At 60.6% G+C, this 57,671-nt stretch carries 39 protein-coding genes and 1 pseudogene (1 of these 40 running past the window's edge); 20 read left to right on the top strand and 20 right to left on the bottom strand.

The annotated features are described in order from the left end of the window. The 3 genes from QM649_RS09680 to QM649_RS09670 form a co-directional block, all read left to right on the top strand. Positions 1-540: the final stretch of a homocysteine S-methyltransferase family protein gene (locus tag QM649_RS09680; RefSeq protein ID WP_415198828.1), read on the top strand. 567 nt of this gene lie to the left of the window's left edge; the window shows 540 of its 1,107 coding nt (coding positions 568-1,107); the start codon falls outside the window, past its left edge; it ends in the stop codon at positions 538-540. Further along, positions 537-3,260, top strand: a complete 2,724-nt coding sequence (metH, locus tag QM649_RS09675) for a methionine synthase (protein WP_415198827.1) — start codon at positions 537-539, stop codon at positions 3,258-3,260. Before QM649_RS09680 ends, metH begins: the two co-directional genes overlap by 4 nt. Before the next feature lie 65 nt (positions 3,261-3,325). Then, positions 3,326-4,756 (top strand): NAD-dependent succinate-semialdehyde dehydrogenase, encoded by a 1,431-nt coding sequence (locus QM649_RS09670; protein WP_415198826.1) that lies wholly within the window; start codon positions 3,326-3,328, stop codon positions 4,754-4,756. Positions 4,757-4,816: 60 nt separating this feature from the next. Here QM649_RS09670 and QM649_RS09665 read toward each other — a convergent pair whose 3' ends face one another. From QM649_RS09665 to QM649_RS09630, 8 genes are all read right to left on the bottom strand, one after another. Beyond that, a complete protein-coding gene (locus QM649_RS09665; protein ID WP_415198825.1) occupies positions 4,817-7,306 on the bottom strand; it encodes a hypothetical protein in 2,490 nt (829 codons plus the stop codon). Positions 7,307-7,366: 60 nt separating this feature from the next. Then, entirely contained in the window at positions 7,367-9,937 is a 2,571-nt protein-coding gene (locus QM649_RS09660; protein ID WP_415198824.1) for an ABC transporter permease, read from the bottom strand. A gap of 124 nt (positions 9,938-10,061) precedes the next feature. Further along, positions 10,062-10,724, bottom strand: coding sequence for an RNA polymerase sigma factor (locus tag QM649_RS09655; RefSeq protein ID WP_415198823.1), 663 nt, complete (start codon positions 10,722-10,724; stop codon positions 10,062-10,064). Positions 10,725-10,779: 55 nt separating this feature from the next. Continuing rightward, positions 10,780-12,162 (bottom strand): TolC family protein, encoded by a 1,383-nt coding sequence (locus QM649_RS09650; RefSeq protein ID WP_415198822.1) that lies wholly within the window; start codon positions 12,160-12,162, stop codon positions 10,780-10,782. Positions 12,163-12,171: 9 nt separating this feature from the next. Continuing rightward, positions 12,172-13,800 carry an MFS transporter gene (locus tag QM649_RS09645; RefSeq protein WP_415198821.1) on the bottom strand — a complete coding sequence of 543 codons (1,629 nt, stop codon included), beginning with the start codon at positions 13,798-13,800 and terminating at the stop codon, positions 12,172-12,174. After that, positions 13,797-14,936 (bottom strand): HlyD family secretion protein, encoded by a 1,140-nt coding sequence (locus QM649_RS09640; protein WP_415198820.1) that lies wholly within the window; start codon positions 14,934-14,936, stop codon positions 13,797-13,799. Before QM649_RS09640 ends, QM649_RS09645 begins: the two co-directional genes overlap by 4 nt. Before the next feature lie 33 nt (positions 14,937-14,969). After that, positions 14,970-15,404, bottom strand: coding sequence for a universal stress protein (locus tag QM649_RS09635; protein WP_415198819.1), 435 nt, complete (start codon positions 15,402-15,404; stop codon positions 14,970-14,972). Positions 15,405-15,469: 65 nt separating this feature from the next. Beyond that, positions 15,470-15,862, bottom strand: a complete 393-nt coding sequence (locus tag QM649_RS09630) for a hypothetical protein (protein ID WP_415198818.1) — start codon at positions 15,860-15,862, stop codon at positions 15,470-15,472. 169 nt (positions 15,863-16,031) lie between these two features. On the opposite strand from QM649_RS09630, the gene QM649_RS09625 reads away from it, so the two are divergent. Further along, complete coding sequence (locus QM649_RS09625; RefSeq protein WP_415198817.1) at positions 16,032-17,792, top strand: hypothetical protein; 1,761 nt, start codon at positions 16,032-16,034, stop codon at positions 17,790-17,792. Positions 17,793-17,812: 20 nt separating this feature from the next. Here QM649_RS09625 and QM649_RS09620 read toward each other — a convergent pair whose 3' ends face one another. Beyond that, positions 17,813-19,966, bottom strand: coding sequence for a winged helix-turn-helix domain-containing protein (locus QM649_RS09620; RefSeq protein WP_415198816.1), 2,154 nt, complete (start codon positions 19,964-19,966; stop codon positions 17,813-17,815). A 373-nt stretch (positions 19,967-20,339) separates the two neighbouring features. On the opposite strand from QM649_RS09620, the gene QM649_RS09615 reads away from it, so the two are divergent. Next, entirely contained in the window at positions 20,340-24,314 is a 3,975-nt protein-coding gene (locus QM649_RS09615; RefSeq protein WP_415198815.1) for a protease pro-enzyme activation domain-containing protein, read from the top strand. Positions 24,315-24,392: 78 nt separating this feature from the next. Beyond that, positions 24,393-27,830 carry an FG-GAP-like repeat-containing protein gene (locus QM649_RS09610; RefSeq protein ID WP_415198814.1) on the top strand — a complete coding sequence of 1,146 codons (3,438 nt, stop codon included), beginning with the start codon at positions 24,393-24,395 and terminating at the stop codon, positions 27,828-27,830. Positions 27,831-27,917: 87 nt separating this feature from the next. Here QM649_RS09610 and QM649_RS09605 read toward each other — a convergent pair whose 3' ends face one another. Further along, positions 27,918-28,847 (bottom strand): LysR family transcriptional regulator, encoded by a 930-nt coding sequence (locus QM649_RS09605; RefSeq protein ID WP_415198813.1) that lies wholly within the window; start codon positions 28,845-28,847, stop codon positions 27,918-27,920. A 286-nt stretch (positions 28,848-29,133) separates the two neighbouring features. Continuing rightward, complete coding sequence (locus QM649_RS09600) at positions 29,134-30,081, bottom strand: UDP-glucuronic acid decarboxylase family protein (protein ID WP_415198812.1); 948 nt, start codon at positions 30,079-30,081, stop codon at positions 29,134-29,136. Positions 30,082-30,281: 200 nt separating this feature from the next. Here QM649_RS09600 and queG point away from each other — a divergent pair, with 200 nt between their 5' ends. After that, on the top strand, positions 30,282-31,433 hold the full coding sequence (gene queG, locus QM649_RS09595) for a tRNA epoxyqueuosine(34) reductase QueG (protein ID WP_415198811.1): 1,152 nt from the start codon (positions 30,282-30,284) through the stop codon (positions 31,431-31,433). A gap of 109 nt (positions 31,434-31,542) precedes the next feature. Here the strand turns inward: queG and QM649_RS09590 are convergent, their stop codons facing one another. Further along, positions 31,543-31,746 (bottom strand): cold-shock protein, encoded by a 204-nt coding sequence (locus tag QM649_RS09590; protein ID WP_415198810.1) that lies wholly within the window; start codon positions 31,744-31,746, stop codon positions 31,543-31,545. Between the two features lie 334 nt (positions 31,747-32,080). Further along, positions 32,081-33,754: an exosortase E/protease, VPEID-CTERM system gene (xrtE, locus tag QM649_RS09585; protein WP_415198809.1), complete on the bottom strand. Its 1,674-nt coding sequence runs from the start codon at positions 33,752-33,754 to the stop codon at positions 32,081-32,083. 713 nt (positions 33,755-34,467) lie between these two features. Between xrtE and QM649_RS09580 the strand changes: the two genes are divergently transcribed. The 8 genes from QM649_RS09580 to mdh all read left to right on the top strand — a co-directional run bounded on the left by QM649_RS09580 (position 34,468) and on the right by mdh (position 44,422). Beyond that, on the top strand, positions 34,468-35,382 hold the full coding sequence (locus tag QM649_RS09580) for a YihY/virulence factor BrkB family protein (RefSeq protein ID WP_415198847.1): 915 nt from the start codon (positions 34,468-34,470) through the stop codon (positions 35,380-35,382). A 176-nt stretch (positions 35,383-35,558) separates the two neighbouring features. Continuing rightward, positions 35,559-37,682 (top strand): PP2C family protein-serine/threonine phosphatase, encoded by a 2,124-nt coding sequence (locus QM649_RS09575; protein WP_415198808.1) that lies wholly within the window; start codon positions 35,559-35,561, stop codon positions 37,680-37,682. 146 nt (positions 37,683-37,828) lie between these two features. Then, positions 37,829-38,998: a tetratricopeptide repeat protein gene (locus QM649_RS09570; protein ID WP_415198807.1), complete on the top strand. Its 1,170-nt coding sequence runs from the start codon at positions 37,829-37,831 to the stop codon at positions 38,996-38,998. Between the two features lie 102 nt (positions 38,999-39,100). Then, the gene (locus QM649_RS09565) at positions 39,101-39,472 is read left to right on the top strand and encodes a PspC domain-containing protein (RefSeq protein WP_415198806.1); all 372 of its coding nucleotides are present in this window, start codon (positions 39,101-39,103) and stop codon (positions 39,470-39,472) included. A 78-nt stretch (positions 39,473-39,550) separates the two neighbouring features. Beyond that, entirely contained in the window at positions 39,551-40,354 is an 804-nt protein-coding gene (locus tag QM649_RS09560; RefSeq protein ID WP_415198805.1) for an alpha/beta fold hydrolase, read from the top strand. Between the two features lie 107 nt (positions 40,355-40,461). Next, positions 40,462-41,805, top strand: coding sequence for an argininosuccinate synthase (gene argG / locus QM649_RS09555; protein ID WP_415198804.1), 1,344 nt, complete (start codon positions 40,462-40,464; stop codon positions 41,803-41,805). Positions 41,806-42,025: 220 nt separating this feature from the next. Further along, positions 42,026-43,429 (top strand): NADP-dependent isocitrate dehydrogenase, encoded by a 1,404-nt coding sequence (locus QM649_RS09550; RefSeq protein ID WP_415198803.1) that lies wholly within the window; start codon positions 42,026-42,028, stop codon positions 43,427-43,429. Between the two features lie 66 nt (positions 43,430-43,495). Continuing rightward, entirely contained in the window at positions 43,496-44,422 is a 927-nt protein-coding gene (gene mdh / locus QM649_RS09545; RefSeq protein WP_415198802.1) for a malate dehydrogenase, read from the top strand. A 61-nt stretch (positions 44,423-44,483) separates the two neighbouring features. Here the strand turns inward: mdh and QM649_RS09540 are convergent, their stop codons facing one another. After that, positions 44,484-45,530, bottom strand: coding sequence for a CgeB family protein (locus tag QM649_RS09540; RefSeq protein ID WP_415198801.1), 1,047 nt, complete (start codon positions 45,528-45,530; stop codon positions 44,484-44,486). Positions 45,531-45,935: 405 nt separating this feature from the next. Between QM649_RS09540 and QM649_RS09535 the strand changes: the two genes are divergently transcribed. Both QM649_RS09535 and QM649_RS09530 read left to right on the top strand, forming a co-directional pair. Beyond that, positions 45,936-47,351 (top strand): UDP-glucose dehydrogenase family protein, encoded by a 1,416-nt coding sequence (locus QM649_RS09535; RefSeq protein WP_415198800.1) that lies wholly within the window; start codon positions 45,936-45,938, stop codon positions 47,349-47,351. Positions 47,352-47,447: 96 nt separating this feature from the next. Next, positions 47,448-48,566, top strand: a complete 1,119-nt coding sequence (locus QM649_RS09530) for a glycosyltransferase family 4 protein (RefSeq protein ID WP_415198846.1) — start codon at positions 47,448-47,450, stop codon at positions 48,564-48,566. 53 nt (positions 48,567-48,619) lie between these two features. On the opposite strand, the gene alaC is transcribed toward QM649_RS09530, so the two are convergent. Beyond that, complete coding sequence (gene alaC, locus QM649_RS09525; protein WP_415198799.1) at positions 48,620-49,825, bottom strand: alanine transaminase; 1,206 nt, start codon at positions 49,823-49,825, stop codon at positions 48,620-48,622. Between the two features lie 92 nt (positions 49,826-49,917). After that, the gene (locus QM649_RS09520; RefSeq protein ID WP_415198798.1) at positions 49,918-50,523 is read right to left on the bottom strand and encodes an HD domain-containing protein; all 606 of its coding nucleotides are present in this window, start codon (positions 50,521-50,523) and stop codon (positions 49,918-49,920) included. A gap of 659 nt (positions 50,524-51,182) precedes the next feature. Here QM649_RS09520 and QM649_RS09515 point away from each other — a divergent pair. Continuing rightward, the gene (locus QM649_RS09515; RefSeq protein WP_415198797.1) at positions 51,183-52,652 is read left to right on the top strand and encodes a sugar transferase; all 1,470 of its coding nucleotides are present in this window, start codon (positions 51,183-51,185) and stop codon (positions 52,650-52,652) included. Between the two features lie 183 nt (positions 52,653-52,835). Beyond that, positions 52,836-54,383, top strand: coding sequence for a S10 family peptidase (locus QM649_RS09510; protein WP_415198796.1), 1,548 nt, complete (start codon positions 52,836-52,838; stop codon positions 54,381-54,383). Between the two features lie 73 nt (positions 54,384-54,456). On the opposite strand, the gene QM649_RS09505 is transcribed toward QM649_RS09510, so the two are convergent. The 4 genes from QM649_RS09505 to cutA all read right to left on the bottom strand — a co-directional run bounded on the left by QM649_RS09505 (position 54,457) and on the right by cutA (position 56,586). Continuing rightward, positions 54,457-55,326: a menaquinone biosynthesis family protein gene (locus QM649_RS09505; RefSeq protein WP_415198795.1), complete on the bottom strand. Its 870-nt coding sequence runs from the start codon at positions 55,324-55,326 to the stop codon at positions 54,457-54,459. A 64-nt stretch (positions 55,327-55,390) separates the two neighbouring features. Continuing rightward, positions 55,391-55,987, bottom strand: a complete 597-nt coding sequence (locus tag QM649_RS09500) for a biotin transporter BioY (RefSeq protein WP_415198794.1) — start codon at positions 55,985-55,987, stop codon at positions 55,391-55,393. 26 nt (positions 55,988-56,013) lie between these two features. Next, the gene (locus QM649_RS09495; RefSeq protein WP_415198793.1) at positions 56,014-56,172 is read right to left on the bottom strand and encodes a hypothetical protein; all 159 of its coding nucleotides are present in this window, start codon (positions 56,170-56,172) and stop codon (positions 56,014-56,016) included. Positions 56,173-56,259: 87 nt separating this feature from the next. Continuing rightward, positions 56,260-56,586 (bottom strand): divalent-cation tolerance protein CutA, encoded by a 327-nt coding sequence (cutA, locus tag QM649_RS09490; RefSeq protein WP_415198792.1) that lies wholly within the window; start codon positions 56,584-56,586, stop codon positions 56,260-56,262. 207 nt (positions 56,587-56,793) lie between these two features. Here cutA and QM649_RS09485 point away from each other — a divergent pair. Further along, positions 56,794-57,671: pseudogene (locus QM649_RS09485) on the top strand (phosphoglucomutase/phosphomannomutase family protein); the annotation flags it as partial.

Here is a 57,671-nt window from a genome sequence, read left to right as displayed (position 1 = left end):
ACGCGCGCGCTGATTGCCGGCGGTGTGGATACTCTGCTGGTAGAGACGATCTTCGATTCTCTGAATGCCAAGGCCGCGCTGGTTGCTATCCAGGATGTGTTTGAGCAGGACGGCAAGAGGCTGCCCATCATGATTTCAGCCGCGGTGGGACGCGGCGGTGAAACGATGATCTCCGCGCAGACGACAGAGGCGCTGTGGAACGCCGTGCGGCATGTGAAGCCGCTCTCGGTGGGACTCAACTGCTCGATCGGGCCGGACCTGATGTATCCGTTTCTCGAAGAGCTTGCAGTGAAGGCGGATGTTGCAGTGTCGGCGTATCCGAACGCAGGCCTGCCGAACCCTCTTTCTCCGACGGGCTTCGATCTTGAGCCTGCGGATATGGCTCGTTACCTTGGCACGTTTGCGGATGAAGGGTTGATCAATATCGCCGGGGGGTGCTGCGGCAATACGCCGGAACATATCGCTGCGATCGCGAAGGCGCTGGAAGGCCGGGCACCTCGCAGGATCCGTGTAGAGAGTGCTGTGGAGATCGCTGGATGAGTGGGAAGACTCCGTTCGTAACCCGACCACTGCGTCTTTCCGGCTCGCAACCTTTCACGCAGCAGCCCGGCGTCTTTCTCATGATCGGTGAACGAACCAACGTTGCCGGTTCGCCGAAGTTTGCGAGGCTCATCAAGGAAGGGAAGTACGAAGAGGCTGTAAGTATCGCGCGCCAGCAGGTGGAGAATGGCGCGAACGTCATCGACATCTGCATGGACGAGGGCATGATCGACGGCGTAGCCGCGATGACCCGCTTTCTGCTGCTGCTGGCCAGCGAGCCAGAGGTGGCAAAGGTGCCCTTCATGGTTGACTCCTCGAAGTGGGAGGTGGTCGAGGCCGGCCTGAAGTGCCTGCAGGGCAAAGGCATCGTGAACTCTATCTCTCTCAAAGAGGGTGAAGAAAAGTTCCGGCATCATGCATCCACCGTGCTGAAGTATGGTGCGGCCGCAGTCGTCATGGCCTTCGATGAAGAGGGGCAGGCCGCGAGCTTTGCCGACAAGATTCGTATCTGTGAGCGCGCGTATCGCATCCTCGTCGACGATGTGGGCTTCGCGGCGGAAGATATTATCTTCGACCCCAATATTCTTACTGTCGCCACGGGTCTCGAGGAGCATAACAACTACGCGGTCGACTTCATCGAGGCGACGCGCTGGATCAAGCAGAATCTGCCGCATGCGAAGGTGAGCGGCGGCGTCTCGAATATCTCGTTCAGCTTTCGCGGTAATAACAAGGTGCGCGAGGCGATGCACTCCGCGTTTCTTTATCATGCGATTGGCGCCGGCATGGACATGGGCATCGTGAATGCCGGCATGCTCGAGGTTTACGAAGAGATCGAGCCAGAGCTGAAGGTTCTGGTTGAAGATGTGCTGTTGAACCGGCGGCCGGATGCGACAGAGCGTCTCGTCGAGTTCGGTGAGCAGCTGAAGGCCCAGGGCAGCGAAAGCGGCGCTTCAGAAAAGAAGACGGAAGAGTGGCGGCTGGGATCCTTCGAAGAGCGGCTGTCGCATGCTCTGGTGAAGGGCATCGATACATACATCGATACCGATACCGAAGAAGCGCGCGCCCAGCTCGGGCGTCCGCTGCTGGTGATCGAAGGTCCGCTCATGGCCGGGATGAGCATTGTGGGCGATCTCTTCGGCGCGGGCAAGATGTTTCTGCCGCAGGTGGTGAAGTCGGCGCGCGTGATGAAGAAAGCGGTCGCTTATCTGACTCCGTTCATGGAAGAAGAGAAAGAGGCGATGGCTGCCGCGGGTCTCGAAGTGAAGACCCAGGGAAAAATTGTGCTCGCCACGGTGAAGGGCGACGTGCACGATATCGGCAAGAATATTGTGGGTGTGGTGCTGGCCTGCAATAACTACGAAGTGATCGACATGGGTGTGATGGTGCCGGCCGAGAAGATTCTCGATCGCGCCAAGGCCGAGAAAGCCGACCTGATCGGGCTCAGCGGGCTTATCACTCCGTCTCTCGATGAGATGGTGCATGTCGCGCGCGAAATGGAGCGGCAGGGGCTCAAGATGCCGCTGTTGATCGGTGGTGCGACGACGAGCCGCGCACACACCGCGATCAAGATCGCGCCTCACTACAGTGAGCCGGTGGTGCACGTGCTCGATGCCAGCCGCGCTGTGCCGGTAACGACGAGCCTCCTCAGCGAAGAGAGTAGGGGGGCGTTCATCGAGCAGCATCGCGCTGAATATGAGTCGGTGCGTCGCGCGCATGCGGCGCCGAAGCAGAAGACGGTTTCGATCGAAGAGGCTCGCGTGCGGCGTACGCCGATTGAGTGGCGCATCGAGGATATCTCGCAGCCAGCATTCACCGGTGTGCGCGTGCTCGACGATTTCTCGCTCGCGAAGCTGAGAGAGTTTATCGACTGGACTCCGTTCTTCCATGCCTGGGGACTCAAAGGCGTTTATCCCCGGATTCTTGATGACGAAAAGCAGGGCACGCAGGCTCGACAGGTTTTCGCGGAAGGCAATGCGCTTCTTGACCGCATCATCGAGGAGAAACTCATCACTGCGCGCGCTGTCTTCGGGCTGTTTCCTGCGAATGCAGTTGGCGATGATGTGGAGCTATACACGGACGGCACGCGCACCGAGGTGCTGGATCGCTTCCACTTTTTACGGCAGCAGGCCAATCGCGAGGGGGCTTCTGATCCTTGCCGATGCCTCTCTGATTTCATTGCGCCGAAGGAAACCGGCCTGCCGGATCATATCGGAGCGTTCGCTGTCACCAGCGGTATCGGATTGCGCGAGCTGTGTGACAGCTTCCGCGCAAAGCACGATGATTACAACGCGATCATGGCCGAAGCACTCGCGGATCGCTTAGCAGAAGCCTTTGCCGAGTGCCTGCACAAGTGCGTTCGTAACGAATGGGGATACGGTGCAGAGGAGAACTTTACCAACGCTGAACTGATTCACGAGCAGTATCGCGGCATTCGTCCGGCGCCCGGATATCCCGCAAGCCCGGATCACACGGAGAAGGGGACTATCTGGAAGCTGCTGGATGTGGAAGCGAAAACGGGCATCCAAATCACGGAGTCGTTTGCGATGTGGCCCGGTTCGAGCGTGAGCGGTATCTACTTCGCACATCCGCAGTCGCGGTACTTCAGTGTGGGCAAGCTGGGGCGCGATCAGGTGGTCGATTACCAGGAACGCAAAGGAATGACGCTGGCGGAAGTAGAGCGGTGGTTGGGGCCGAACCTGAATTACGATCCTGAGCAGTAGGAGCTTTCTCCATGGCGGATGCCGCTTTCGATGTTGTAGAGCAACTCTTGTTGAGAGATGTGTCGTTGCTCCGGACTGAAGCGTTTCTTGCTGGGGAGTGGTGTGGTGCAGAGGACGGCGGCAGGTTTGAAGTCCGCAATCCGGCGACGGGCGCATTGCTGGCGCATGTGCCGCAGATGGGAGCGACGGAGACACGCCGGGCCATTGACGCAGCAGACCATGTGTGGAAGGGCTGGCGCTCGAAGCCTGCAAAGGAGCGAGCTGCCATTCTGCGCCGCTGGTTTGAGCTGATACTGGCCCATGCCGAAGATCTTGCACGCATCATGACTGCCGAGCAGGGGAAGCCGCTTGCTGAAGCCAAGGGCGAGATTCAGTATGCTGCATCCTTCCTTGAGTGGTTCAGCGAAGAGGCGAAGCGCACCTACGGCGATACGATTCCGAGTCCCTCTGCGGATAAACGGATCATCGTTCTCAAGGAGTCGGTCGGTGTGTGCGCTGCGATCACTCCGTGGAATTTTCCAGCGGCGATGATCACCCGTAAGGTCGGCCCGGCCCTCGCAGCGGGATGCACCATGGTGGTGAAGCCGGCGGAGGCCACGCCGCTTACGGCTCTGGCTCTGGCGGAGTTGGCGCAGCGTGCGGGTGTGCCGAAGGGCGTGCTCAGCATTCTTACCGGCGACCCAAAGGCGATCGGCGCGGAGTTGTGCAGCAACCCCTTGGTGCGGAAGCTCTCGTTTACAGGTTCCACTGCGACAGGCCGCCTGCTGATGGAGCAATGCGCGCCCACGATCAAGAAGCTCTCTCTTGAACTCGGTGGGAATGCGCCCTTCATTGTGTTTGAAGATGCAGATATTGACGCGGCAGTTGAAGGCGCGATCGCGTCGAAGTACCGCAATGCGGGGCAGACCTGTGTATGCGTTAATCGCTTCTACGTGCAGGATCGTGTCTATGATGTGTTCGCTGAAAAGCTGCGCGTTGCGGTTGAGAAGCTCACGGTCGGTAACGGCAACGAGCCGGATGTGACGCAGGGGCCTTTGATTAACGAAGCCGCGGTGCGCAAGGTGGAAGCCTATATCGAGGATGCCGTGGCCAAGGGCGCATGCGTGACTACGGGTGGCCATCGCCACGAGCGTAGGCTTACTTTCTTTCAGCCCACGGTGCTCACGGGCGCGACTGCGGAGATGCGCATCGCGAAAGAAGAGGTATTCGGGCCGGTGGCTCCGCTCTTTCGGTTCTCTTCGGATGAAGAGGTTGTGAGGATGGCGAACGACACGGAGTTTGGGTTGGCCGCGTACTTCTACAGCCGCGACCTGGGGCGGGTATGGCGCGTGGCCGAAGCGCTGGAGTACGGCATGGTCGGAATCAATACAGGATTGATCTCGAACGAGGTCGCGCCCTTTGGCGGTATCAAGCACTCCGGCATCGGCCGTGAGGGCTCGCATTACGGCATCGATGACTATATGGTCACGAAGTACCTTTGCGTTGGAGGAATCTGACGCGGCTTTGGTTCAAGTCGCAGTCAGATTCATGCACTTCGCAATCATTTCCGTTTACGCCTACTGCACACCCGCTTCGCGGTTATCCGGGATTAGCCAGACCTCCGCGACCTGAAGGCCGCGGCCACCGCCTGCGATTCCTGCGGGACGGGTCCACTTCAGGTCTAGCGTGCCGCTTGCGGTTGCCGCCTGCGGAACATCGAACTCGAGCGTCTCAGGATTCTTCTCCCGATGCAGCGGCGGATGAATCTCGATAGTGTCATTCGCGACAAGGTGAATCGGCAACGTGTAGTCTTCGCCTCCGTAGGTGACGCGGAGACGATAATGCTGATGCGGGTCGAGATCGCGATAGATCATTTCGAGAGGCTTGTCGTAAAGCGTCTCCGCATAGGTGAGCGTAGAGATGCGGAAACCTTCATCGGGGACCTTGTCGGCGATCCCGTTGACCGTCGTCGCGTAAAGCTGCGGATCGGGAGCTGACGTGCGATTCGAGCTGAGGACGAGGTGCGGCTCGTTGCTCGGGTTGCCGAGATCGTCATAGAAACCCCCGGGGCCGGCGTCTTCGTATCCGACGATCCCGGCCAATGCAGCCTGCCGATCTGTTTCAGTCGATAGCTTCTCGATGCGATCGAATTGCTGATTCAGCCATGCGCGGTTGTTCAGGTCGACATCGACGCGGTCGAGATTGGCTCCGCGTTCGATGCCTGATGCGCCGTACTTCGCAACGCTGAGCTGCATGCCGACATGATGAAAGAGCTGATCGGCCAGAGATTCGACCTCATGATGCAGATCGGCCGCTACGGGAGACGGCTGTAACACTGCGCGCGCGCGTCCGATTACATCCTCGCTGCCGGCCCGGGGCGCAGTGCGAAGAATCGCCATCGCCTGCTGCTCGCGGTCCGTGGCATCGATCAGCCGCGCGCGGATGTATGCGTCGTAATACGCACGATAGAGAGCCATCTCGAAACGCCAGTTCTGCCGCTGCGCGTCGCTTGCCTGATTTTCCATCGTCTGAAAATTGAGCAGTGTGGTGTCGATGCTGGAGTGCGTCAGCAGCGGGCCATTCCAGTTCTGCTCCAGCGAGATAATCCCCTGTGCGAAAGCATCACTGCTAAGTGCACCGATGTGTGCGCCGAGAAAGTAGCGGCTGTAATCGTGCAGGGTCTCTGCCGGATCGGCGGCGGAGGACCATCCCAGCTGGTCCCACAAGATCTTGTTCACATCGTCATTCACGCCTTCGCTGTAGACGACGAAGCCGCTGTGCAAATGGGCGAAGGTCCGATAGATCTCTGTTTCGCCGAAGGGGCGCGGGTCGATTGGCTCGCGTCCTTCGGATAAGGCGAAGGCCGAGTCCCACGCAGGCAGGGCGAACTGCGCATGCATGGTGTGCGCGGTGTCCGGGTAAGCCTGAAGGCGATAACGCGCAGGAATCATTTTGCGCTGCAGAGGGAAACTGTCGCGCGATTGCGGTCCTACGAAGACGCCGGTGAGAAAGGCCGGATGCTGTGTCCTGAGGATCGAGTAGAACTCGGAAAACCAGGCTGCGCTGAACCCCTGCGCCGAGATCCATACCTCCGCTTTGGGATGGTACTTGTGCAGGACGACCGCTTCTTTCTCGACCAAAGGCAGGAGGTACCTGGGGTCGGTGTGGCCGGGATCGCCGCCAGGTATATAAAGCGCATCGATGTGCGGAAAGGCACGAAAGAGCGCATCTGCCTTCTTTAGTTCGGCATCGACCTGCGCCGGATCGGAGTAGTCCTTCGCCATTTCCGGGTAGTAGAGGTCGAAGTTGAGCCCGTAGGCAACGGTCGATTTGCAGATGCCGATGAGTGTCTCGAGAGCAGGCGCGGGGTAGAGCGGACTTGTCGCGCTATCGTCGGAGTTCGGAGCGACAACCTGGATGGTGTTGTTGCCGAAGACTGCGAGGTCGCGTGTCTGCTGATCGAACTGCGCTACCGTCCATGCATCGTAGGTGTTGTTCTTGAAGCGATAGCCAATCTGAACGCCACGCACCGGATATTCCGGTGCTGTCGAAATGTGAAGATCGGAGGGAAGTATCGCCTGCCCCGGATCCATCTCGAGCTTGCGCAGCAGGTATCCCACGCCGAAGAGAGCACCGCGAGGATCGTTACCGGCGATGACGATGGTGGTAGCGCTGCCGGCATGCAGCGTCTCGATCGAAAATCCTTCGGGCTTCTGTGCCGATGCTGGAGTGGCTGTCTTGAGCCATGCTGCACGATCCGGTGAGGAGAGCGACGCGGGAACCTCGCTGCGGACGCCAACGACGATGCTGACAGAATCACTGCCTTGGTGCGTCTGCATCGGCCATTCGATACCGGTTCTCCGTGCCTCTTCCTCGCGAAGCACGGCGATGGCCCTAGCTTCGACGGAGTTTGCATGAGCTGCGAAGACAATGACCGCATGCGTGCATGAAATGGCGGCGAGCGCTGCATGACCGGACGAAGCCAGAAACAGCATAGGAATGGAGCGAATGAGTCCAGAGGCCAGAGCGGGCAGCGAGAAATACTTCACACGTTGAGGATACTGCACGCTTCCTCCTGCCATAGCATGACGTCGAGGACGCATGCTGCGGCAGGAGGAAGGGATCGACTATTGACTGCGGAGAGCGATCATCGGTTCGACACTCGCAGCGCGGCGCGCAGGCACGAAGGATGCGACCAGCGCCGCCAGTGCGAGCATGATGGTCGCAGCCGTGAGCATGATTGGGTCCCAGGGGCTTACGCCGAAGAGTTGATCGGTCATAAGCTTTCCGGCGAGGATCGCCAGCGGGATGCCGAGCCCAAGCCCGATGCCGATCTGTGTTGAGGCTCCGCGGAGGACCATGCGGACCACATGGTTACGATTGGCGCCGAGAGCCATGCGCAGGCCAATCTCGCCGGTGCGCTGCTCGACCGTGTAGGCCATCACGCCGTAGAGACCGACTGCCGCGAGGAGAAGTCCGAGCAGGCCGAAGAGCGTGGTGAGCGTTGCGATCATGTTCTGCTGCTGGAAGTCGGAGCTGACGATCTTTTCATAGGGATCCACGCCGTAGAGGACGAGGCTTGGGTCAACGTCAGAAAGCGCCTTGCGCACCTGCTCCGCAATACCGGGCGGATTGCCGGGCGCCCACAGCACAATGTTGTAGAGGAAGTGCGACCAGCGATCTCCATCGGTGAACATCGGGTCGTCGTACTTCACGCTCTGCGTTTCCGGCACCCAGAACATCGGTCCGATGGCATCTTTGTAGCCCCACGTCATGTAGCGCATGTCGCGGACGACGCCGACGATCTCATAGGTGTTCGCGTACCGGAGACGATCGATGCCGAAGTGTTGGCCGATCGGATTCTTGTCCTTGAAAAAGCGTTTGGCGAAGGCCTGGTTGATGACGGCGACATTGCGCGTGGTAGCTGTGTCCTGTTCTCCGATGGAACGGCCAATGATCATCTTCGCGCCGAGGGCTTCGAAGAAGCCAGGCTCGACACGAGCCCAGCCTGCGCCGGTATCCGCCTTGGCGTTGGGTTCGGGCTGGCCTTCAATGCGGATCGACTCGTTCCAGCTATCTCCGGTCATCGGCGCATAGAGCACCGGTGCAACCATACGCACGCCGGGTATCTGCTTCATGCGATCGTCGATGCGCTGGAAGAGCGGGGCAGCTTGCTCAGGCGTGTAGTTGCTGAGCATGGGGTTGATCTGGACGATATAGCGTCCGCGGGTCTCGAAGCCGAAGTCCTGATGCTCAAGATTACGCAGGCTCTGCGCAAGAAGAGCCGCGGCCGAGAGGAGCACCAGCGACATGGCAGCCTGCGTGATGACGAGCGATTTCTGCACCCACGTGCGGCCGCCGCCCACGGAGCGGTTCGCGCCGCGAAGAGCTTCGACAGGATCGGCGTGCGACGTCATCCATGCCGGCGCAGTGCCGAAGATGATCCCGGTGAGGATGGAAATGCCGAGTGCGAAGAGCAGCACAAGCCATGAGGGTGTGGCGCTGACAGGCACATAGCTATTCTGGTTGCCGGCCTCAAATGCCAGGTAGAGAATGAGACGCGTTCCTCCGTAGGCGACTGCGATGCCGAGCAGGCCGCCGATGAGCGCCAGCAGTACGCTCTCAACTAGCGCCTTGCGCACGAGCCGGAATCGCGATGCACCGAGCGCAACGCGAACGGATATCTGCGACCGCTCTTTGAGGCCGCGAGCGAGCATGAGATTCGCGAGATTGCCGCAGGCCACGAGCAAGACACATCCAGCCGCGAAGAACAGAAGCTTGAGCCCATCCTGATAGGCGTCTCGCAGCTCGGCTACACCCGCGCCACCGGGGACAAGATGGAGCGTCTGCTGCTGCCAGAGTTCTTTTTGTGAGGGCTCCATATCCTGCACGTGGCTGGCGAGCCAGTCGTGCAGCTCAACCTTCAGCTTGGCGTCGAGGGTGGTCGTGTTTACGCCCGGCCGGACGCGGCCAATGAGGTCGAGATAGTTGGCGTCAGCGCGCTTGAGGTGTGAGACAGAGCCAACGAGTGGATTTTCACTGGCGAGCGGTAGCCAGAAATCGGGCAAGCCTCCTCCAGCGAGCTTGGCTCCATAGAAGCCGGGAGGCGTAACCCCGATCACTGTGAAGGGGTGTCCGTTGATCTGGTAGATGGTGCCGACCACCGAGGGATTGGCCCCGTATTTCTCCTGCCATACGCGATAGTTCATCACGGTGACGAGCGGCGCGCCGTCCTTATCATCGGCATCCGTAGTGAGGCGGCCGATCCATGGCTGAATACCGAAGGTACGAAAGAAGTTGCCGGAGACGAATTGCCCATTGCGTGTGTCTGCGGTGGTATTGGAGCCCGCTGGGCGAACACCGAGAGGCGTATTCCCAGCCTGCAGCGCAGCAAGATCGGAGAACTCGGAGGTGTGCTTGCGGAATGTCTGGTACGCCTCCCAGGAAAAGAGTGAGAAGTCGCCGTCGTCGCCCTGCGTGTATCCGCCCCAGTTGCAGCAGCGGAGCTTATCGCCGATGCGCCAGAGCTCTTCCGGTCTGGTGACCGGCAGGGAGCGAAGCATGACCTGTTGCACCAGCGTAAAGATGGCGGTGGTGGCACCAATGCCCAGAGCAAGGGTGATCACCGCCGTTGCTGTGAAGCCGGGGGCCTTTCTTAGTTGCCGCAGTGCGTCGCGCAGGTCGGCCAGCATTCGCATTCTCCCATTCCGATTTGAGGGCCTGATCCCACGGAATACGTGAGCGTGCGGAAGGGAGTTCCGTAAAAATCCTTTCTCTTCTCGAAAATGAAGCAATGCGACGAGCGCGCCGGGCCTTCACTGTTCAGTACTGGACAGCGCGCTCATCGAGAAGTTGTGGAACCTGCGGCCCGGGCCGCGCGACGTTGTAGGTTCGGGCGAGCTCCCGGCGGGCGCGCATGAGCCTGGACTTCACAGCAGACTCGCTGATGCCGGTGTGGTCGGCAAGCTCACGGGTGGTGCAGTCCATCGAATGATGGAGCAGAAGGATCTCTCGCAGCTTTGGCCTTAGCCTACCGACTGCGCGTCGCAGGTGCATGAGCTGTTCCTGTTCGAGGTAGATATGCTCCGTGTCGAGAGAGGTGTCGCGCAGCCGGTCATCGGAGATGCCGGAGGAGACACTTTCGTCGTCGAGTGAAAGCTGCGGGCGCGCACGATTCCAGCGCAGCATGGCGAGTGCGGAGTTGATGCCGATCCGAATGAGCCAGCTGGAAAACTGGGCGCGTCCATCGAAAGAGTCGAGATGCAGGTAGGCTTTGATCAACGTGTTCTGCAGTGCGTCTTCGGCGTCTTCCTGGTTGCGGGTGATGCGCAGGATGGCGCGATAGACACGGCGGGAGTGCCGCTGGAGAAGAACTTCCAGCGCATGATGGTCGCCAAGTTTTGCAGCTGCGACAAGCTGGCTATCGGAAAGATTCACGTGCCGCATAAGCTGCGACACCGCTGCGCCTGTAGCTCGGGCCTTCATCCTGGAGGAATCCTTTCTAGGGGGAGTAAGGACAGCCTGAAGTTGTAAGGTGCTGCTAGTGAGAGTTGTCGCCGAGAATGCGGCGGACATCTGCCTGCGCAAGAGACAAATTGAGTTCTGCTTCGAGCAGCGAGGCTCCGGAGGCTGCCTGCTGCGCATGCGCTTCACTGCGGGCCGAGGCGAGCATGGCGTTCTGTTCGAACTGGCGATCGGCGAGGCGAGCCGCTTCGGTCCTCGCCCTCATGGCCTCTTGTGCGACGGAGACCATGTCGCTCCATTGCTCCACCTTGTCATACGCCGATTCGATCTGCACTGCAAGCTCTTCTTCTACCTTCTGGCGATTCATCTCGGCTTCTTCGAGCTCGGTGTGTGCATCCTTGATCTGCTCAATACGCTTGCCGCCATCGAAGAGGTCATAGGTAAAGGAGAACCCGAAGATGCCGAAGTTGTGGACGAGCAAAGGCACACCGCTCTGGTAGCTGTAGTGCGCGAGAGCGGTGATGTCGGGGATGTAGTTGTCCCGGGCTGCGGCGACCCCGGCGTGCGCCTTGGTGATTGCTTCCATAGCGAGGCGCAGATCCGGATTCTGCTCTTCGGTGATGCGCAGGCATTCGGCGCGAGAGGGAAGCGGCGCATCCGCGGATGCCGTGTCGGGATCAAGGACGATGGCAGAATGCACGGGAAGTCCGAGCAGATCCGCGAGCGAGAGCATGGTGTCGTGGAGCGAGAGCTTTGTGGCCAGCGCCTCTTGCCGGGCTTCGAGCAGGGCCGCGCGGCCCTGTAATGCCGCTACCTGGAGCGCGTTGCCGTTGGTCACGTCGCGCTGGCTCTCATCGAGTTTGATCTGGGCGGCGGCGATTTCGTCGTCCGCGGCCTGCTGCTTCTGCTGCAGGATGAGGGCCTGGTAATAAAGCTGGCGCACTTTCAGCGTGACGTCATCCTGGCCTCGCTCGAGATCGATGCCTGCGCTGCGCAGGTCGGATGCCGCCGAGCGATTGGCCTCATGAATGCGGATGAGCTGCGTGACCGGCTGATCGAGGCTGGTGCCGCTGGTGTAGGAGAGTGACGATCCCTGATCGAGAAACAGTGTCTTGCCGGGAATCTTGCCCGTGCTGGAAAAGTCGCCGAAGGCTCCAGCTGGAATAGCCACGCCCGCCAGCTCGGTGATGTACGTCATCTTCGAGTCGTTGCTGATCTTCGGATAGTATGCGGAGCGCGCAATTGCCTTCTTGTGCGTGGCATCGTCAATATTCAGGCTGGCGAGCTTCAGGTCGCGATTTTGTTTCATTGCAAGATCGATGGCCTGCGCCAGCGTGAGGTGCATCGTGTCGTCCTGCTGCGCGAATGCAGGGAGCGGCGTGAGGAAGGATGCAGCGAATGCGGCAATCGAGACGGACCAAAGGATGGAGGCTCGAGGACGAATGTAAGTGAGAAACATGGGCTCCTTTCACGCCGCTTTCGCGTCGGCGGCGATGATCTTGCGATACTGCATCGGCACCTTCGCCATGCAGGCAACGACAATGAGGCAGAGGACACAGGAGGCTGCGATGAGATGGAAGCTGTCGGCGATGGCCAACGTGTAGGCCTGCTGCTTTACCTCCTGCGCGAGCAGCTCTCCGGCGCGCCCGGTGGCAAGGCCGGAATCATGCGGAATCATCGCAGCGCGCAGGCCAAGCAGATGCTGCATGGTGATGGAATTGCCGAGGCTGACATTGAGCCCGAGGATGTTCGAGTGAAATTGCTCACGCACTGCGATGAAGCGCACCATGCACACGCTGCCGATCTCACCGCCCATCAGGCGTACGGTCTGGAAGAATCCGGCGAAGGTGAGTGTGTCGATCGGGCGTTTGAGTGCGCCTGTATTGATGAGTTCGAGCACGAGTGAACCGACCATTGCATTGAAGGCCATAGGCAGACCGATGGCGAGGACTATTTGCGAGGTGAGGAACGTCTCGCCTGACCAGACAGAGGAAAGCTGCATGTTGAAGACGCAGGCGCAGGCCACCAGCGCGAAGCCTGCGGTGAGGATGAGTCGCGGATCGATCAGACGCATGAGACCCATGGCCACGAGGCCAAGCACGAACTGCGGCACCGCGACCCAGAGCAGCACGTTTCCTGTCTGGAGTGGGAGATAGCCGTGGATGGTGCCGAGGAAGTTCGGGATGCTGACCACAGTGGCGAGCATGACGAAGCGGAAGCTTACGAGAACCAGGCTGAGCAGCAGCGTGTTGCGCCGCCGCAGAAACTGGAAGTGCACCATCGGATTGGGCAGCGAGAAATGGCGGACCACTGCAACGGTGACGAGGAAGAGTCCAGTGATGAAGTACGCATCGATCACGCCGGAGTGGAACCAGTCGAGGCGTTGCCCCTGGTCGAGTCCGACATAGATCAGAGCTGCGCCGATGCTGGCGTACAGAAATCCTCGCCAGCTGATGGGCGGTTTGCCGGGCTCGGGCTTTGGCAGAGGTTGATGCGGCATGCCGAAGTGCAGGAGCAGGATCATGACCGGCGTGGCAGCCGTGCTGCTCCAGAAGATCCATCGCCAGGAGAGGTTGTCCATGAACCAGGCTTCCAGCGCGGTCGCCATGTTCGTGGTGAAAACGATATCGATGGCATACATGGCGATGCCGAGGAGGATGTAGCGCGTGGGCAAACTGCGCAGGACGAACGAGAGCGTGAGTGGATAGAAGGTGCCGACGGTCAGACCGGCAAGCACGAGCAGCGTAAGCGTCAGGGACAACGAATGCGAGAAGGGCAGCAGGAGCGTGAGTATCGTGAACGTGACTGCCGACCAGAGCAATACGCGGCGCGGGCCGAGCAGGCCTCCGAGATAGACAGAGAACGGGCCGATGAACATGGTGGCGGTATTGAAGGCCGTGCCCATCCACGAGGCTTCATCGACCCCGAGATGCATCGCGCCGCGCAGATCGGCGAGCCCCACGCTGAGCAGGCGTCCCTGGCAGGTGGAGATCATCGCGCCGAAGAGCACACCGATGACGCCGATCATCGGATGCGACGTGATTGCAGACGCAGGAGCGGGTGCGCCCGCCTGTGGTGTGCGAGGGGGCGTGCTCAACGCGAGGACTCCTCGGATCCGGTACCGGGATGAACCGTTACGATCGCGGACATGCCGGGGCGCAGGCGAGCGATCAGCGGTTGATCCGCATCGAATACCACTTTGACGGGTATGCGCTGCACTACCTTGGTAAAGTTGCCGGTCGCGTTATCCGGAGGCAGAAGCGCGAACTGTGAGCCGGAGGCGGGAGAGATTTCTTCGACGGTGCCGTGCAGGGTCTTGCCGGGGAAGGTATCGATGCGCACATCGGCCTTGTCGCCGCGCCGCATGTTGCCAAGTTGTGTCTCCTTGAAGTTTGCCTGGATCCACGGGTTGCTGCTGACGACGTCGATGACCTGTGTGCCGGGCGAGACGAGCTGGCCTGCGAAGACGTGGCGCTCGCTCACGAAGCCGTCCGTCGGCGCGGCAATTTTTGTGTAGTCGAGATTGACCTGCGCGACGATGATGGCGGCTTTCTTGGCTTCGATGTCTGCCTTGTCGAGATCGTCCTTCGTGTTGAGTGATTCGCGCTGACGGCGCGCAGCTTCCACCTGGCTCTGGCTCGCGGCGATTGCGGCTTGCGCCTTTGCGAGATCCGCCTGGCTGTTTTGCAGCGATGCCTTCAGCTGATCGGTTGTGGCGGTGACGGCTTCAATCTGCTGATGCGTCGCGGCCTGCGACTGGTAGAGGGCTTCCTGGCGGTGCTGCTCCAGCGTGGCGCGGAGAAGCTGGGGCTCAACCGCGGCGACGCCTGCCTTTGCCGCATCCATTGCCGCGGTGGCCTGCTGCTCGGCCGCTTCAGCTGCATGAATCTGCGCGTCGGCGACGAGCTTGGCTTCCTGGTTATCCCTGAGCGAAGCTTCGGCGGCGGCCAGCGCGGCCTTTGCCTCTTCGAGGATAGCGCGATAATCGTTGTCTTCAAGCTCGACGAGCGTCTGTCCGGCTTTGACCTGCTGATAGTCGCCGACATCCATGGTACGAACGGTGCCGGAGATGCGCGTGCTGAGCGGCGTCACATCCGCGCGGATGTATGCGTCATCCGTGGACTGCAGGCTGCGGTTGCCTTCCCAGAAGAGCCAGCGGTCGCTGATAAGAAACAACAGTCCTGCAGCGACGATCAATACGACGATGGGAATGATCCACGATCGCTTCAACATGAAACCTGGTACTCCTTTACCGTAGGTGTGCGGTCAGTGCACGCCGAGAATGCTGCAGGGAGCATCCTGCGCGAGGCTGAAGATGGAGTTCCAGAGCCGCGAGACGTGACTGGTGTGCGAGTGCAGGCCGAGGATGAGCAGGTCAGCATGGTGCTCCCGGAGAAACTCGACGATGCTGATAACTTCCCGTCCGGCGACGATGTAGCTTGCGGCCTCGATGCCGTGTTCTGTTGCGAGAGCACGTGCTTCGTTGTGCAGAGTCTGGTGGACATAGCGTTCGTCGTCCGTGATATCAGCCGGTGCTGTAGGATCTACCACCACGGCGAAAGCTGTATACGCCGGTGGACTGGTGACGACAGAGAGCACCGTGAGATGGGACTTCATGGCGGCGGCCAGTCGAATACCCGAGAGCAGGGCGCGCCGGGACTGCGGCTCCTCGCTCAGGGCGACAACAATTCGCTCGAACATCGTGTTTCTCCGAGTGGTTACGGCGGTATGGCGTCGGTTCTCAGCGCGGCCGAGGCCGCCGCAGATCAGGTGTCGAATCCGTGAGTGCTGGCGTAAGCGCAAAGCACGGATTCGCGCAGTGTCTCTTCCTGAAAGGGTTCAAGGATGAGGTCATAGCACCCTTGCTCGAGTGCGCTGGACCACATGTGGAAGTCGGCACGTGGGGTATAGGCGAGGATCGTCTGGCGCGGGTTGGTGAGCCACAGGTTCTGCCATGTCGGCCATGATTCCTCTTCAAGCAAAGTCGCCGGCACGATCAACACATCGAAGCAGGCGCAGTTCTTCGGCATATGAGAGATCTCCGACGCGTCGGAGCAGAACGAAATCTGCCCCACCACCGGAGCCAGCGACTGGGCTATCCGAGCCTGCGTGGCTACTGGGACGAGCGCCAGCACATTCGGCTTTGCCGCACTGTTCATATTCCGCTTCTCTGGATTTTCTTCGCGGAACGGGAATTATGCAGCGTGAGCAAAGGTGATCTCACGGTGAGCAGCCGGCAACGAAGGGTAGGGCAAACAGCTCGGGGCGCATAGAATGGCACCGTACCGGGATCACTCAAATTCCCGTACCAGCCCGAGGTTGCAACGTTTGGACAACAACACTATTTCTCCGGCGGACATCCGCGCCGAGCTCGAGAGGATTCTGGGCAGCCCGCTGTTCCTGCAGTCCGAGCGCCTCGGACGATTCCTGCGCTTCACCGTCGAGGAGACACTGAAGGGCGAGCACGAATCGCTCAAGGAAGCCGTGATCGGCACGCAGGTCTATGAACGCCGTGCCTCTTATAACCCCACACAGGACTCCATTGTGCGGACGGAGGCGCGGCGGCTGCGCGGCAAGCTCAAGGAGTATTACCAGGGCGAAGGCAGGGAAAATCCGGTCTACATCTACTTCCGCCCGGGTTCCTATATCCCTGTATTCCGGCATAGCAGCACACTCGACAGCGGAGCTCCGATCATGAGGAACGATGGCAGGGTTTCGCTTGCCGTGCTTCCGTTTTTACCGCTGTCCGAAGGGCGGCTGGCCAACGACTGCGCGCTCGGTATCAGTGACGAGCTTGTGCATGCCCTGATGCGAGCCGACGGCTGCCGCGTGATCGCGGCCAGTTCGATCTCACAGCTCACCGCGCAGGCGGCGGACATTCCTTCGCTCGCAAAAAGACTTGGGGTTCATTTTGTCTTTGACGGAACGGTGCAGCATGCGGAGGGACGCCTTCGCATTCATGCACGGCTGGTGAACGGGGAAGGTCTCCGCATCTGGTCACAGCGCTTCGATGTGCTAACCGAAAACGGCAGCCTGCCCGATATCCACCTCTTCGACATTCAGGAGCGTGTCGTCTCCGCCCTGATGACGAGGATCGCCCCAAGGCTGTCTCCGGCGCGCATCGACGAGGGACTTCCCACCCCGGTGCAAGTCGCTGTCTACCCGGAGCTGCTGGCTGCGGAGGAGCTGTTAGAGGAGGGTTCTCTCGCCGATCTGCCCAAGGCCGTACAGAGTTTTCGGCGCCTGGCGGAGATCTCACCGGACAATGCCCGCGCTCACTGTGGAGTTGCGCAGAGCCTGATCTGGCTCTCGCAGCGCGGGGTTCCGGATTCGCAGAACATGGTTGCCGAGGCGCAGAGTTCGGCATTGCGGGCGCTGGAGCTGGACCGCGAGATGGGGGATGCGCATTCGGCGCTCGCCTGCGCACAGGCCCTGCAATGGCGCTGGCAGGAAGCCGAGGCCACCTTCGGCGATGCTCTCGAACTGCGCGCGAATCACTCCGCACTTCGGCAATATGCCGCTTTCCTCACCTGCCGCGGGCGTTTCGAACAGGCATGGCCGAACTATGTGCAAAGCGAGAAGCTCGATTCTTTTTCTCATCGCTATAAGGCCGCTGTCGCGTATTTCTTCTTCATGGCGCGACGCTACGATGCCGGCCTTCATCACTTCGAGCAGGCTGGGCGATATGGCACGATGCCGGCTGAGGTCTATGCCTACCAGGCGCTATCTCTGGTTCAACTGGGACGGTATGGCGAGGCTGTTTCGCTCGCGGACTCCATGCAGGAGCGTTATGCGCGCCATACCCTGATGACTGCGACGGTTGCAGAGGTCTATGCCGCCGCGGGCAGGCTCGATGCCGCGAAGCGAGTTATGGCCGAGAGTTCTGCCGGAGGCCGTACGCCGCGACTGAGTTATCTTCGCGAGGCGGTGCTGGCGGTTGCCATGGGGGATCGTGACGGCGCGCTCGAGAAGCTGGAGGCGGGTTTTGCGGCGAAGGAGGCTGAACTGCCATGGATCTCTGTGGACCCGCGCTTCGATGTCCTGCGCGAAGAACCGCGGTTTCAGCAGATGGTGAAGCAGATCGGCTGAAGCTGGCGCCGTAAGAGCGCTCAGTTTCCGCAGAGGTGTGAGTTTACGTTCCGAAGGGATGGAGGAATGGTCACGCCGGCGCGGGAAAGAATGGCGAGGAAGCGTGGGTCCTGGTGGAAGGAGTCATACAGCGGATCGACGCCCGCGTGGAGCATATAGGCATCGTTGGCCGCAGCCAGATGATCGAGCTCGTTGAGCGCTTCCTCGCGTTTATCTGCGCAGGCATACCACTCGGCCGGCATAAAGTCGTTCACCTGTCCCACGCCGCGCTGATTGCGGATGGCATCGAGGCGCAGCTCCGCATACGCGCGGATGCCTCCGGTGCGGAAGACCTCCATGCCGCGGGTTTCCAGTTCGGCGCGCTCGGTATTGTTCTGCAGCAGCGCCATTTGGTGCCACTCGTCGATCGCTTCCTTATAGTGCCCGGTTTCGAAGTAGACCCATGCCATCGTGTTGTGCGCGATGGGCAGGTCGGGGAGCAGGTCGACATAGCGGCGGGCGGCGCGCAGGGCGATAGGATCTCGCCGGGCGTAGACGCCGACCAAACCCTCCATGGCATAGACCGACGGCCAGAAAGGCGCGTTCGTCTGCGCCTGGTTGAGCTGTTCGAGGGCTTCGTCGAAACGGCCTTCCTCGACAAAGAGCACAGAGAGCCAGTCCCGGTAGGTGGCCTGGGTAGGGTCGAGCTGGATAGCCTTGCGCAGCTCAGCCTCGCCACGCTTGAAGTCCCGGTCCTGCTTGTAGGCGGTTGAGCCGAGTACGGCGTGGCCCTGTGCGGACAGGGGATCCAGCTTGACTGCTTTTTCGGCGAAGCTCTCGGCTTTGCTCAGCAAGCCGTCGCGTGGGGACGTGTCATAGGCGCTGAGCTTGAGATAGGCGGTGGCTGTTCCTGCATACGCGGCTGCAAAGCTGGGGTCGCGCGCCGTGGCCTGGCGGAATTCTTCGATCGAGCGGTTGAGCGACTCGGGATCGCGCTCGAGCATGTGATACACGCCCTGCAGATAGAGCTCGTAGGCCTGTGGATCGTTGGTGCTGCCTTTGATGGTCTGCACGGTGGCGGCGCGCGATTGCAGGTAGTGGAAGATGTCCTGCTGCAGTCGGTCGCTGATGGCCGGCAGATCCTTGCGCGGACCGCTGTATTCAAAGGATGCGAGGTGCGTCGCGTCTGTGGCGCGCACCAGCTCGAACTTCAGGTCGTACTGGTCTCCCTGCTGGCTGAGGCGGCCGAGCAGCAGGTCGTCGAGGTGCAATTCGCTGGAGATGTGGGGGATATCCGTGGCGTTCGAAGTTGAGAACGCGCCGGCAGCAGGCACCTGGACGCTGGGCAGACGAGAGACCGCGTCGCTGAGCTGGAGGCGGAAGTCTTCGGCTGCTTCGCGGGCATCCGCGCCGCCTTCGACGCGGAGGGGCGCGATGCCCAGGCGGAGAATGTGGGCGGCGTCCGGATGGCGACGCAGGAGTAGCACGCCGGCGATTCCGGCGACGATCAGCAAAAGAAGAAGTCCGGCAACGAGCCAGCCTGTCCGGCGATGTCGAGTCTGCGGCGGGTCGACGGGGAGTTGCGGCGAGGGCACGACAGCTGTGGCTACTGCCCACGGAGCGGGTTCGGACGGTTGCGCGATGGCAGGCAGCGCGGTTCCGGAGGAAGAAGACGCAGCGTCAGGTTGAGGGACGAGAATCTCCGGTGGAGGAGCTATTGCGGAATTCCGTGCGAAAGCGGGGAGGGGAACTGTCTTCCCGGAAGATGATGTTTCCGGTGCGTCATGAACATCGCGCAGGGCTTCCGCAGCCTCACGCGACGCGCGGCCTGCAGGTGCGATGCCCGCTGATCGCAGTGCAGCTTCGGCGGGCAGCAGGCGGACGTCGCCACAGAAACTGTATCCACGCTTGGGGATGGTGCGAAGGAACTGGGGATTGCGTGAGCTTTCGCGAAGGACGTTGCGAAGCCGGTTGACCGCGACGTTGATGCCCTGGTCGTAATCGAGAAACTCTTCGCCGGGCCACAGCTTCTGGCGGAGCTCTTCGCGGCTTACGAGGGAGTTGGCGCGTTCGAGGAGAAGCTCCAGCAGCCGCGCGGTCTTTTCCGGCAGGCGTGTGTTTCGATTCCTGCGCGTCAGCGTGCCGGTATCGCAATCGTATGTGTACTCAGAGAAAGCGAATACCTGTTTCGGCATAGACGTCGACACAGGGCGGATCGCGCCCGGGATCGTGAAATTCTCCAAAAAATCTTCGCGGTATGCGAATTCTAACACGATGTTGAATTCTGTTTTCATCGGGTGTGCTTACTAGATTTCGTTGTAAGTGATTGATATCCGGATATTTCCGATGAGAGGTTTCTTTTAGGAAAACAAAACCTTCCCTGCATTGTCTTCCAACCGGATGGTTCTTAGGCTGGTGCCACATTATTACGACCCCATGCCCTGTACGAGGTTTCCGAGCGCGCACCGGCCTCCGGTGTGTATGCCCGCAACCTGTCCGGGGCAGTGTCTGAAGGATCGGTCTATGTGTTATCCGGCTTTGCTCAGATGTATCAAGTCTGCTGGTCTTGTGCTCGGCACATTGTTTGCCACGTCTCTCCTGCCGGTGTCGGCGCAGACGGTGGCCTCACGCATTACCGCTCCTGTTTCAGATACAAAGCTGGTGACACTGCCCGGAAATGTACATCCGCTGGCTGTGGCCGGAAATGACCGGGGCGTAGCGCCTGCCTCTACTTCTACCGGCAAGGTGCAGCTGATCCTCAAGCGCAGCCGCGCCCAGCAGATGGCGCTGACCCAGTACCTGGCCGACGTTCAGAACCCGCATTCGGCCAGCTATCACAAGTGGCTCACCCCCTCGGAATACGGAACGAAGTTTGGCATCTCCGATGCGGACCTTGCGACGGTGGAGCAATGGCTGGCCGCGGAAGGCCTGAAGGTCGAGTCGGTCTCTCCCGCGCGCAACCTGATCGAGTTCTCGGGAGACTTCGGGCAGGTGGAATCGGCGTTCCATACGCCGATGCATGTCTTCGAGGTAGGCGGCAGGTCGCACTTCGCAAACACACTCAATCCGCAGATTCCCGCAGCGCTCGGCAACGTGATCTCCGGCGTTGGACCGTTGCACGATTTCCGTCCTGTATCGCAGGCCAAGTTCAGCTCGAAGGCGCACTTCGACACTTCGAGCAAGGCGATTCAGCCGGATCTGACGCTCTTCGACTCCAGCGGCAATCCTTATTTATATGTCGATCCAGCGGATGCGGCGACGATCTACGACACACCGAACGCCACGCTGAATCCGGCTTATACCGGCACGACCTATGACGGCACCGGTGTGAACATCGGCGTCGCGGGCGACTCGAACATCACGATCGGCGACGTTACGAACTACCGCGTGGCCTTCCTGAACGAGACGTCGTCGAGTGCGAATGTGCCGCAGGTCGTCGTGGACGGTAACGATCCGGGCATCAACGGCGACGAGGGCGAGGCACTGCTGGACGTCGAGGTTGCCGGCGGCATCGCGCCCAAGGCGAAGGTCTACTTCTATACGTCCTCCGATACGGAGCTGGAGTCGGGACTGATCGACTCCATCTATCGCGCGGTGAGCGACAACACGGTCAGCATCCTCAACATCAGCTTTGGCGCCTGCGAGGCCGAATTCGGCACCTCCGGCAACCAGCTGATCAGCGAAATGATGCAGCAGGCCGCGGCCCAGGGCATCAGCGTGACGGTCTCGGCGGGCGACAGCGGCTCAGCCGGCTGCGATTCGGATGCTTCGACCGAGGCAGAGAACGGGCTTGCGGTGAATGGCCTGGCCTCGACGCCCTACAACATCGCGGTGGGTGGCACGGATTTTGATGTTCTGCTGAATGGCTTCACAACGTACGTGCAGGACGAGAGCGGCGGCAATCCGACCAGTGGTGTCTCGCCGTATTACCGGACCGCGCTCTCCTATATTCCGGAAGAGCCGTGGAACGATTCCACCTATCCCAACGAGAACACGGCTTCGAACGTGGCGCTCGACAACGGCGGGACGAACATCATTGCGGGCAGTGGCGGCGAGAGCAGCTGCGTAAACTCGGTGACGAATGCGGACGGTTCGGTGACCTGCCAGAGCGGCTATGCGAAGCCCGCCTTTCAGGGATCGCTTACCCCGACCGACGGCGTGCGCGATATTCCTGACGTCTCGTTCCTCGCGGCGAACGGCCTTTATGGTGCGGTGTGGGTCATCTGCGCCGATCCCCAGGCCACAGGCAGCGAGGGTACAGGTGCGGACTGCCAGACGACGGATGGGCAGTTCACCAGCAGCTCGACCTTCACCGGCGTGGGTGGAACCTCGGCAGCGGCCCCGGCCTTTGCAGGCATGCTGGCGCTGATCGAGCAGAAGACCGGCTCGCGCCTGGGCCAGGCGAACTACGTCCTCTACCAGCTGGCGCAGTCGAACTACTCCACGATCTTCCACGACATTACTGAGGGCGACAATTCGGTGGTGTGCGCCAGCGGTTCGCCCAACTGCGGCGACAACGGCTTCCTGACCGGCTATGACGCGGGCACGGGATACGACCTTGCATCGGGCCTGGGCAGCGTGGATGCGACGCAGCTGGTAAACAACTGGGCATCGGCCACGCTGGCCAGCACCAGCACGGCATTCACCATCAACGGATCGATGTCTTCCCTCACGGTCACGCACGGCACGTCGCTCACCTTCAAGGCAAACGTCTCGCCCACGACGGCGACGGGCGCTGTGGCAATCGTGGATACGGCGAACGAGAACACCAACGGCGTGCTGAACAACGGACAGATCGCCATCCCGCTGACTGGCGGTGTGGGGTCGATCAGCTATAACGGGCTGCCCGGCGGTACCTACACGGTCTACGGGCAGTACAGTGGCGATACTTCGGATGCGGCCAGCACCTCGGACCCGGGAATCCAGGTCACGGTGAACGCGGAAGACAGCACGACGAACCTCTCCACCACGTTCTACAGCGCGGACAATACGACTACGCCGCTCACCAGTCTCTCGAATGTGCCTTACGGTTCGTATCTGCTCGCCGATGCCACGATCCAGGGCAAGGCGGAAGGTGCAAGCACGCAGGGCATTGCGACCGGCACGGTCACTCTGACGGATAACGGCACGGCTGTCGGCGCTGCGCTCGGCATCAACCAGACGAACGAGGCGTTCTTCGAGAGCCCGAGCACGGCGTATACGGGAGTCTTCGCACCCGGCACGCACAAGCTGGTGGCGAACTACTCGGGCGACGCCAGCTACAACGCCAGCAGCAGCACCCCGGTGAACTTCACGGTGGTGAAGGGCGTGACGTCGGTTGCGGTTGTGCCCGCATCCACCTCGCTCAGTTCCACGCAGTCGGACAAGATCACGATCCAGGTGAACACGTCCAGCGTGGGCGCGTATCCCACGGGCACGCTGACGATCGCGGTGAACGGTACGACCGTCGAAACTACGAGCTCACTGCAGCAGAGCTACGGCGACACGGGCGTGGCCGCTGCCATCACGCTGACCCTGCAGGGAAGCAGCCTTGCTTCGGGAACCAACACCATCACCGCGACCTACGGTGGTGACAACAACTATGCCGGCTCGACCGGAACTGCAACGCTGACGGTGGCTGAAGCCGCATTCCAGCTGACCACTACCGGTTCGATCAACGTGCAGGCAGGCGCAACCACGGGCGACACCTCTACGATTACGGTGGCTCCGTCGAACGGCTTTACCGGCGTGGTGAATCTGAGCTGCGCAGTGTCGAGTGAGCCGGCGAGCGCCAGCAACCCTGCAACCTGCAGCATTCCTTCGACAGTAAACATCACCGGCACGACACCGATGACTGCAGCTCTCACGGCGGTGACTGAAAGCACCACTACCGCAGGCAGCTATGCGATCACGGTGACTGCAACGGACGCCTCGACTGGCAAGATCACCAAGACCGCAACGGTGAACCTGACGGTGACATCGCCTGTCTCGACGCAGCAGGGCATCACACTGGCGAACAGCGGCGGCATCACCATTGCTCCGGGCGCGACTACGGGGAACACGTCGACGATCAGCGTGACACCTGCGGGCGGCTTTACTGGCGCGGTGAATCTGAGCTGCGCAGTGACAACCTCGCTGACCAGCCCCACCGATGCGCCGACATGCAGTGTGCCGACTTCGGTGACGGTGTCCGGCAGCAGCGCAGCCTCGGCAACACTCACCGTGACGACCACACCTGCGACCAGCGGAGCGGTGCGGGCGATCCGCTTCGGAATTCCAGGGACGGCGCTTGCGACCCTGCTCTTCCTGGGGCTTCCGCGCCGTCGTCGGTGGGCTGGGTATCTGGGGGCCCTCGTTCTGCTGATTGGAACAGTAGCCATCACGGGTTGCGGCGCCGGGTCTTCCTCCACTTCGAGCACCGGGTCCGGATCATCTTCGGGCTCCGGCAGCAGCGGCGGTTCCACGGGCACGACAGCCGGCGCCTACACGGTGACGGTCACGGGTACGGACGCGGCAACTGGCAAGATCACCGGCTCCACGGCAGTCACGCTGACAGTGAACTAAGGGCGTGTGCAGGTTCGCCTGCACACGCCGCTCCATCCCCACCATTTCTCCACATTTTCTTCGCTGAGAGAGGCCACTGTGTCGAAGAAGCTCAGGCATTTTTTCGCATTGCATCTGGCTGCGTTCGCAGGAATCGCAGCTGCTGCCACCACGCCCACGCGGCTGATACCGCCGCATCCGACATCTGTCACCACGGTACAGAAGACAGCGCCACTCAAGGCGCGCACGCCGATGCAGAAGATCTTTCTCCCGCAGATCGCACAGCGGATGAAGGCTGTCTCTGCGAAGAGCGCTCAGAACGCGGTCAGCGATGCGATTACCAGCATGGCTTCGAGCGGCCTCACGGTGCCGAACTTCGGAGGCTATCTGACTCCGGCGTATGTGCCGGCGCGGCTCGAATCTTCGTGTAATGTCGATCCCTACAACTGCGGTGTCTCCGCGGTGCTGACGGCCGACTATGACAAGGATGGCAAGCCCGATGCGGCGGTGGTCCTCAACGACGGCACGCTGAATATTCTGCTGAACAACGGCAGCGGCAGTTTCGCGGCGATTGCGTCCTACACTAACCCGAACTACTCCTCCACCGAGGTAGAGCAGTCCTTCGCGGCGGACGTCAACAATGACGGCTACACCGATATTGTTGTCTTCGACGCAGAGAACAACCTGCTTCTCACCTATCTGAACCTGAAGAACGGCACCTTCTCTTCGCCGATACAGACTTCTCTCAACAGCAACTATGGCCAGATCGGCTCGATTGCGATTGGCGATGTGAACGGCGACGGCATTCCGGATGCGGTGACGGTCGCTTCCGACTTCAACCAGCCGAGCAACGTCACCGTGCAGAGCTATCTCGGCACCGGTTCCGGCACCTTCGCAAATGCTACGACGGCTCTCACGCAGACGGTCAGCGTTCCGGCCACGGTCGAGTTCACTGCGAACTACGGCATCACGCTCGGCGATATCAACAAGGACGGCAAGCTCGATATCGCCCTCGAATTCGAGGAATACCTTACGCAGTCATCCGGCCAGATCGTGGTCTCGGTTTCGACCGGCAACGGCGACGGTACTTTCTCGGCAATCAATGCAAACGATCCGATCACGGTCCCGGTTGCGCCGATTCCTGGCTTCCCGTTTCTCATCGTGACCTCCGCGGGTGTGCAGATCACCGATCTTAATGGCGATGGCAATCCCGATCTGATCGCGGACTCGATGGACACGGCGGGTGACACCAACATCTACGCGGTATTGGGTGAGGGCAACGGCTCATTTGGCACCGTGACTGAGACCCCGAACGCCGGCTCGGCCAGCCAGTACGTCTATGCCGATGTGACCGGCGACGGTGTGCCGGACATGATTCTGTCCGACGGACCTCTGAGCATCTGGCCGGGCAAGGGCGATGGAACGTTCACGCATCCGGGACAGGGCAGTCTCTACGTGCAGGATGCGACCGGCATCCAGGGGCTCGCGCTGGCCGACTTTAACGGCGACGGCTTTACAGATATCGCAAGCCTGGGTGGGGATTACAAGCAGCTCTCGCTCTACACCGGCAACGGCAAGGGCAGCTTCGATGGCGCGGATACGATGGTCTCCTCGCTGGACACGCTGCAGTCTCCATTCGACATCGATCTTGAGGATGCGATCGACGTGCAGGGGAAGGGCGTAACCAGCCCGATTTTTGTCGACGAGAATGGTGCGATCGAAAGCGCGTTGAGCGACGGCAAGGGGAACTTCACTTATAAAGTAGGGCTGACTGCGAGCCAACTCACGAACCTTGGCTATGTTCAGCCGGTCCAGGCGGACTTCAATGGCGACGGCCTGCAGGATCTGCTGATCGCCGGCAGCGACGGATCAGCTTCGGTCGCGTTCTCAAATGGTGACGGCACCTTCCAGGCGCCTGTCTCTCTTGGGCTGCCTGCCCTGAGCTGCGAGTTGACCTATGCCGCGGCTGGCGATCTGAACGGCGACGGCGCAACGGATATCGTCATCACGTATCCCGGTGACGCCGGTTGCGGCAGCACGGGCAGCAACGCCTCCGGATACTTCGTGATCCTGAATGCGGGCAGCGGCAAGTTCAACGCGCCGGTCTTCACGGCATACGGTACGGAGCTCTATTCGGCTGCGATCAGCGACGTGAATCTGGACGGCATGCCGGACCTCATCCTCAACGATGAGCCTTTCCAGGTGGGCGGCACCTTTGCCGTCGACGTGCTTCCGGGCAACGGTGACGGCACCTTCGGCGCAGGCACATCGGTGAACACAAACTACGCCGTGAGTCAGGTGATCGCGGGCGACTATAACCAGGACGGCAAGCCGGATCTCATCCTGCTCACCGAGGGTGAGGTCACTGACACGGATGCTTACGTCACTGCCGGTGCTCTTCTGCTTCCGGGCAACGGCGATCTGACCTTCGGCGCACCTTCGCAGATCGGCAACGACAACTTCTTCCTGAGCGGCCTGCTGACGGACGTAAACGGCGACGGCATTCCGGACCTGGTGCTCGCGCTTTACAACACGCCCGGCCAGCCGAAGACCTACTACGGTCTTGCGACCTTGCTGGGTGAGGGCGGCGGAGCCTTTGCGCCGCCTGTCAACACGCTGGAGTCGCTCGATTCCGAAAATGTCTTCCAGGGCAGCTTCTATTCGGATAACGCGCCAGACTTCATCGTGCAGACCGGCTACGGTGCGGCTCTCTACCTCGGACAGGGCGGCACGAACCTGGCGCTGACGAGCTCGGCCTCCTCCAGCACCTTCGGCTCGTCCGTGACGCTTACCGCGACCATCAGCGCAGCGATGAGCTCGCGTCCGACGCCGACCGGCTCGATCTCCTTCTACGACGGTTCCACGCTGCTGGAGACGGTGGGTATCTCGAGCGGTACGGCAACCTTCTCTTCGAGTGCTCTGGCGGTGGGTTCGCACAGCTTTACCGCGGTCTACACCGGCGACTCCAACTTCAACCCGGCAACGTCTTCGGCTACGGCTGTGGCTGTCTCCGCGCTGACTCCAGCCTTCTCGCTCTCCGCGGGGTCGACGACGCTGAGCGTGACGCGTGGGCAGACTGGCGTTGTGACGCTGGCGCTGGCGGCGAATGAAACCTTCAGCGGCGCAGTCTCGCTGGCCTGCTCCGGTGCGCCGGCGGACAGCACCTGCTCCGTAAGCCCGAGCAGCGTAACCCTGACCGGCGGCGGCCAGGCAACGGCGACGCTGGTGGTCACCACGACCACGGCGAAGTCGGCACTGGAGACGCCTGCAGGACCGCTGTCGAGTCCGTTCACCTCGGGAGCGCTCAGCCTTGCGGCCCTGGCTGGTCTCTTCATCGGCCGCAAGACACGCCGACGCTTCCTGGGCATGCTCTCGCTGCTGGTGCTGTTGATCAGCGGCGCGGCGGGTCTGACAGGATGCGGAGATACTCCTGTGAACACTGCAACCAAAGGCAGCTACACGATTACCGTAACCGCGACGCCTCCGAGCAATATGGGTTCGGCGCAGACGGCAACCGTGAAGATGACCATTCAATAGTTCACTTGTGCACGAAAAGGCCGCCCAGGTCTCAGACCTGGGCGGCTTCTTTTGTTTCTGGAATTTGTTGTGCGAGGCGTCGACGGGCTACTTCGCCTGGCGTCCTTTCGCCGTGGGCGGAGCCGGTGGCGTGTGAGGACGCGCGCGGCCGGTCGCGATCTCAAGGAACGCATGCGCAGCGCGGGTTAGTGTCTTGTCCTTGCGGAAGACGAGGGCGAGTTCGCGGCTGAGGCGCACGCCTTCAAGGCGAATCAACTGCACGAGACCCGCCTTCTCATCCGTCGTCACGTTGCTGCGCGGCAGGAAGCCCATGCCGAGACCGGCCACGATCAGCCGCTTGAGCAGCTCGCTCGATTCGACTTCCATGGCCACGCGGGGATGCACATCGTAGCTGCGGAAGAGGTCTTCGATGAGTTCACGCTGGCGTCCCTGCTTGGGGAGCAGCAGCTGGTGCTGAAGAATCTCAGGGAACTTTACCGAGTCACGCGCGGCCAGCGAGTGATTCTTGGGCGCGACGAGGACGATTTCGTCGCGATGGATGGGATCGACGAGCAGCCTGGGATCTTTCAGCGGCAGGGAGACGACGCCGAAATCGACTTCGCGGTTGAGCACGGATTCGAGCGTACGGGCGCGGTCTGCGCGGACGATGCTAAGCCCCACGCGCGAATACTGGCGCTTGAACTGCGCGAAGACCGTGGGCAGAACATAAAGACTGGTGGCTTCATTGGCCGAGACGGAGATTTCGCCGCGCGGCGAGCGATGCAGTTCGCCGATGGCCACCATGATGTGGTTATGACATTGGAGGCAATGCTCGGCGAAGGGTTCGAAGACCTTGCCCGCGGCGGTGAAGGTGACCTTCCCACCATCACGGTCGAAGAGACGAGCTCCGACTTCATTCTCGAGCGTGCGGATCTGGGCGGAGATGGCCGGCTGTGTGACCATCAGCTTTTCTGCCGCACGGGAAAAGCTCCGCAGGCGACAGACTTCCAGAAACGTGCGTAGTTGCTCAAAATCCATGCCCGGCTCGCATCCTCATCCGCGAAGAAGACCGGCCGGTGACACTTCAAGCGCAGACAACAGAGGGAAGTTGCCGGGAAAGTCGTGGGCAGATCTTTCGCTTGCAAAAGTTACTGCAAGCATAAAGAAAACTTTTAGGGATTGAAAGGACTGGCTGTCCGGGCTCCGGCGTCCTGGTGCACATCGCGCACGCAATCCGGCTGAAGGATGCTCCCGGTGATCAGGATCGGGCCGGTTGCAATGAAAAGCCCCGCGCTCATCTGTGACGGCGCGGGGCGGTGTGTGGTCAGGCCTTGGCGGCTTCCTGATCGATGGTGGACTGGAAGTACTCGAGGCTGAGTTTTAGGCCGGTCTCGAGGTCGATCTTGGGCTCCCAGCCGAAGAGGCGCTGGGCCTTCGAGATGTCGGGCTTGCGCTGCATGGGGTCGTCCTGCGGCAGCGGCTGGTAGATGACCTTGCTCTTCGAGCCGGTCACCTTGAGCACGGCCTTGGCGCACTCGAGGATGGTCCACTCATGTGGGTTGCCGATGTTGACCGGGGTGTGCTCGTCGGAGCGTGAGAGGCCGAGGATACCGGCGATTTCGTCGGCGACATAGCAGAAGCTGCGCGTCTGGTTGCCTTCGCCGTAGACGGTGAGATCTTCCCCCTTCAGCGCCTGGACGACGAAGTTCGAGATCACGCGGCCATCGTTCTTCTGCAGGCGCGGTCCGTAGGTGTTGAAGATGCGGACCAGGCGCGTATCGACGTTGTAATAGCGGTTGTAGGCGGTGGTCAGGGCCTCGGAGAAGCGCTTGGCCTCGTCGTAGACCGAGCGCGGGCCGACGGGGTTCACGTTGCCCCAGTAGTCTTCCGTCTGCGGATGGACGGAGGGATCGCCATAGCACTCGGAGGTGGAGGCGTGAAGGAACTTCGCGCTGTACTTCTTCGCGACTTCGAGTGCATTACGGGTTCCATTCGAGCCTACGTCGAGTGTTTCCACACCGAGGCGGTGATAGTCGACAGGGCTGGCAGGGGACGCGAAGTTGAAGACGTAATCGACCGCGCCGGGATCGAAGGGCTTGCAGATGTCCACCTCGCGGAATTCGAAGCGCGACTCGTGCTCGAGGTGGCGCAGGTTGGCAAGTGAGCCGGTGCAAAGGTTGTCAACGCCGATAATGCTGTTCCCTTCGGCGAGCAGGGCATCGGCGAGGTGGGATCCAAGAAAACCGGCGACTCCGGTGATGAGTATGCGCATGGGCTCTATATAACCTGATCGAAAAAGTTCGTTAGTCGTTTACACGGCGATATGCACGCGTGGAAAGGGGGAAGGAGCGGAGGTCAGGTAAAAGTGCTTCTAAGTTCAAGTGTAAGAAAGCGCTTAGGAAAGAGCAATCCGGGAATGTCTGAGGGAGCGCTCCGGGAACACGAATTTCACGCTTATGGCAGGCTGAGAGAATGCAACTGCGGCGGGAACACATTCAAAGGCTGGCCGAGGAGTGCGGCTTTTCCCTTGGGGGCGTGGCCGAGGTCCCACCCGCAGATTCCGCGCAGTCGGCAGAGGAGCGCCAGCGCTTCGAGCACTGGATCGCCTCCGGGGCCGCAGGCGAAATGGAGTATCTGAAGCGCCGCAATGAAGACGGAGAGCTATTACGCAGTTCGATACGGGCTGTCTTCCCCTGGGCGAAATCGGTGATCGTTTGCGCGGCCAACTACAACGGCGCTCCAGTGCGATCGATCGATCCCGCGCCGGGAGGAAGCGCATGGATCGCACGGTATGCCTGGTCCGGACAGAAGGCGGGTCAGCAGGGCGGCGAAGATGACGAACGGTTGCGGCCGTCCGACTACCATAAGGTCCTGCTGAAGCGAATCAAGGCCATTGAAGACCGTCTTCAGCAGGAGCATGGACCCTTCGAGTCGCGGGCTTTCGTGGATACGGGCCCGATTGTCGAGCGCGTGTATGCGCGCTACGCCGGGCTGGGCTGGACGGGCAAGAACACCTGCATGATCAGCCAGGGCAAGGGCTCCTGGATGTTTCTCGGTGTGCTGATGACCTCGCTCGAGGTCGCAGAGGACAGCGTCGCGGTGATGGCGCAGGACCGCTGCGGCAGCTGCACGCGCTGTATCGATGCATGTCCTACCGATGCGCTGACGCCCTACCGGATGGACGCTTCGCGGTGTATCGCGTATCTCACGATCGAAAAGCGTGGCGTGATCGAGGGCGGAGAAGGCGAGGTCGATCTGCGGACAGGAATCGGAAGAAATGTCTTCGGCTGCGATATCTGCCAGGAGGTTTGTCCGTGGAACCGGAAAGCTCCGCTGGTGAATGATGCGGAGCTGATTCCGAGGCAGGAGCTGATGAATCCGGCGCTCGACTGGCTGGGAGCGATGAGCGAGGCGGATTTCGGGCGGTGGTTCTTCGGCTCTCCGGTCAAGCGCGCGAAATACGATGGCTTCCTGCGCAACGTGGCTATCGCCATGGGGAACAGCGGGCGGGAGGAATATCTGCCGCAATTGCGTGCATGGCTGGGCACGGAGGACGAAGGGCTGCGCAACGCCGCCGCATGGGCTCTGGAACAGCTCGGAGAGAAAACACAAACGGCCTCCTGATGGAGGCCGCAAAAGGTATATGTCCGGCCTATCGTCGTTTCCTTCGATAAGTCATTGGGGAGGAATAAAGACGAGATGGACGACTGAGACAGCTGCCGCCGTCTTGGAATTAGCTGCCGCGAACGACGTTTGCCGCGTTGAGACCCTTCGGTCCCTGCTGGCACTCGAAATCGACGGCTTCGCCTTCATTCAATGTCTTGTATCCAGTGTCCTGGATGGCGGAGAAATGCACGAATACATCTTCGCCGGTGGACCGCTGAATAAACCCATAGCCTTTTGCGCCGTTGAACCACTTCACTACGCCACGTTCCATAACATCGACTCCTTATGTTGGGCAGATCCGTCTTGCGTGATCAACAAAGCCTGGGATACACGGATGGGGCGACGGCGACCGTAGCCGATAGCCATGCAGCAGCGTGTATCAGGTGGCAGTGTTGAACGCCGAAAGTTACTCCTGCAGAAGACTGGCCTCTCAGGGAACCTATAACTCCCGAAGGAGTTATGGGTGCTCCTGTTATGGCAGGAAACGAACGGCGAAGCAAGAAAAATTTACAGCTCTATGGCTTAAGAATGAATTGATTACGGAAGGTCAATGTCCGTCGGTACTCGCTCGAAAGAGGGCCGAGCGAAATCGTTTTACTGGTTCACTACCACTGCGACCAGTCGTGACGGACCAATACCCATAGAGCGAGGAGTGCATTGCTGGTGGCGTGCGCGATTACTGCGTCGCCGATGCGTCCGCGCCAGCGCGCGAGCAGCGCAAAGGCAACGCCGGCGAAGATGCCGACCATCCACTGCGCGCCGTGCAATGCGCCGAAGATCGCGGAAGAGATCACAATCGAGAGCGGTGTCAGCCGGGCGAGGGAAGCGCTCTCGAAGTTGCGGCGCATAAGACGCCGGGCGAGATATCCGCGGAAGGCGAGCTCTTCGGCGATAGGCACGGTGATGACGGCGGCGGCACAGCGGAAGGCGATCCACGCGAAGCGTGCACTGGGCGTGAGCGTGGCGAGGTCCGAACCGAGACGGCTCGTCTCATGTTGAGAGGAGAGAAACTCCGGTGCGATCCACAACGCGAATACGGCGGCGCCGACGAGAGGCGACATCCAGCCGAAGTTCCATTGAAGTTTCCGGTACTCGGAACGGAAGGCCCAAAGCGCGACGATGGCGGCGAGAAACCGCAGCGGATAGAGCCACTCGAAATATCCGGATGCCGCGCGCGAGACAAATGACGCTGCCAGGATGGCAAGGAAGGGAACGAGGTACGCGGCGGTAGCAGGAGATTCTGCGCCGGTGGTTCGCTCGCTTGTCAGCATTGGAACTGAGCCCGAATCAATGGCCTCCGGGACTGCTACGCGCTGCTTCTGGAACCATGGAATGCGGGTCGTCGCCATGGAGAAAGCCAGGGAAACGAGCGTGAAGGCGATCCACCCGGCCTGGGAATGGAAGCCGACCATGGCGATGGCAGGAGCGCCGGCGTTGCCGATGAGAATAATCACTGCGATGCGCAGGATGTTGAGAGTCCAGACGGCAACGAGCGCGAGCGGGATGAGGAGAAAGGCTTGCGGGAAGCGGGTCTCGCGGCGCAGATAGAGCAGCCACGCGCAGGTAAAGACCAGGACGAGGCCGAGGCCCTCAATACCGGAACACTGCTCGGCGATCGAAACAGCGAAGCGGGAGGTGCCGACGATAAAGGTCGTGGGATCGACCACGACACCGGGCAGAATCGGGCTGAGCAGAAAGTGCACAGCCCGGAAGGCCACGATCTGAAGGATTCTTCCATGAGGCAGCGTCGATGTATCCCAGAGGCTCTGCATGGGTTGCCGGATCAGCGCCGCGGTGAGGCCGGCGACGAGGGAAAGCAGCCATAAGGGATTCGTCGCGCGGAGCGCACGCATCCAGGCGCGCAGCGGAATGCAGGCAAAGACAAGCAGGATGACGGCGGCGGAGACGATGGTGGTCGCGACGATATGCGCAAGCGGCGCGTACGGGCGGTACTTCGGACCGCGGGGCGCGATCCAGTACATCAGGTAGATGGAGAGTACGCCGGCAAGATGCCAGAAAAACCAGCCTCGGCGGAAGGGAAGGGATTCTGCGAGAGTCCTGAGACGACGGCGGCCCAATCCGACAAAGACAGCGAAGCTGACGACGGCGAAGGGGGCGATGATGCCAAAGATGGGGGCGCGTCTTGGAACGCTGGCCAGAAGGAGGCAATCCGCCGTGATGAGGGCGGCCAGCAGGTACAGACGACCGAGATAGGTCTCAGGCAGGCGGAACAGCGGCCTTGACTCGGAGTTTGACTGGGCACGAAGGATCCCGGTCAAGGCACGCATCGAGAGCAAAAGCAGAGACGGTCCGGCTGCTTACTTACGGCGCCGGGCGCGGAGAACGGTAAGGGTCCCGGCAAGCAGGGTGATACCGCTGACCGCGAGGCCAGGGTCGACTTCAGGAGCGGTTGCCGGTGACGGGGACTGAGGCGGAGGGCTCGGAGCCCACCAGGACGGATCAGCGTGAGCAGCAGTGCTCATACCGAGGGCCAGGCCCAGAGTAAGGAGAGGCAGTTTGAGGAACTTCTTCATGTCACGCTCGCAAAAGAAAGATTTCAACACTCACCGGTCTTTGGAATCTCAGATAGCGAAACGAGATGCGCTGTCACAGATTCTACGGTCTAGGCCGTCCGCGGGAAAACCTCTTCCTGCGGGGTTCATGCTGGTTGCGTTGATCCGGACACAATATCCGGAGGCCCGAAAAGCTTTGAACGGCACTTTGGAATGTCCTGACGCTCGTCGCCAGAAGGAGAGCGGTCCCTCTGCCAATACAACAGGATTATGCCTGACTTCCTTCGCAAGCGATTCCCCCGTATGAGCGAAAAAGGAAAGTCAAAGGTAATGGTGAGGTAACTTGGGAAGAGGGGCAGTTCTGGTACGGTGCTGCTTCCCGAAGAGGGGGTAGCCTAAGCTGCGACGGCCCTCCAATGCATACTGAAGAGAAGAGCACCCCTGAAAACACCTCAGGGATATACCCAGATTTGACCCGTATGGAAGGCTCACTGCAGAACATTCCCAAGACAACCCATGAAGTTCGGCCCGCGCCCTCCGGCCTGGCCGGCCAGCTGAAGGCTCTTGCGTTTTACCTGGCGCAGAGCGAAGTGCACACCTACGCCTTCAGCGTGGCGGCGAATACGATCCTCTCACTCTTTCCGTTCATTGTGATGGTCTGGACGATCGAACGCCGGATTTTTCATTCTCCAGGAATGGATGCGGTATTGAGCGACCTGCTGCGCTACTTCCTGCCGGCTCACCAGGATTTTGTGGTGAGAAACATGGGGCTGCTGGCGCATGCGCGCGGGCAGGTGCAGGTTATCTCGATCGTGACGCTGCTGATCTCCTCGACCGGCGTGTTTCTGCCGCTGGAGGTCGCGCTGAACCGGGTGTGGGGCGTGACAGAGAACCGGTCGTATCTGCTGAACCAGGCGGTTTCGCTGGGGCTGGCCTTTGCCGTTGGGCTGCTGGCGCTCTTCTCCGTGGCATTCACCGCCGGTCAGACGCATCTGGTGGAGCTGATCTTCCGCAATCACACTGAATGGCTCATCGTGAGGCTCGCCGGTGGTCTCGTCCTGCGGACTTCTGCGGCGGTATTCAGCATCGGCATCTTCTTCCTCATTTACTGGCTGCTGCCGAACCGCAAGCTCCCGGTGCGGGCGGTGCTGCCGACCGCGGTCCTGATGGGGTTGCTGTGGGAGGGTGCGAAGACTCTCTACGTGCTGGTGCTTCCACACATGGATCTTGAATCCGCCTACGGGCCGTTCTCGGTTTCGGTGAGCCTGATGCTATGGGCTTTCCTGACGGGGCTTCTGCTGCTGGGAGGCGCGCATCTTTCGGCCACGCGGTATACGCTTCGGCTGGCCCACGAGGCGGATGTGGAGCGGGCGCGCGAGGAAGGCCGCGGATAAGAATCCGCGATGCGGCAGCGGGGAAGCGGAGACTTAATAATCGTGAGTCTATTGCCAAGGATGAGTCTTCTGCCCACACCGGCTCTCCGCTACACTCAACTCTACAGATGGGACACGTTCGCAATTTTGAGATTGCGGTTTTTCGACGCGTACGCCGCGACCCCCCGCAAGGGAAGGTGCACCGGATCGCGTTCTGGCTCTTCGTGATCTATCTGCTGCTCAGCTTTGGGCGCGCCCTGCCCGGGCAGGGCCGGGAGATCTTTGAGGTACTCAGCTTCTTCACGCTCCTGCTGCTGATCGGCTTCTGTATCCCGCTGCTCTGGCGCTGGGTCTTCGGACGGCTTCTGTGGAAGGTCCGCAACCGGCTGGTGGTGACCTATCTATTGATGGGACTGGCGCCGGTCGTCCTTTTTGTGGCCCTTGCCTCGATCATGCTGTACGTCTTCGCGGGGCAGTTTGCAATCTTTGCGGCGTCCACGGAACTGACGTCCGAGCTGGGAGACCTGTCGGCCGCCAACCAGGGATTTACGACCCACATTCTGCATTCGATCGCGGTCGATCCGAAGCGTACGAGCATCCCGGTGTTCGAGTCGAGCGAGAATGCGGAGATGCTCAAAGGCACGTCGGTGATGGCCTTTGAAGATGGCCGTCCTCTCACGTTGACTCCCGAGAGCCCCGCGACGAAGGCCACCGTAATCTTTCCGGAATGGCTGAAGAAGAACTACAGCGGTGTAGTGCTCGAGAACGGCCAACTCTATCTGCGCGCCGTGAATGTGGAATCCCTGGGAGATCGCCAGATTACAGCGGTGACCAGCCGTCCTCTGCACCGCGAGAATCTGGACCAGATTGCGCACGGGCTTGGGGAGGTTTCGCTGATTCCGGGGATCCGGATCGACGACGATGACGACAACGCATCGCATGCCAAGGGGCGTACGGAGTTTCGCTTCCAGCCTGAAGGTACGCCTGTAAACAAAGCAAAGCAGGATACCGATAAGGCGAAGCAGGATGCGAAAGAGGTTGAGATGGTCGAGGCGCGCCGCTCGACGGTGAGCGGCGGCAACCTGCCCCCCGCGCAGAATCTCTATGACATTCCGGTGACCTTCCTTGCGCCGCTCGACGTGATGGACTGGGCGACTGGCAAGCCGCATTCGACCTATGCACAGGTCACATCCCGGCCCTCGCTGCTGTACCGCCGGCTGTTTATCACCTCCGTCAAGATCGCCGCGATCATCCAGGATGGCCTGATCGGTGTGGCGATCGCCTTCGGCGTCATCGAACTCTTTGCCTTCGTCATGGCGGTGCGGCTCAACCGCACGATTACCGCTTCGGTCGATGAACTCTATGGCGCAACGACAGCCATCGACCGTGGACAGCTCTCCCATCGCATTACGGTAAAGCGTACCGATCAGCTGGCGTCATTGAGCCGGTCTTTCAATACGATGGCGACCTCTCTTGAACGTTTACTTGAAGAACAGAGAGAGAAGCAGCGGTTGCAGAGCGAGCTGCAGATCGCGCAGGAGGTGCAGGCAAACCTCTTTCCGCGCGGCAATGTGCAGGTGCCGAAACTGGAGCTGCATGGCGCGTGCTATCCGGCGCGCACGGTGAGCGGCGATTACTATGATTTCCTCGTCTTCGGCGGTTCGAGCGTGGGGCTGGCGATCGGGGACATCAGCGGCAAGGGCATCTCCGCAGCGCTGCTGATGGCGACCCTGCACTCGGCGGTGCGGGCCTACCGGTTTGCCGGAGAAGAGCTGGTGACTCCGGGTGTTGCGGCGACCGGGGATGCAGCTGTGCGTGATTCAGATGAAGAGGAAGGAGACTGCGGGGAGCTCTTCGAGGAGCCTGCGAAGATTCTGGCTTTGCTGAACCGGCATCTCTACCGCAGCACGCAGCCGGAGAAGTACGCGACGCTTTGGCTGGGGCATTATGAGGGGGCCTCGCGGCGGCTGATCTACTCGAATGGCGGACAGCTGCCTCCTCTGCTGCTGCGCGCCGACGATTCGGTGAAGAGGCTGGACTGCGGCGGCACAGTGGTCGGCCTGCTGAACAACATGAGTTATGAGCAGGCCTCCGAGCAACTGGAGCCGGGAGACATCCTCATCGCTTACAGCGACGGCGTTACGGAGCCGGAGAACGAGTTCGGCGAGTTCGGTGAGGAGCGGCTGCTGGAGGTGGTGCGGCGGCACCGGCACCTCTCACTGGCGGCCATCTCCGAGCAGGTGATGGTGGCGCTGCGAAGCTGGATCGGCGGACAGGAACAGCCAGACGATATCACCCTGGTGCTGGCGCGTCAGCAATAAACCTGAGGCGACTCGGGAACGCTCCCCCGCGTCTATGGAGACGAATGGGGAAACGCATGGCTCTGAGCTGTCAACAAACCCTCCCAAAGGATAAAGATTTGAAGCCGAAGAGAATTCGGGCACGCCGGTGGTTGTGTGGACTGCTCTTGACCGCTACTGCGGTCGCGGTGCATGCGGATACGGTGGATACGAATCCACTCAACCACGAGCCGGAGGTGCGGGCGGCCTTCGACCGCTTCTACCTGATGGACTACGATGGCGCCCTCACGCGCTTTGAGGCCATCGAGGCGGCGCATCCGCAGGACGCGATCGCAACCGATTATGTGCTGAATGCGGTGCTCTTCCGGGAGCTTTTCCGGCTTGATCTGCTGGATACGACCTTTTACGCGAACGACGGATTTCTGACGGGCAAGCACACCGTGGCCGAGGATCCGAAAGTGCGGGACCAGGTGAAGCAGCTGGCGCAGAAGGCGATCGGACAGGCCGATGACGTTCTAAAGACAAAGCCGGACGACGTGAATGCGCTCTTCGCTCGCGCCTGGGCACGCAGCCTTGAGGCAACGTATCTCGCAATGGTCGAGCGCGGCTTCGGTGCGGGCATGAAGCTGGCGTTGGGCGCGAAGAACGACGACGAACAGGTGCTCAAGCTCGACCCGAACTATGTGGACGCGAAGATGGTGGTGGGGATCTACCAGTACGTGGTGGGGGCTCTGCCTTTCGGCTTCAAGATCATCGTGGGGTTTGCGGGTATTCACGGTTCGAAGACGACGGGCATGGAGATGCTGCACGATGCCGGGTCACGCGGCGTGATCACCAGCGTCGAGTCGCGGACGGCGATGACGCTTTTCCTGCGCAGGGAGGCGAAGTATACCGATGCCTACGCGATGGCGAAGGGGCTGGCCGACCAGTATCCCCGGGATTTTCTCTTCAATCTCGAGGAAGCAAACCTTCTGAAGGATGCGGGCCAGTGGCGGCAGGCGATCGACCAGTACCACGTGGTCATTGCCGATGCGAAGAAGCCCGATTACTTCCCGTCCTCGCACCTTGAGCTGGCTTATTTTGGCCTGGGAGAGACACAGCGCGGGCAGAAGTTCTTCCCTGATGCGGTGGTCTCTTATCAGGCTGCAGCCGCGGAGCCGGGCGTCAGCCCTGAGCTGAAGCGGCGGTGCCTGCTGGAGGCGGGGATGGTCTATGACCTGATGAGCCAGCGCGACCGGGCGAAGCAGGAGTACCAGGCGGTGATCGACGAGGGCGGTGACAGCGTGCAGGCCGACCAGGCCCGGAAATATGAGCACTCGGCCTACACCGGCCATTGATCGGCAGGGAACTGCACGGGGCGGTATTGCGTAATTCTGAACGGAAGACATTCCGGCCTGCTCTGAGGCCGGGTGTAAGCTTCCGGACAAGAGGGAACAGCGATGGCCGTATTTTGTCAGAACTGCGGAAACAATATGAATGACGGGGCTCGCTTCTGCTCGGCCTGCGGCGCGCGGCTGTACGTGGCGGCCCCGGTCGATCCTGGCTTCGCTTCGGGAGTAAATGCCGGCGGATGGGCCGGGCATACCCGGCTGATTCGTCCACGCGCGGGGCGCATGGCTGCCGGCGTATGCCAGGGGCTGGCGATCAGCTACGGCTGGGACGTGGTCTGGGTGCGTGTGATTACGGTGCTGCTGGCGATCTTCGGCGGCGGCGTGGGCATCGTCGGCTATGTGATCTTCTGGATCGTGATGCCGGAAGAACCCCTGCTTCTGCCATCAGGCACGACCTACGTTCCACCAAGCCAGGGCTGAAGCCCGAATCGGGATGGAGGGCGCGGCTTTCGCCTGCGCCCCGTCCGGTTGGTGTGCTTCGCGGCTAAACTAGCACTCGTGTTCTATACCTCGGACGACGCGAAGCTCTTTTACACGGTGGAAGGCAATGGGCCGGCTCTGGTGCTGCTGCATCCGATGCCGGCCAATCATCGTTTCTGGCTGGAGACGGCGGCGGCCTTGTCGCAGCGCTACCGGGTGATCCTGCCGGACCTGCGCGGACATGGTCAGTCGGAGGCAGGCGAAGGGCCGATCACCATGGCCAGGCTGGGCGCGGACATCGAGCGCCTTCTTGACCAGGTAGGTGTTTCGAAGGCAATGTTCGCCGGCTGCTCGATCGGCGGCTATGCGCTCTACGAATTCTGGCGGCGAGCCCCGGCGCGGGTCGAAGCGCTGGCCTTCTGCTGCTCCCGGCCGCAGGCGGATAGCGACATCGCCCGGGCAAAGCGTGAGGAGTGGATCGCGAGGATCACCGACCGCGGTACTGGCGAGTGGGTCGAGTCAATGCTCGAGCAACTGATTGGGCCGACGGCGCGGCGGAGAAATCCGGAGAAGCTGGGCGAAGCCCGCGAAATGATGCAGATGGTCACGCCCGGCGCGGCAATCGCCCTGCAGCAGGGGCTGGCCGAGCGGCCGGACTCCACGGAAACAGCGAAATCGATGCGGGTACCGACGTTTGTTCTGGCTGCAGGAGAGGATCAGTCCTCAACGACCGCGGATATGAAGCTACTGGCCGAGCTGATCCGCAGCAGCGGCTTTGGAGCCGAATTCACCGAGATCAAAGATGCGGGGCATTACGCACCCTGGGAGCAGCCGCAGATGGTGGGACGGCTGCTGCGGCGGTTTTTCGACTCCGTTCTTTAGCTCAGATGGCGCATCGTCATCGGGCTTTCAACAGGGCAGCGGGCTGCGGGCATTAAAATGAAAGAAAACGTCGGCGTTGCTGCCGGCTGCTCGAGGTTTTCTGCCGCATGTCCGTCATTCTCGAATCGCTTCCCGCTGGCCAGAAGGTTGGCATTGCATTTTCCGGGGGGCTTGATACCAGCGCCGCGTTGCACTGGATGAAGACCAAGGGCGCCAAGCCCTACGCCTACACCGCCAACCTGGGCCAGCCGGACGAGGAAGACTACGAGGCGATCCCGCGCAAGGCTCTGGAGTATGGCGCCGAGAAGGCGCGCCTGATCGACTGCCGCGTGCAGCTGGTGCAGGAAGGCATCGCCGCTCTGCAGTCGGGTGCATTCCACATTTCGACGGCTGGCGTGACCTACTTCAACACCACGCCCATCGGTCGCGCGGTAACCGGCACCATGCTGGTGACGGCGATGAAGGAAGACGACGTCAACATCTGGGGTGATGGCTCGACCTTCAAGGGCAACGATATCGAGCGCTTCTATCGCTACGGCCTGCTGGTCAACCCGGATCTGAAGGTCTACAAGCCGTGGCTCGATTCGGCCTTCATCGACGAGCTGGGCGGTCGCGCCGAGATGTCGGCCTTCCTGCAGAAGAGCGGCTTCGACTACAAGATGTCGTCGGAGAAGGCGTATTCCACCGACTCGAACATCCTCGGCGCGACGCACGAAGCCAAGGATCTCGAGCTGCTGAGCTCCTCGATTCGCATTGTGCAGCCCATCATGGGTGTGGCTTCCTGGCGCGACGATGTTGCGGTCAAGGCCGAAGAGGTGACGGTTCGCTTCGAAGAGGGATACCCGGTCGCGCTGAACGGCACCGAGTATGCCGATCCGGTCGAGCTGATGCTTGAGGCGAACCGCATTGGTGGACGCCACGGCCTGGGCATGAGCGACCAGATCGAGAACCGCATCATCGAGGCCAAGAGCCGCGGCATCTACGAGGCTCCGGGGCTGGCGCTGCTGTTTGCCGCCTATGAGCGCCTCATCACCGGCATCCATAACGAGGACACCATCGAGCAGTATCGGGAGAACGGCCGCAAGCTGGGCCGCCTGCTCTATCAGGGCCGCTGGTTCGACTCGCAGGCTCTCATGCTGCGCGAGACGGCGCAGCGCTGGGTGGCGCGTCCGATCACGGGCTCTGTCACGCTTGAGCTGCGTCGCGGTAACGACTATTCGATCCTGAACACGGAGTCGGAAAACCTGACCTTCAAGCCTGAGCGTTTGACCATGGAAAAGGGCGAGTCGGTCTTCTCGCCGCGCGACCGCATCGGCCAGCTGACCATGCGCAACCTGGACATCACGGATACGCGCGACAAGCTGTTGACCTACGCGAAGTCCGGTCTGCTGACGCTGAGCACCGCGACCGAGATGCCGCGGCTGAGCGGTACCGATGAAGGCAAGGAGTAGCTGAGGACAAAGAGTAGCTGCTTTCTTTCGAACGACCGGGCGGGGCTGGAGATTTCCAGCCCCGTTCGCATTTCGAGACATACCTGTTGCGAGCTCGGCCGGGAGTGAAGCTCTAAAGTTTTTCTTTAAGGTTTCCGCGTTGCGATGCGTTTGCGAGCGGTGGTAGGCTGCGGTGTTTCTTGCGGTCCAAATCCTTTTGTTCGTGCGGAGACCTCATACCATGCAGACGAGCTACAACGGCCTGACCCTGCCGGCAGACGGCAAAGCCATTTCTTATGCAGACGGCAAGTTCACCGTGCCGGATCATCCGATCATTCCGTTCATCGAAGGCGATGGTACGGGCCGGGATATCTGGCGGGCGTCGAAGCGTGTTTTCGATGCGGCAGTCGAGAAGGCCTACGGTGGCAAGCGATCAGTAAAGTGGTTTGAGGTCTTTGCCGGAGAGAAGGCATTTCAGGAGTTCAAGACATGGCTGCCGGATGACACCGTGGCGGCAGCGCGGGATCTGCGAGTCTCCATCAAGGGGCCTCTGACGACGCCGGTAGGGGGCGGCATCCGTTCGCTGAATGTGGCGCTGCGGCAGATTATGGATCTCTACAGCTGTGTGCGGCCGGTCCGCTATTACGCGGGTGTGCCCAGCCCGGTGAAGCATCCGGAGAAGCTGGACGTGGTGATCTTCCGCGAGAACACCGAAGACGTGTATGCGGGCATCGAGTTCCGCGAGGGGACTGCGGAAGCGAAAAAGGTGATCGGCTTCCTGAATAACGAGATGCTGGCCGGCGGGAAGAAGCGCGTGCGCGAGGATTCGGGCGTGGGCATCAAGCCGATCTCGATCACCGGGACGAAACGGCTGGTGCGGAGGGCGATTGAGTATGCATTGGCGAATGGCCGCAAGAGCGTGACATTGATGCACAAGGGAAATATCCAGAAGTTCACCGAGGGCGCGTTCCGCGAGTGGGGCTATGAAGTTGCGGTCGAGGAATTTCGTGAACATGTGGTCACCGAGCGCGAAAGCTGGATTCTTGGCAATGTCGAAGCGAATCCCGGGCTGAGCGTGGAGCAGAACGCGGCGCTGATCGAGCCGGGGCTGGAGTTTGCGCCGGAAGAGTTTCGCCGGGAGGTGTATGCCGAGGTGGGCGCGGTGCTGGCGTCGATCGGCAAGACGCACGGCGGCGGTACGTGGAAACAGAAGGTGCTCATCAACGACCGTATTGCGGACTCCATCTTCCAGCAGGTGATTATCCGGCCCGAGGAGTACGCGGTGCTGGCCTGCCCGAACCTCAACGGCGACTACATCTCGGACGCATGTGCGGCGCAGGTCGGCGGCCTCGGGATTGCACCGGGGGCGAATATCGGCGATGGATACGCGGTGTTCGAAGCGACGCACGGCACAGCGCCGAAATATGCCGATAAGGACGTCATCAACCCGGGATCGGTAATCCTTTCCGGCGTGATGCTCTTTGAATTCATCGGCTGGAAAGAGGCTGCTGTGCTGATTGAATCGTCCATGGAGAAGACGATCCAGCAGAAGTTCGTGACCTACGATTTCGAGCGGCAGATGCAGGGGGCGACCAAGGTGAAGACCAGCGAGTTCGCAACTCACATGATTGCGAATATGGGATGAACGGGCACGCGGGGACTCGAAAACCGATGCCGCCGGCTGGTACGATCTAAGAGGAAAAGGAGACACATGCGTAAGAAAGTTTCGATTGTCGGCGCAGGCAATGTCGGCGCCACTGCAGCTCACTGGATCGCATCGAAGGAACTGGCGGACGTGGTTCTGCTGGACGTAGTGGAAGGTGTTCCGCAGGGGAAAGCCCTGGACCTGCTGGAAGCCATGCCGATTGAGAAGCGTGACTCGCATGTGATCGGCACCAACGATTATGCCGATACGGCGAACTCGGACATCGTGGTGATCACGGCCGGTATTCCCCGCAAGCCGGGCATGAGCCGCGACGATCTTCTGCAGACCAACTACAAGATCATGTCGGATGTGGTGGCGAAGGTTGTCGCCAACTCGCCGGACTCGATCATCATCGTGGTTTCGAACCCGCTGGACGCGATGGCGCAGGCTGCCTTCCGCCAGGCCGGCTTCAACCGCGAGCGCGTCATCGGCATGGCCGGCGTGCTGGATTCGGCCCGCTTCCGCACCTTCATCGCGGAAGAGCTGCAGGTTTCGGTCGAGAATGTGACCGCTTTCGTGCTCGGCGGCCACGGCGACACGATGGTTCCGCTGCCCCGTTTCTCGACGGTGGCCGGTATCCCGATCACCGAGCTGATTGAGAAGTCGCGCCTTGAGGCGATCGTGCAGCGCACCCGTGACGGCGGCGCCGAGATCGTGAAGTACCTCAAGACCGGCAGCGCATACTATGCGCCTTCGGCTGCGGCTGTCGAGATGGTCGAAGCCATTCTCAAGGACAAGAAGAAGATCCTGCCCTGCGCGGTGTACCTCCAGGGCGAGTACGGGATCGAGGGCTACTACGTCGGCGTGCCTTGCAAGCTGGGCGCCCGTGGCCTCGAGCAGATCATCGAGATCAAGCTCACTCCCGAAGAAGATGCGGCTCTCAAGAAGAGCGCCGAATCTGTCCGGGAGCTGTGCGCCGTAATCGGCGTCTAGTTCCGGCTGTGCTGCAAAGAAAATGCCCGCGGAAAGCGGGCATTTTCTTTTGGGCGGATAGTCAGGCCTGGCGGCCGTCGATATGGTTGAGAATGCGGGCAAGCTGCGTGTCGTTGTCGTAGCCGTCGCGCACGGCGCGCTCTCGTGCGCGTGCGCCGATGGCTTCGCGAAGATCGGGGCGGCCGAGATAGAAGCGTGCCTTGTCTGCGCATTCCTCTACGGAGGAGAAGAAGACCGCTTCCTTGTCTTCCTCATATGTGGCGGCGTGGCCTTCCGACCGCTCGAGGAGCATAAAGCTGCCGCAGGCGGCGATCTCGACGCCTTTGTGGCAGACCTCGTCGTCGTTCATGTGGCTGATGAAAGCCAGGTTGACTCGCGATCTCCAGATGGCCTGGCGATACGCTTCATCGCCAAGGTATGCGTCCTTAACATAGCGTTCGAGCAACTCGGGCGGATAGAACTTCTCCCAGCGCGGGCCGCCGATCATCAGAGGCAATTTGTATGTGTCGCCGAGCTGCCGCAGAAATTCCGGGCGGTCTTCGTGCGGGCTGCCGACGTAGGAAAGTTCGCGTGTCCGGTCGGCTTCACTCCAGCCTGCGGGAGGAGGAAAGTGGATTGTGGGCTCGAAGCTCACCATGGTCCGCACCCATGAGAGTCCGAACTTTTCGAATATAGGAATGTCGGTGCTGCGGAATGCGCAGTTGAGATCGAAGAGACGAAAGACCCTCATGTACTGCCGCCAGCAGGCGTCTTTCCGTGGGCCGAAAGGGTTGTCCATGTTGTAGCAGACGGTGATCGCTCCAGCCTTGCGAATGCTCTGGATCGTCCTGGCGTTGAAGACGACCGGCTTGTCGAAGATCACTGCATCCGGCTGTGTTTCTGCTGCCAGCCTGCGAAGATCCTGATTGATGCGGGCGACGAACGGACCGAAAGGAAAGCGGTGCGCGATTGCCCCGACGACGCGTGAGCTGGGATCGTAGGGAGACGTGTCGAAACCGATGGCTTCCTGGCCGATGCGGGAGAGAGCGTGAAAGCGGTGCAGCGAAGTGCCGCCTTTGCTTAGATCGGCGACATACAGCACTTTGCGGCGGGCAGGCAGTGAGGTCAAGTCGGCAGTCCGTTCGAGTTGAGTCTTGTGTCCGGAGGGATCAGGACGGCAGCAGAGGGTTGTCTCCAGGTGATCAGCCTGACTTCATACTAGCGGCACAGAAGCGGATCGAGCTATGTGTGTGTAGCGGTGATTTGGCGCATCATCGACGCTTATGGCACGCTTTCCGTGATCAGAAAAAGACTCGGCCTCTGATACAATTGGCCCTAAGTCGCCTCTCCTCAGTGCTACGTGGAGTTTAGCTGGACAAAATATCCGGCGACAGCATGCGCTCACCAGATCAGCAATTTCCCTCCATGGTTCCGAAGATGAAGCCAGCAACAAAAGCAATATGTGGCCTCGGGATTATTGTGCGGTTCGTCAAAAGCAGTGTTAAATATCGATCCTGATTCCAGGAGGAATGCGATGAGTCAGTCCGTTTCGATTGCGGTAGTAGGTTCCGGCTATGTAGGTCTGGTGGCAGCAGCATGCTTCGCCGAGATCGGTCACAAGGTTATCTGTGTCGACAACGATGAGTCGAAGGTAAAGATGCTCCGCGAAGGCGGGGTTCCGATCCACGAGGAGTATCTGCCGGAACTGCTGGCAAAGCATCGCGGAACGAACATCGAGTTCACCTCGGATCTGCGTTCGGCGACCAAGAAGGCGCAGGCGATCTTCATCGCCGTAGGCACGCCGCAGAGCAAGACCGGGAGCGCCGATCTCTCCTATGTCGATGCCGTGGCCAGCGAGATCGCACGTTCGATCGATGACTACAAGGTGATCGTAGAGAAGAGCACCGTTCCGGTGTACACGAACGAGTGGATTCGCCGCGTGGTGGAGCGCAATGGTGTGGCCCGCGACCTCTTCGATGTTGCCTCAAACCCTGAGTTTCTGCGCGAAGGCACGGCTGTGGTGGACTTCATCCATGCTGACCGTATCGTGATCGGCGTGGAAAACGATAAGGCCGGTCAGGTGCTGCGCGACATTTACGCGCCGCTGACCTCGGGCGAATACTTCAAGCGTGCGGATGCCGTTCCCGGCGATCTTACCGTCGATACGCCTCCGTCGCTGCTGCAGACTTCGACCAAGGCCGCCGAGCTCATCAAGCATGCTTCGAATGCCTTCCTGGCTTTGAAGATCTCGTTTATCAACGTGGTCTCCAATATCTGCGAGGCGGTCGGCGCGGACGTCGAGCAGGTGTCGAAGGGCATAGGCATGGATAGCCGCATCGGTCCCAAGTTCCTGAAGGCGGGTATCGGCTACGGCGGCTCCTGCTTCCCGAAGGACGTTGCAGCCTTCCGTTATGTGGCGGAGCAGCTGGGCGTAGACTTCGACCTGCTGAAGGAAGTGGAAGAGATCAACGAAGAGCAGAAGAAGCGCTTCTTCCAGAAGGTACGCTCGGCCCTGTGGACATTCCGCGGCAAGAAGGTGGGTGTACTCGGTCTGGCCTTCAAGGGCGGCACGGACGACATCCGCGAGTCACCGGCTCTCGACATCGTGCAGAGCCTGCTGAAGGAAGGTTGCGCGGTCGTGGCGTTCGATCCCGCGGCTACGGAGCGGACTCAGGAAGTTATCCCTGCTTCCGACAAGATGAAATATGTGAACGACGCTTACGCAGCCGCGCAGGATGCGGATGCTCTGCTGATCCTGACCGATTGGCACGAGTTCGCCGAACTCGATTTGGCGAAGCTGCACTACACGCTGCGTTATCCAATCATCATCGACGGCCGTAACCTGTACGACCCGGCACAGATGATCGAAGCGGGCTTTACCTATCTGAGCGTAGGCCGTCCTGCTGCACAGCAGACCAGCGGCGCAGCGGCCTGGCATCGCCTGCCGTAAGCCGTTCAGGCCTTGAATCATAGCGATGGAGCATCCGATGGATGCTCCATCGCTGTTTGTGGTGCTTCCTTCTATGAAAGCTCTGCCTCTCGCGTGATGAAAGTTCTGCTGGTCGCCAATTACGAGCCGGATGCGCAGCAGAGCATGTTGCGCTATGCCGAGTTTCTCCGCCGCGAGCTCTCTCAGCGGGGCTTCACGATGGATGTGATTCAGCCTCCGGTGCATGCAGGCCGGCTGTTGCCACGATCGCACCCCCTGGCGAAGTGGCTGGGATATATCGACAAATACCTTTTGTTCCCACGACAGTTACAAAAGCTCGCAGCTGGCTATGATCTCGTGCATATCTGCGACCATTCCAATGCGGTCTACGTGAAATGGGCCGGTGATACTCCATCGCTCGTGACTGCGCACGATATGCTCGCAATCCTCTCTGCCCAGGGGCGTTATCCTCAAAACCCGACAAAGAAAACCGGACAGTGGCTGCAGGCATGGATTCTGCGTGGCCTCAATCGCGCGCGATGCATAGTGAGTGTCTCGGAGAAGACGAAGCGTGATCTCGATGGATTGCTTCAGTCGAAGCCGTTGATCAGTGTCATTCATCATGCGCTCAATTGGAGCTACTCACCTGCCTCGGAAGCGGAGATCGCTGAGGCACGCGCTGCCTGTGGCCTTTCGCCCGGCGATGAGTACCTGCTGCATGTAGGCGGCAACCATTGGTATAAGAACCGGACCGGCGTGCTGCGCATCTTCGCCGAATTGCGCAGGAAGGAGGGGTTTCGCAAGGTGAAGCTGGTGCTTGCCGGTGAAGCCTGGATGGAGTCAATGCGCGAGATCTGCCGGGAGCAGGGAATTACGGATGCGATTGAGGTCGTATCACCATCGAACGAGACTGTGCGGGCTCTTTATACCGGCGCGCTGGCCTTTCTCTTTCCATCGCTGGAAGAGGGATTTGGGTGGCCAATCCTTGAGGCGCAGGCCTGCGGGGCCTTGGTGATCACAAGCGCGCGTGCCCCGATGGACGAAGTTGCAGGGGCGGGCGCTATCTATATCGATCCTGAGAATCCGGTGCAGGCCGCGGGCGTGATTGCAGAGCGAATGCCGGACGCGGAGGCCATTCGCGCAGCTGGCTGGAAGAATCTCGAGCGCTTCACGCTGGAGTCTGTAATGAAGCGCTATGTTGACGCCTACCATGAGGCTGCTGCGATCCGGCCATAAAGAGAAGCGCGGAGCCTGTTGGAGGCTCCGCGCTGCATGCATACCTGTGGGATTTACCGCGCAACCGCGGGTTGCTGCAGCACGCCGTCTTTCTGGAACATCTGTCGAATGCCGCGCAGGGCCTGGCGCGTACGCTCTTCATTCTCGATGAGCGAGAAGCGCACGTACGCGTCGCCGTATTCGCCGAAGCCGATGCCGGGGCTCACGGCCACCTTCGCTTCTTTGAGCAGCAGCGTCGAGAACTCGAGTGAGCCGAGATGCTTGTAATGCTCGGGAATCGGCGCCCAGACGAACATCGTGGCCTTAGGCAGCGCGACCTGCCAACCGAGCTTGTTCAGGCCCTGTACGAGCACGTCACGGCGTGATTTGTAGATATCGCAGATCTCGGTGACGCATTCCTGCGGGCCTTCGAGTGCGAGGATCGACGCCACCTGGATGGGCGTAAAGGTGCCGTAGTCGAAGTAGCTCTTGAGTCGTGCCAGCGCCGCTACGAGCTTTGGGTTGCCGACCATGAAGCCTACGCGCCAGCCCGGCATGTTGTAACTCTTCGAGAGCGTGAAGAACTCGACGGCGATGTCCTTTGCACCGGGCACTTCGAGAATCGAAGGGGCCTTGTAGCCATCGAAGACGATGTCGGCGTATGCGAGATCGTGAACCAGGTAGATGCCGTGCTGGCGGCAAAGATCGACCACGCGCTCGAAGAAGCTCAACTCCACGCACTGCGTGGTGGGGTTGGCGGGGAAGTTGAGAATCAGCATCTTCGGCTTGGGATACATGAGCGGGATGGTCTGCTCAAGTTCGGCGAGGAAGCTGTCGGTGTCATGAATGGCGACGCTGCGGATGTTTGCGCCGGCGATGACCGGGCCGTAGATGTGAATCGGATAGCTGGGGTTTGGAACGAGCACCACATCGCCCTGATCGAGTGTGGCGAGGCAGAGATGGGCGATGCCTTCCTTCGAGCCGATGGTGACGATGGCTTCCGTGTCGGGATCGATGGCGACGTTGTAGCGCCGCTCGTACCAGTTGGAGATGGCGCGGCGCAGGCGGGGAATACCCTTCGAGAGCGAATAGCGATGGGTGTCGGGCTTGCGCGCGGCTTCGATCATCTTGTCGACGATATGCTGCGGCGTGGCCCCATCAGGATTGCCCATGCCGAAGTCGATGATGTCTTCCCCGCGGCGTCGCGCCGAGGCCTTGAGCTCGCCGGTAATGTTGAAGACGTAGGCGGGCAGGCGCTTGATTCTCGAAAACTCTTCCACTGGATTCCCCGTGCTGAATTGATCTGCTTATTGTCTCAGAAGCGCCGTGCACGCGGGGCTCACGTGAGAGGGAAGCCGGCGTGGAAAGGCTTTCAGTAGAGGAGTTCTCCCGCTTCGGCTTTTACACCGGAGAGAAAGGAAGAGAGCACAGCAATGCGCGCTTCGGCGAGCCTGCGGGTTGAGTCGAGCCGGATCTTTCCCGGTAGTGTTTCGAGTGAGCGGCGAAGCACTGGGATGATCTCGGAGAAGTAGGAGAAGCGGGTATCGCGGCCGACCTTGGAGACGTTGCGCAGGATGCCGATGGCGCCAAGCTGCTCCAGGATGTCGGCATCGCGCAGGATGATCGCTTCGATGGATTGAGGATTGTCGTGCGGCTGATGCTCACGAATCACATCCAGCACTGCAGGAATCTTGGCGGCAGGGAAGTCCGTGGTGGAGAGCAGCTCCGGCACGCGCCTGCAGGCATATCCCACGTGATCCCAGGTCTTAAGCGCTACCGGATCCTCCGGACGATGGCCGACGAAGACCCCTAGATCGTGCAGCCATGCGGCGGCGAAAACCACATCATCGTCATACGAGAGACCTTCGCCGATTTCCTGGGTTAGACGATACAGCCGGGGCTGATGGCCGAACTTGTCGACGGGAAGTGCTTCCTGGCGGAGGATTTCGGGCAAAGTCTGACGGTACGATGGACGCATGCGTCCATCGTACCGGGTGCGTTCTCCCGGGAGTAACGTCGCTTTTGTGAAAGAAAGGTTCCGAACGGAACCAATTGGGGAAATTGTCACGATTATGGTGACAAATTGCGAAAATCGCGAGCAGCAGATCTTCGAGAAAGCTGCTTCTTAGTGCGTGATGGGACCGATGCGTGCAGGCAGGTGTGCTTTATGGCGATGCACGATCGAATGCGTCTTTGCTATCGATTTGGAAACAAAGCGCGACATCTGACGCGTGCAGGGTGATTCGAAAGTGCATGCGACTTATGGAACCAGTACAAGTCCGTTTGCGGAACGGGCAGAAATTCAAGCACGGATTTCGGGAGGAGATGGTATAGTGATAGCTAAGTCAGGATTGCACGATCTACCACTTCGAAAGAAGTTCCCTTCTCGGCAAGTGCAACCTTCTGTAGCGCCGAGGCTCGAGAAAAATAGCAAATACTGCCCCATAGAGTGACTTCAAGCAACGATGGGCAGATAAACGCATATTCTTCCCAGCTCTCAGTCTCTTCTATTACTAAACCTGTTTTACCGTATGAGTCTCCCACGAGACGTTCTGGCTCTAATGGCTATCGGTTGTTCCTAGAGACACTATGGCGACTTCGGAATATATAAGAAAATCATCAGGCAGCGAGCCGCGATTGACGGGATGGCCCGTACAGTCCCCAAGGCGTAGCCGCATCTTCGGCCAGTCCATTGTGACTTCGATGCTGATGATGCTGAACGATACGCTGGTCATTCTGCTCGCGTTCGCAGTGGCGTTGCTGCTGCGCGCCATCGTATTTGACAAAATTGACCACGTGGTTGGGTTGGCGCCCCATGCTCTGATCGGCGCGCCGCTGCACGTGGGGTACCTTGCGTGGTTCGTACTCTCCTATCTGCTGGTATCGAACCGCTACGGCCTTTACTCCTCGATTCCGCTGACCACGGGCTGGCATGAGATCCGCCTGACGGTGCAGGCAAGCCTAAACGCAGGATTGTTGCTCTGCGGTGCGCTGTATCTGGTGGGCGACCTGTATGTTTCGCGGGTACTGGTGCTACTACTGATCGCAAGCACGATCACGCTGCTATGCGCGCGCCGCATCATCTGGCGCCGTTCCCGCTTCCGCCAGTTTGAGCGCGGCCTCGAGACCCGCAACGTGGTGATTCTGGGAACCAACCATCTGAGCAGCGCGCTCGGCCAGCATATCGAGAAGGATTACCGGCTGGGCTATAAGCTGCGCGGCTACGTGGTGGCTCCGGACTGCGTGAACAGCTTTGAAGTTCCCGGCCAGCAGATTCTGGGCGGCATCGAGGCGATCCGCCAGCTTACGCGCCAGCATTTTATTGATGAAATCGTCATCGCTGAGCCCTGCCCGACAGAGAGCGTGATCCAGCTGGTAGAAGAGGCCCGCGAACTCGAGGTGGATATTCGCTCGATCTCTGGCTACTACGGTGAGTTGACTGCGGATACGCCGATCGAGTACCTGGGCATCTTCCCGGTTGTCTCGCTGCACCGCCGCGATCCGCGCACGGTAGCCCTGGTCCTGAAGCGCGGTCTCGACATCCTGCTCTCATTGATGGCGCTGGCAGCGGTCTTTCCGATCATGCTGGCGATTGCGCTGGCTGTCCGGCTCGAGAGCGAAGGCCCGATCTTCTATGTCTCCGAGCGTATCGGCAAGCGCGGGCGCGTCTTCCCCTGCTTCAAGTTCCGCACGATGGTGAAGAACGCCGAGCAGCTGAAGAAGGATCTTGCGGCGCAGAACGAGCGCGACGGCATTCTCTTCAAGATGACCAACGACCCTCGCATTACCCGCATGGGCCGTCTTCTGCGCAAGTACAGCCTTGACGAACTGCCCCAGTTCTTCAACGTGCTGCGCGGTGAAATGAGCATGGTCGGTCCTCGTCCTCCGATCGCCAGTGAAGTGGCGAAGTACGAGCTCGAGCACTTCCGCCGCCTCGAAGTGTTGCCCGGTCTTACCGGCCTCTGGCAGGTGCAGGCGCGTGGCGATGCCTCTTTCGCGAAGTACATCGCGCTCGATACGGCGTATGTCGAAAACTGGAGCTTCTGGATGGACCTGAAGATCCTGGTTCGTACCGCGGAAGTGGTGTTCCGCGGCACAGGCAGCTAGATCGATACAGCAGATACAAAGACGAGGCCGGCTCTCAGGAGCCGGCCTCGTCTTTTGCAGGCAAATCAGGATGTGTGAACGGAATGAGACAGTTTGTGTGGGAAAATCCACGCGTTCGTGGGAGACTTGGTGCAATCACAAATTCCAGATTGAATTTGCTGTTGGAGGACTGTGTTGAATCAAGTGAAGCTTAAGCTTCTTGCCCTCACGTTGACTGCTTCTCTTGCTGGACTTCCGGCATTTGCCCAGGAGCCGCCGCATCACGACGACCAGCCGAAGCATGACGCGGACAAGACTCCGCCTGTTCCGCAGGAAAAGAACTCGATCACGCACCACGATCTGACTCTGGACGGCCGTACGATCCACTACACGGCGACCGCCGGCACTCTGCTCATCCGCAATGAGCAGGACGAACCGTACGGCTCGATCTTTTATGTCGCTTACACCGAAGATGGCGCGGATGCGAAGAACCGGCCTGTGACCTTCCTCTATAACGGTGGTCCGGGATCGGCCTCACTCTGGTTGCATCTGGGATCAGTCGGGCCGGTGCGCGTTATCACCTCGAGCCCCGATGCGACCGGTCCGGCGCCTTACCAGGTGGTGCAGAACCAGTACAGCCTGCTGGATAAGACGGACCTCGTCTTCATCGATGCGCCTCTGACCGGCTTCTCAAAGGTGGCAGGCAAGGGCACGGACAAGGATTTCCGCGGCGTCGACCAGGATCTGCAGGCCTTCGACAAGTTCATCCAGCGCTACATCACTGTGAATCAGCGCTGGAACTCACCGAAATATCTCTTCGGCGAGTCCTACGGCACAACGCGCTCGGCGGGTCTTGCGGGCCTACTGCAGGAAGACGGTGTGTCGCTCAACGGTGTGATTCTGCTGTCGTCAATCCTGAATTACAACGTCATGGCGCCGGGATTCGATGCGGAATACGTCGGGAACCTGCCGACATACGCGGCGATTGCGTGGTACCACAACAAGCTTGCGCACAAGCCAGCCGATCTCAAGGCTTTCCTCAATGAGGTACGGACGTTTGCGCGGGGCGAATACTCCGAGGCCCTGGCTGAAGGCGACCTGCTCCCCGCAGAGAAATTCGATGCAGTCGCGGCGAAGGTCGCGGAGTTCACCGGCCTGAGCGTGGACTACGTAAAGGAATCGAAGCTGCGTATTGCGCCGACGCGGTTCCGCAAGGAGTTGCTGCGCGGCGAAGGGGAGATCCTTGGCCGCTATGACGCTCGTTTTGAAGGAACGGATGTCGACAATGCCGGTGAAAATCCGGGCTACGATCCGTCGGATACCGGTATCTCCGGGCCGTTCATTGCGACGTTCCATGACTACCTGAGCCGCGAGCTCAAGTACGATACGACCGACGCCTACGCGGTGCATTCGGATTCGAATGTGCCGTGGGATCAGACGCATCGCCCTGTCGGTGGCGGAGGCGGCCGTGGTTTTGGCGGTCAGCGCTTGCCGGATGTGGCGGTGGACCTGGCCGACGCCATGCGCAAGAATCCGAAGCTGAAAGTGTACTCGGCGAACGGACTGTTTGATCTGGCAACGCCGTTTTTCCTCACCGAGTACGATCTCTCGCACATGCTGGTAACGCCGCAGCTCGCGAAGAACGTGGAGTTCGGCTATTACCCCGCAGGCCACATGGTTTACCTCAATGTGGATGCGCTGAAGCAGTTGACGCATGACCTGGACGGCTTCTACGCGGAGACGTCAAAGTAGCGGTTTCTTATCGAAGCCAAAAATCAAAAGGCCCGCGTAAAGCGGGCCTTTTTGATTGGCTGATGGATCCAGCTTAGTCGATGAAGTCGACCTTGACGGGGTGGGGAATCACACCGCGCTCGTGGCCCATCTCTAGCAGCTTGCGGATGGCTTCGCGGCCGTCCTCACCGTAGTTCAGCGTGCGCTCGTTGACATACATGCCGACGAACTTGTTGGCCAGGTTCTCGTCGAGATCGCGGGCGAACTGCATGGCGTAGGCCAGGGCCGCTTCGCGATGGTCGAGGCCATGCTGGATGCTCTCACGCAGCGCCTGCGTGCAGATCTTCATGGTCTTCTCGCCGAGCGAACGGCGAATGGCGTTGCCGCCAAGCGGCAGCGGCAGGCCAGTCAGATCGCGCCACCAGATGCCCAGGTCGAGGATCTTCTTGAGACCTTCCTGCGCGTAGGTCAACTGGCCTTCATGAATGATGAGGCCGGCGGCGTAGTTCCCGGCGAGCACCTCGGGGATGATGCGGTCGAAGGGTACGATCTCGGTCTGGATCTCGGGCGCGAAGAGCTTGAGCGCGAGGTTCGCGGTCGTCAGGGTGCCGGGGATGGCGATCTTCTCGCGCTTGATCTCGTCGAGCGTGTAGGCCTTGGGAGCCACGATCATCGGGCCGTAGCCCTCGCCGACCGAGCCGCCGCAGGCCATCAGGGCGTAGTTGTCCTGAAGGTAGGGATAGGCGTGGAAGGAGATGGCGGTCACGTCATAAAACTGCTCGTGGATGGCCTTCTGGTTCAGCGTCTCGATATCCGTGAGCGTGTGCGTGAACTTGAAGCCGGGCACGCGGATCTTGTTCGTGGCCATGCCGTAGAACATGAATGCGTCATCGGAGTCCGGGCTGTGTGCAATGGTGATTTCACGGACCTGCGAGTCAACGGGAACGGACGGAGTAGAACTCACTTCTGATACCTGATCCTTTCAACAAAGGCAGCCGGTGTACCCGGCCGCGGGTGATTCTAAAAAATTAGCGCGCAGGCTGCAGGCGCTTGCGCAGCGAGCTCAGGGAGACAACGATGGCCGCCGCGGCAACCACCTTCAGCGCATCTCCGGCGAGGAAGGGAAGCACGGCCATTTTAAGCACCGTGGGGAACGAAACGTGCGAAACCAGGGTGAGCCAGGAGGCGCCGCAGACGTACAGCAGCAGGCTGGCGACAGCTCCGGCGACAACGCGGGAGGAAAAGCCTGCGGGGCGCAGGCGCGCAATGCGGCTGGCGCAGGCGGCAACCAGCGGATAGGCGAGCAGGAAGCCGCCGCTCGGTCCGAGCAGCTGCAGCAGGCCGCCGGGGCCAGCGGGCGTGAAGACGGGCAGGCCGGATGCGCCTTCGATGAGGTAGAGCGCCATGGCTGCGATGGCCGTTGCCGGCTCCAGCAGCAGCCCGAGCAGGATGACCGCGAAGTTCTGCATGGTAAGCGGAACCGGGGTAAAGAGCAGGGGGATGGAAATGTGTGCCGCGAGGGCCACCAGCGCGCTGCCGGACAGAGCCAGGCCGGCTTGCCGGGCAAGCGTGGCGGAGTTCTGCCGGGTTGCCGGTGCTGCCGCTGCGGGGTGCATTTCAATCATGCGAGGGATCCTCCTGAAATTCGAACCTATTCGCCGTGCTGGAGCGGATCTTCCGCCTTTTGGGTGTCCAGGCGGAGCGCTTCGGTCCGCTGGCGATCGTGATTACGGATATGGCGCCGGACCGCAAGCACTGCCCAGATCAACGCGATCATGCTCACGACAAATACTGCATAGAGAAGGCGCATCGGTAACTGTACCTCAGAATAGCAGGCGGTAGGCCTGAAAGACAGCCCGGCGGGGGTGATCCCGGCTCCTCTTTGAAGCCGAGGGACTCAGCGCGCGACCGAGGCGGCGAGCCAGTCGAGATAGGTGGCGCTCCCGCCCTCGATTCCGAGCACGACAAACTCCGGAACCTCATAGCTATGCAGCGTGTGGAGGGCTGCCTCGAGATCGGCGAGGCGGGATTCGGCGGTCTTGATCAGGAGGAGCACCTCGCTAGCGGCTTCCACCGTGCCCTGCCAGCGGTAGATCGAGGTCAGGCCGGGCACAAGGTTTACGCAGGCGGCGAGCCGGTGCTCGACAAGATGATTGGCGATGCGCGTCGCTTCCTCGGCGGACGACGCGGTGCTGAGGACGATGCGAAAGGCCGTGGATGACATGCCACGATTGTCCACGAAATGCGCTTTCGGTGGCAGAACAAGTCGAGTGGAAAACAGCATTTGCCTGCGAAGCTTCGCGCAGATTTAAGATGGCACTGAAGTAATCTGCAACCTCCCGCAAGCATCCTAGTTAAACAACCTTCCGTTTGTGACTCGGCTTCAGGCTGTGCGGGTCACGACCGGGTAACGAAAGACAAGAGGGTAAGCATGGCTGTCGAGATCAAGTTTGGTACGTCGGGTTGGCGGGCGATTGTCGCCGAGGAGTTCACGCTGGCGAACATTCGCCGCGCGGTTACGGGCATTGCAAAGTACGTGGCGTCACAGCCGGGCAAGGGCTCTGTGCTGGTGGGACGCGATCCGCGCTTCCTGGGTGAGACCTTCGTTGCCGAAGCCGCAAAGGTGCTGGCATCGCACGGCGTGAAGCCGCTGGTGATTCCGCATGCTGCGCCGACCCCGGCCATCTCCTACGCAGTCCGTCAGCACAAGGCGAGCGGCGCCATCAACTTCACCGCCTCGCACAATCCGCCGGAGTACAACGGCATCAAGTTCTCGACGCCCGATGGCGCACCCGCGCTGCCCGAGGTGACCAAGCAGGTCGAAGCCCTGATCGCCGGACTGGGCGATGAGCCCGTGGCCGCGCCTGCCGAGCCGAAGGAAAAGTTTGAAGAGATCGACGTGAAGGAGGATTACCTCAAGCGCCTCGGCGAACTGGTCGACTTTAAGGCAATCAAGAAGTCGGGCATTAAGGTGGTCTTCGATCCTTTCTGGGGCGCGGCTCGCGGTTACAGCTGCCACATTCTGCGTGAGCATGGCGTCGAGACGGCGACGGTTCACGACTATCGCGACGTGCTCTTCGGTGGACACGCTCCGGAGCCCGACGATCATCTGCTGGCTGACTGCAAGGCCGAAATGAAGAAATTCGGCGCGAAGATCGGCATCGCCACCGATGGCGATGCGGACCGCTTCGGCATCGTCGACGAAGACGGAACCTTTATCCAGCCGAACTACATCATCGCGCTGCTCTTCGACTACCTGGTCGAGACGCGCGGCTGGAAGAACGGCGTGGCGAAGTCGGTCGCGACGAC

It is taken from the genome of Silvibacterium sp. (assembly GCF_047605705.1).
Lineage (GTDB): Bacteria > Acidobacteriota > Terriglobia > Terriglobales > Acidobacteriaceae > Silvibacterium.
This window is presented reverse-complemented; position numbering and strand designations above follow the sequence as displayed.

What these genes read in the sequence shown, in the direction of transcription:
- mdh (WP_415198802.1), top strand. Translation starts at nt 43,496, where the DNA reads ATGCGTAAGAAAGTTTCGATTGTCGGCGCAGGCAATGTCGGCGCCACT.
- QM649_RS09630 (WP_415198818.1), bottom strand. Translation starts at nt 15,862, where the DNA reads ATGAACAGTGCGGCAAAGCCGAATGTGCTGGCGCTCGTCCCAGTAGCC.
- QM649_RS09600 (WP_415198812.1), bottom strand. Translation starts at nt 30,081, where the DNA reads ATGCGCATACTCATCACCGGAGTCGCCGGTTTTCTTGGATCCCACCTC.
- QM649_RS09590 (WP_415198810.1), bottom strand. Translation starts at nt 31,746, where the DNA reads ATGGAACGTGGCGTAGTGAAGTGGTTCAACGGCGCAAAAGGCTATGGG.
- QM649_RS09620 (WP_415198816.1), bottom strand. Translation starts at nt 19,966, where the DNA reads ATGCCGAAACAGGTATTCGCTTTCTCTGAGTACACATACGATTGCGAT.
- metH (WP_415198827.1), top strand. Translation starts at nt 537, where the DNA reads ATGAGTGGGAAGACTCCGTTCGTAACCCGACCACTGCGTCTTTCCGGC.
- QM649_RS09660 (WP_415198824.1), bottom strand. Translation starts at nt 9,937, where the DNA reads ATGCGAATGCTGGCCGACCTGCGCGACGCACTGCGGCAACTAAGAAAG.
- QM649_RS09640 (WP_415198820.1), bottom strand. Translation starts at nt 14,936, where the DNA reads ATGTTGAAGCGATCGTGGATCATTCCCATCGTCGTATTGATCGTCGCT.
- QM649_RS09550 (WP_415198803.1), top strand. Translation starts at nt 42,026, where the DNA reads ATGCAGACGAGCTACAACGGCCTGACCCTGCCGGCAGACGGCAAAGCC.
- QM649_RS09635 (WP_415198819.1), bottom strand. Translation starts at nt 15,404, where the DNA reads ATGTTCGAGCGAATTGTTGTCGCCCTGAGCGAGGAGCCGCAGTCCCGG.
- queG (WP_415198811.1), top strand. Translation starts at nt 30,282, where the DNA reads ATGCAACTGCGGCGGGAACACATTCAAAGGCTGGCCGAGGAGTGCGGC.
- QM649_RS09565 (WP_415198806.1), top strand. Translation starts at nt 39,101, where the DNA reads ATGGCCGTATTTTGTCAGAACTGCGGAAACAATATGAATGACGGGGCT.
- cutA (WP_415198792.1), bottom strand. Translation starts at nt 56,586, where the DNA reads ATGTCATCCACGGCCTTTCGCATCGTCCTCAGCACCGCGTCGTCCGCC.
- QM649_RS09535 (WP_415198800.1), top strand. Translation starts at nt 45,936, where the DNA reads ATGAGTCAGTCCGTTTCGATTGCGGTAGTAGGTTCCGGCTATGTAGGT.
- QM649_RS09655 (WP_415198823.1), bottom strand. Translation starts at nt 10,724, where the DNA reads ATGAAGGCCCGAGCTACAGGCGCAGCGGTGTCGCAGCTTATGCGGCAC.
- QM649_RS09500 (WP_415198794.1), bottom strand. Translation starts at nt 55,987, where the DNA reads ATGATTGAAATGCACCCCGCAGCGGCAGCACCGGCAACCCGGCAGAAC.
- QM649_RS09530 (WP_415198846.1), top strand. Translation starts at nt 47,448, where the DNA reads ATGAAAGTTCTGCTGGTCGCCAATTACGAGCCGGATGCGCAGCAGAGC.
- QM649_RS09495 (WP_415198793.1), bottom strand. Translation starts at nt 56,172, where the DNA reads ATGCGCCTTCTCTATGCAGTATTTGTCGTGAGCATGATCGCGTTGATC.
- QM649_RS09605 (WP_415198813.1), bottom strand. Translation starts at nt 28,847, where the DNA reads ATGGATTTTGAGCAACTACGCACGTTTCTGGAAGTCTGTCGCCTGCGG.
- QM649_RS09650 (WP_415198822.1), bottom strand. Translation starts at nt 12,162, where the DNA reads ATGTTTCTCACTTACATTCGTCCTCGAGCCTCCATCCTTTGGTCCGTC.
- argG (WP_415198804.1), top strand. Translation starts at nt 40,462, where the DNA reads ATGTCCGTCATTCTCGAATCGCTTCCCGCTGGCCAGAAGGTTGGCATT.
- QM649_RS09580 (WP_415198847.1), top strand. Translation starts at nt 34,468, where the DNA reads ATGGAAGGCTCACTGCAGAACATTCCCAAGACAACCCATGAAGTTCGG.
- QM649_RS09520 (WP_415198798.1), bottom strand. Translation starts at nt 50,523, where the DNA reads ATGCGTCCATCGTACCGTCAGACTTTGCCCGAAATCCTCCGCCAGGAA.